Genomic DNA, 57671 nt, shown 5'->3' with positions numbered 1-57671 from the left:
CTTCGAGCAATTCATCAACTTGCACACCAAGCGCCAACGCATCGGTGGCGAAGGGTTCTTCAAAGTCGATACGCAGCAGTTGCTGGTGACGACTCATGACCCGCAGCTTGACGATGGTCGGCTGGTGCGCGATGCGCTGGAATAACGCACGAACCCCGGCACCCTTGAGGCTATTGGCCAGGCTGTCGGCAGCTTCGTCGTCGCCGGTCACGCCGACCAGCGAAGCCGGAGCACCGAGCGCAGCAATGTTCAACGCAACGTTGGCGGCACCACCCGGGCGGTCTTCGATTTGCTCGACCTTGACGACCGGTACTGGCGCCTCGGGGGAAATCCGTGAGGTACCACCATGCCAGTAACGGTCGAGCATGACATCGCCGACCACCAAGACAGGGGCTTGATCGAATCGCGGCATGGACAACTTCATGGAGCAACCCACATACAAAATGAACAGGGGCGCGATATTACCACAGGGTTGGCACTGGCTTGCGCGACGGCTGTAACGGAATGATTTTAAGGGGCGACCTGGTTATTTATTGAGCAGAAAACGCTGAAAACCGGGCGCATTGCGCACCCGGTGAGCAGGGGTCAGGCGATGTCTTCAGCCGGGGCGTCGAGGCCCATGGCGTTCAGGCGGGCGTAGTAACCGTTTTGCGCCAGAAGCTCGGCATGGGTGCCGCGCTCGACAATCCGGCCCTGATCCATCACCAGGATCAGGTCAGCCTTTTCGATGGTCGACAGACGGTGAGCGATCACCAGCGTGGTCCGGCCTTTCATCACTTGGTCCAGCGCCGCCTGAATGTGGCGCTCCGATTCGGTGTCGAGCGCCGAGGTGGCTTCGTCGAGAATCAACAAGGGTGCGTTCTTCAACAGGGCCCGTGCAATGGCCAGGCGTTGACGCTGACCGCCGGACAGCAGCACGCCGTTCTCGCCGACTTGAGTGTCCAGGCCTTGGGGCAACTGCGCGATGAAATCCATTGCGTAGGCATCTTTCGCGGCTCTTTCGATCGCGTCACGAGGTGCGCCAGCCAGATCGCCATAAGCAATGTTATTGGCCACTGTGTCACTGAACAACGTCACATGCTGGGTCACCTGGGCGATGTGCTTGCGCAGGTTCAACAGTTTGTACTGCTCCACTTCGACACCATCGATCAGGATCTCGCCCTTGTCGTGGTGGTAGAAGCGCGGGATCAGGTTGGCCAGAGTCGACTTGCCGCTGCCCGACCGCCCAACCAGCGCCACCATTTGCCCTGGCTCGGCCGAGAAACTGATGTCATTGAGAACCAGGCGATCAGTGTCCGGGTAGGTGAAGCTCAGATGGCGCACGTCCAGGCGACCGCTGACGGCGTCGCGCTCGACGGTACCGGTATCGATTTCAGGCTCGACGTCCAGTTGTTCGAAAATACTCTCGGCCCCCGCCACACCTTTCTGGATGGTCGAGCTGACTTCGGACAACTGGCGGATCGGCTTGGGCAACAGGCCAGCCAAGGTGATATAGGCAACCATGTCACCGGCCGATGCATCGCCACGCAGGAACAGCACCAGGAACATCAACACCGCCATGGCGCTGTAGATCACCAGTTGCAGCAACGGCGTGTATATGGCACCGGTGCGAGTCATGCGCAGTTGTTTGTCGGTGTTGCCCTGACTGGCGGCGTAGAAACGCTTCTCTTCGTAGACTTCGCCGCCAAAGCTGCGCACCACGCGATAGCCCTGGATGGTTTCCGACGCCACGTGGGTCACATCACCCATGGCCACCTGGATTTTCTTGCTCTGCTTGCGGAATTTCTTGCTCGCGGTGCGCACCATGATGGCGATCAGCGGCAGGATGGCGATCATGACCAGCGTCAGGCGCCAGTTCATGTACAGCAGCGAGGCAAACAGGAAGATCACGGTCATGCCTTCACGGATTACGACCTTGATCGCATCTGTGGCCGCCCCGGTGACCATCGTCACGTTGAAGGTGATACGCGAAATCAGATGACCCGAGTTATGCTTGTCGAAATACCGATTGGGCAAAACCAGCAGGTTATTGAACAGCTGTACCCGCAAGTCATGGACGAGCCCGAGGGAAACCTTGGCCAGAAAGTAATTGCCCAGATATGATCCCAGCCCCTGCCATGCGGCGATCAGAATGATCAGCAACGGTACAGCCTGCAACAGTTGCAGGTCGCGCAGGTAAGGCACCGTGGGAAAAAGCACTGCCTCAGGGTTGGACAGGCCATCGACAAAGTATTTGAGGATGTAACCGAGCATCGGCTGGGTCGAAGCGAAAATCAAAAAGCCGACAATGCTGATCAGAAACAAACTGATGTACGGCCGGACATAGCCGAGCAGGCGGAAGTAGATTTTCAAGCTCGATGGGCTTGCGGAGAGACTAGAGTCGGTCATATCACGCGTTTGTCGATAAAAAGGACGCTGACTTTAGCACAGCTTCTTCAGGGTTCTGGCAATCGACTAAAGGCTGTTATTGTTAGGCATTGAATTAAGCATCAATTGGCCATCACCCCGAAATGGCCGATCAACTTCAGGATTGAATCTCTCAGCATGCAACTCAGCGGCTTCAATAGTGTGTCAAATCGAGTTTTCGATTTCATTTGCCTCTGGATTCTTCCACTTGGCTATCTCTTGTTTCTATGCGCACTGTTCTTCTTGCCGGGCCGAAGTCTGCACCACAAACTTTTTTATGGCCTGTTCAGCATTCCGACGCTGATCGCCCTGTGTCTGCGCCCCCGCGAACTCAAGGAATTGGTCCGCGACCCGATCTTCAGTGCCGTACTGATGTTCTCGGGCTGGGCGCTGGTGAGTTTGTGCTGGGGACCGGAAAAAGATGGCTTCGCCAGTCAATTCAAAGCACCGCTGCATACCCTGATGCTGTTCGCTGGCTGCTACATGGTGGTGCGCTATCGCAGCGAAATCGTTCACCCGCTGCTGTTCACTGCGGCACTGGTCGGACTGGTCGGCACCGTCCACAGTCTGTTCATGTTCGCACGCGTGTACGAACCGGGTATGCGCTTGGTCGGGGGGGGTGCGTTCGACAACCCGCTACTGAGTTCTCACATGTATGGTTTTTACGCGACCTACTGGCTGAGCATGAGCATGATCTGCAAGCGCCGACTGATGCTCTGGCTGAGTCTTCCGGCATTGGCAATCATGTTCACCGCTGTAATCGCCACCGGCTCCAGAACGCCTCTGGTTGCACTGACGATGGCGGCGCTCTGGCTGGGTTTTATTTGCTGGAACCGTCGCTCCGTCGTATTGCTGGGCGCGCTGGTTGCCAGCGCAGCCACGGTTTATATGCTCTTTGCTCGAATGATCATCGAGCGAGGTGACTCTTACCGCTTCGAAATCTGGCAACTAGCCATCAATAAAATAGCCGATCACCCCTGGATCGGTCATGGTTATAGCGCCAATCTCGCCATCGATCCCGGCGTCGGCATCAATTTCCAGGAACCCCACAGCTTTGCCTTGGGCGTCCTCTATTACGTCGGGATTGTTGGCTTGCTTCCTTGGATGTTTTTCCAGGCCTGGAGTTTGTTGAGCTGTTGGCGCAATCGTGTGCAACCCCTGTTTATAATCGCATCGACCTGGCTGATATTCGGAATCGGTGCAGGCCTTACCGAGGGTGGCGGAATCATCTCCCGACCCAAGGAGCACTGGTTCCTGCTGTGGATTCCGCTGGCGCTGATCGTCGCTCTTTGCATCAACCAGCGCGCCCGACGCTTGTTGGCGATGCCCATCAAAACGCTGACGCCAACGGCCCAGCAGCAATTGACCGCCAATGCACAAGTGATCGAAGAAGATGGTCTGGGCCCCAAAGTCTTGCGCCTGCTCGATGGCAGCTTCCTCAAGCTGTTTCGCGGCCGTCGTTGGTACACCTCAGGCAGTTTCAACCCCTACTCCGAACGCTTTGCTGTCAACAGCGAGCAACTGCGCAGCATAGGGTTCCCGACCCCGCCGACTCTTGATCTTTATCGCCTCGCGGACGGCAGCAGTGCCGTGCACTATTCGCCGCTGCCCGGCAATACACTGCGCCAGGTCCTGCAAGGCATAACCGCACCCGCAGTGCGCCAGGCGCTGGTGGAGCGTTTTGGCAAGTTCATGGCTCAGCTGCATGAACAAGGTGTCTATTTTCGCTCGCTGCACCTGGGTAACGTGCTGGTACTTGAAGATGGCGAGTTCGGTCTGATCGATGTCGCCGACCTGCGCATTTACCCGTCTTCATTGAGCCTGGCCCTGCGTCAGCGTAATCTGCGCCATATGCAGCGCTACACCGTAGACCGGCGCTGGCTGTTCGAAGAACACTTTGAAGCCCTGCTTCAGGGCTATGCCATGACGGCATCGAAGTCCGCTGTTGATAACCTGCACAGGCAAGTGCTGGCCGGGAGCTCCCCGGTCAAGGCTCATTGATGACTGAAACCAATCCCCTCATTGCGCTAGTAGGTTATCTGCTGGCCATTTTGACCGCCGCCCTGCTGTTGCGCGCCGTGCCGAAAATCGCCCGTCAAATCGAACATTCCAGTGAAAGCCGTTATGCCAGCATTGATGGGCTACGCGGTTATCTGGCGTTCGGAGTGTTCGTGCACCATGCGATCATTACCTTGATTTTCCTGCGCACAGGCGTGTTTGATTTTCCGCCGAGCAATTTCTACTCGCAGCTCGGGCAAGGCAGTGTCGCGCTATTTTTCATGATTACCGGTTTCCTGTTTTGGAGCCGACTACTCACCCAGGGACGTCAGCACGACTGGCTGGCCTTTGCCGTATCGCGATTGTTTCGCCTGTATCCGTTGTATTTGCCGCTGATGCTGATCGTGTTTGTCACGGTGTTCTACCTGCAGAACTGGGAGCTCAAGGACTCCTGGATTCAGTTATTTGGCCAGACTCTGGCCTGGCTGACCTTTGACCGACCAGACGTCAACCAGTACCACCAAACCGGCATGCTGATCTCCAACGTCACCTGGACCTTGAGTTACGAGGTGTTTTTCTATCTGGCATTGCCCCTCGCCGGCATGGTGTTTATCTACCGGGGCAGCTGGCAGCAAACGGTGTTGTGCCTGATCGGCATCTACGGCTTGTATGAATTGATCGGCATGGAGCACTCGCTGAAAAAACACTTTCTGGCGAGCTTTCTCGGCGGCATCGGCGCTGCGTACTGGGTTCGCCGGCCGCAACTGGTGGCCTGGGGTCAGACTCGAATGGCGGGGATTATCGCGCTGCTGGCATTGGCCATTGCCTTCACGGCATTCAACCGTGCTTTCGCCCTGAGGCCATTGCTGCTCATGTCGTTGTTTTTCGTGATTGTTGCGTCCGGAAACACCCTGTTCGGCGCACTGAAACCACGCAGCATCCGCTGGCTCGGCGAAATTAGCTACAGCACCTATTTGCTGCACGGCTTTGTGCTGTGGGTGTTCATCCAGCGCCTGCCGCTGGTGCTTGATCTAGACGTTAGTGACATCTGGACCTTTCTGCCGCTGATGGCCCTGTGCAGCTGTCTGCTGATCATCATCAGCAGCCTGACGTTCCTGTACATCGAGAAACCGGGAATAACGGCGGGCAAAAAGGTCTTGCTGTGGCTGCGCCAAGGCAAAAAAGCCAACAAGAGCCTGGCAGAGGACATCGCTGGCTGAAGCTGCTACAAAACGCATCGAAACTGGATCAGTCTTTTTCCAGCGGCGAGAAGTACAGTCGCCCCAAACCGCGCCAGGTCTTCTTGTTCCAGGCCCTGAACGGAATCTGCGCCAGCAGTTCACGGGCCAGCTTGCGATCACGGTTGGCGGTCTTGAGGAACATCGAGCTGAGGAACTTGTAGCGAACCTCGTCGTACAGTGGATGATCGCTGAACAGCGCGTAGGTACGCAGGATGCTGTCGATCATGAAGCGGTGGTTTTTGTAAGAGTTGGTGGCGTGTTTGCGATAGCGCGCCATCAGCACATTCAGGCCATCGATAAAGTAACCGGCATGGGTCACCTTCAGTTCGATCAGCAAATCTTCCAAGCGAATATTCGGATCGAATCCGCCTACCTTGTCCAGCGCTTCCCGACGGATCATCAGGGTCGGGGCGGGTGGATAGGGTTTACGCTCCAGAAACATGTCATCGAAGTCCAGACGACGAAACGGCACATCACGGCGCTGACGCTTCTCCGGGTACAGATTACCGTCGGCGTCGATCAGCTCGATATTGCCGGCACAGATACCCACCTCGGGCTTGCCATCCATGTGCGCCACCTGAGTGGCGATGCGCTCCGGCAGCATGATGTCATCAGAACCGAACGGCACGATCAGGCTACCGCTTGAGCGAGCAATGGCGCCGTTGAGGGTGTTGGTCAGACCCTGATTCTGCTGAACCCGAAAATCGAATCCATATTGCGCCTGCAGCACCTTGATGCGTTCAACGCTGTCGTCTTTGGAACCGTCGTCCACCACCAACAATTCGATATTCTTATAAGTCTGATTGAGGACGCTGAGAATGCTTTCCTCGATGTAGCGAGCGTGGTTGTACGACGCGATGATGACCGTGACGAGAGGTTGCGCGGCGCTCATGGGTGTTCCTTGCGGGCCTGTTCCAGGCCGGAATCGATCAGGTTCAGGTATTCCTGACGGAACACCTCAATGTCATGTTGTTCCTGCAGATAACGATAGGCCTGCTCACCCTTGGCCTTGAGTTCGTCATCCGACAGGCCGAGGTAATTATCCAGCGCTGCGACCAGGCTCGGCACATCCTTGGGTGTAATCGCCAGCCCGCCCGCTCCTTCAATCAGCGGCAGCATGGCGGGCACGTTGGAGGCGATCACCGGCAGATGCCCGCTCATGCCTTCGAGCAGCGCCAGCCCGAGGCCTTCAGCCAGGGACGGCATGGTCCAGATGTCGAAGGCACGAATGTACTGCAAGGCGATTTCCCTGAAGCCCAGAAGGTGTGCGCGTCCGCTCAGGCCCAGGCGTTCGATCTCGGCGTTCAGGCGCGACTCTTCGCGGCCGGCACCAATGATCGCCAATTGGGTGTCCGGATACTTGTCCTTGAGCGCAGCAAACGCCTGCAACAGGTAGGTATGACCCTTGACCGGCACAAGACGCCCCAGAGCGCCAATCAAGCGCACCGACGGATCGATACCCAACAACTCACGGGCACGCTCGCGGCTGTGCTGCAAACCTTCGGCCTGTTCGATGTCGATGGCGTTAGTGATTGCGTAGGTATTCTGATCGGTAAAACCGCAGTCGCAGTCCAACAGATACTGTTTAACGGCCGGCGACACGCCGACAAAACGCCAGTGTCGATCGATCAGACGCTGGGTCTGGCGGCGCCGGTAAAACCGGTCGTACTCACCGAAACCGTGGGAAATACCGATGCACAGTGGCACTTTCAACCAGCGGTTAAGCGCCAGCATCATGTTCACGGGTTTGAAGCGGTTACAGATCACCACGTCGAATTTTTCCGCGCGGCAAAACTTGTACAGCGTCCACATCGCCCGCAAGCGCATGCCTTTGAGGGATTTGTCGGAAAACTCGAAATACACCGAACGGTCGGCCCGGCTTATAGCCTCACCCGGCCCCGGCTTGCCACGCAGGAACGCCGCCGTCACTTCGAAGCGATCACTGGGCAGCGCCTTGACGATCTGCTCTGCGAGGTCGGCAAAATCATGGGCTTTGACGTTGTAGTCAGGCTGCAATTGCAGAACCTTTAGCCGCTGGCTCATAACTCTCCCCGCTGAGAAGCGTTGATTGGTGTGTGCTTGAGTATCCACAAAAGCTCGTGACGCCGAACGGCCTTGCGAAAGAATTCGTTCTCGCCGTAGGCCGGCGGCTTGCGCCTGGCTAACAGCCGCTGGATGACCCGGCGCAGGCGTCGCTTGACCGGCATCGAGGGTTGCAGGTCATGCATCATGCCCAGCGCCATGGCTTTGTCGCGCTGAAGTTCCAGCGACAGCGGCAGGCAGCAAGGCTGCATCGGCGTCGCCGCGTCGAACGCTGGCGGCAATGCAATGCCATGCCCCGCATCGCCCATTGGCCAGCGGTCGTTGTCGTGCAGATGGTTGGCGTAGCCGAGCAGTGTGGTCGGTTGCCATTCCAGGCCTTTCAAGGCTTCGAGAACCGCTTGTTGAGCACACATATGATCGGGATGCGGATCGAGGGTCGGGTGCGGCAATACGATTACTTCGGGGCGCGCGCGCAGCAGTACTGCACGCAGATCGGCCAGTAAATTGTTCCAGGTGGGTGCACCGTCAGCATCGCCCGGCAAGGCAAACGGGTTCAACTGGCGAAACAGGCGAGTGTCGCTCAAATCCGCTTCCCGCGAAGCGACCGGTTGCGCCGGCGCGGCCTGCATTGCCGCCAGTTGCAGACAGAAGTAACCCAGCTGCACGCAATGAGCCTCCGGCACGCCGGCCCAACGCGGCACCGCGATGCTGTCCCACGCGCGCAAACGGCCCTTGAGCCGCGACGCTTCGACCTTGTTCAAGCCGATCTGTTGGTAGTGTTCGGCTTCGATTTCACCGGCCGTCAGTGTGACGATCCAGGCTTCGTCGGCCTGACTGTACAACCCATAGGCAGCCAGTTCAGCGTCGTCGGCGTGGGGTGCGATCACCATCACCCGTTGCCGGCGGAAGTCGGGTTGCTCCAGCGCCCACAACACCGGCTCGCCGAGCAAGCGGCAGTAGCGTCCACACAGGCGCAACTCACCACGCGAAAGCACTTGCGCCTGACCACTGAGGTTCAGGTAACGCAGGCCATTGACGCCGCGCTCAAACGCCAGTCGGTCCGGGTTATCACCACCCGACAGCTCCACCACCGGGTCGATAAAGCGCCCCAGCCAGGTGCTTTTCACCCGTAGCGCCAACACCAGCGTGGCGTCGTCGACCAGCATCACGCCTTCGTCCAGGCGCAAGCGCTCGCCGTCCAGATGCACCTTGGGCTGCGGGGTGTAGGGCGGGAAGCTGTATTGGTAATCGTCTTTGGGGGAGTAAAACAGGTGGTCGGCGAACCAGGCCTCGTGGGCAATCCAGCCCAGCACCGCCAACACCAGTGGCAACCACCAGGCCACCAGCACGCCGATAGCAATCAACAGCATCAACGCGATCAACAGGCTGATGCGTTTGTTGCGCCGATGGCGCTTGAGCAGTTGCTGTTTGCGGCTCATGGGTTCACTCACACGGTAAAAACCGGCACAGGGTTGCACCAGCGGTCCTTGTATTCCCGGTCGGCACGACCGAAAGAAAACCGCAAAGGCTTGTCCAGGGCGCGCGCGTGCTCCCAGGCACTTTGGGTGTTTAGAAAACTCAGCACGCTGCCGGGGCTGAACTCACGGGTTTCGGGATCGACGCCACCGTTGATGTACTCGACGCTGATCCACTCCGGCGCTTCGACGCGGTACACCAGTTGAATGGCGATCGGGGCATCGTTGAGGAAAATCACCGAGCCGATCAGCAAGTCGCTCAGCAGCTCGATCACCTCACCCATGCGCTCGGCACCCGTGGCCGGAAAGCCCCAACGGCGCTGGAACAGGTCGCAATAAATCGCCGCCAGCTCAGTACTGGAAAACTCGGCCACCGGACGCACAACGCCACCGGCTTCTTCCAGCAGACGCAATTCACGGCGCTGGTTGTAGCGGAATTTTTTCGACAGTTCTTCGGGCGTGCGCGCCATGGCCAGTTGTTCGGCCTGCAGCTTGATATCGGTGAATCGGCCTTCGCTAAGCGCCGACAAATAACGTCCGCGATGGCGCAGCGCTGCTTGTGCATCGGCGGCAGCTGGCAGGATCACCTCGGCATTGCCGAGGTCGAACAGGCCTTTTTTTCCACGGCGCTTGAGCACGTCCTTGGACAGCGCCAGGTCGCGCCCCCAGGTCGGGATGGCGGCTTTCACTTCACCGTTCTGCTCCCAAGCCAGGTAACGGACCGGGATCTCGGCCAACTGTGCCAGGCGCTCAACCACCATGGGATGCGTCGCGACACTACCGCCATAACGCTGCCAGGTCTGTGCATAAGTCGAGGCGTCGACCAGCGTCCAGCCACGTTCGCGCCAGCCTTGAAATCGGTTGAGCATCAGCCCCTCGGTGCCAGTTCTGTAACGTGTGGCAAATGCCAGAAAGCATCGCGCACGGCGCGGTCGGAGAAATGCTCACGCAAACGGTCAAGCATCATCTCGGCGCATTGATGACGTTGCTGATCGTCCATTGCGGCCAGATGTTGCAGTCCTTGAGCCAGACGTTCGGCATCGCCCAACGGGAACAGGATGCCGACCCCTTCAACGACTTCCCTCGCACCACCGCAAGCCGTCGCGAGCAACGGCACGCCAGCGGCCATGGCTTCCAGCAGCACCATGCCGAAAGGTTCGTGATCGGAACTCAAGGCAAACACATTGAAGGCACGGAAGTAACGACGGGCATCCGGCACCTGGCCGAGAAACAGCACCCGGTCCCCAATGCCCAGTTCGCGTGCCAGTTCCTTGAGGTCCTGTTCCAGCCGACCGCTACCGAGAATCACCAGTTGGCTGTTGGCCGGCAGTTGCGGCAATGCCAGGGCAAAACCGTGCAGCAGCGTGGTCTGGTCTTTGTCCGGATGCAACCGCCCGACGTTGCCGACAATCCAGGCATCCGCTGACAGACCCAGGGTTTCCCGGGCCTCCCGAGCCGAAACCTGACTGGTCTGCATGGCCGGCACATCGATTCGGTTATAGAGCGTCTGAATCCGCCCGACCGGCCATTTCGGCAGGCAACTGCGCATGTCGTCACGCACCGCATCGGAGACCCCGAGCAGACTCAGACGCTTGCGGAAAATATGGGCGAACAGTTTGCGGGTGCCGCGTTTGTAATCGCCAAAGGCATGATGCACGCCAATGACCGGCAGCGACGTACCGAGCAAGGCGATGTAGATCGGCTTGAAACGGTGGGCAATGCAGAAACTGAAATTACGCGAGGCAGCGATCTTGCGCAGATCGCCGATGGCGCCCAGCTTCAGGCCACGAATGGCCTTGGAGCTGTATTCCATGAACAGCACTTCATCGGAAGCGCAGCCCGCAGCGACGTCGCTATCGGCGGCCCCGGTCAGAAAGACCGTGGTCACTCGATAGCCAGTCCCCGCGAACAGGCTGGCGTACTGCCGGGCACAGTCCAGAAACGGGCCGTCATAGCCGTGACAGAACTGCAGCACATGGCGTTCAGCCGAGCGAGTCATAAGCGTTGGCGCCCTCTTTAACCACCAGGATGTCTTCCATGATCAAGTACTGTAGATCGGAACCGAAGAACATGTTCAGGGCATCGGTAGGCGAGCAGATCATCGGCTCGCCACGACGGTTCAGCGAGGTGTTCAGCGACACGCCATTGCCAGTCAGCACTTCCAGCGCCTTCATCATGTCGTAGTAGCGCGGGTTGTACTCGCGCTTGAGCACCTGGGCCCGGGACGTACCGTCTTCGTGGACGACTTCTGGCACGCGGGTTTTCCACTCTTCAGCCACTTCAAAGGTGAAGGTCATGAACGGCGCCGGGTGATCGATCTTGATCATCTGCGGAGCAACGGTGTCGAGCATCGACGGGCAGAAAGGCCTCCAGCGCTCGCGGAACTTGATCTGGTGGTTGATGCGGTCAGCCACGCCGACAGCGCTCGGGCAACCGATGATCGAACGACCACCCAAGGCACGCGGACCGAACTCCATGCGCCCCTGGAACCAGGCTACGGGGTTGCCGTCGACCATGATCTTGGCGATGTTTTCCGGCATGTTGTCGAGCTTGCGCCAGACCGGTTTGCTCGGGTGACGGGCGCAGGCTGCGAGCACGTCTTCGTTGGTGTACGAAGGGCCGAGGTAGACGTGTTCCATCTTCTCGACCGGCACGCCACGAGCGTTAGACACATACGCCGCTGCGCCGACCGCCGTGCCGGCATCGCCGGACGCGGGCTGCACGAACAGCTCCTTGACGTCATCGCGGGCGATGATTTTCTGGTTCAGCTTGACGTTCAACGCACAGCCGCCGGCGTAAGCCAGTTTGCCGGTTTCCTTGAGCACGTCGCCCAGGTAGTAGTCGATCATCTGCAGCGAAATCTTTTCGAACAGCGCCTGAATGCTCGCGGCGTAGTGGATGTAGGGTTCGTCGGCGATATCACCTTCGCGCTTCGGACCCAGCCACTCGATCAGCTTCGGCGAGAAGTAGTAACCCTTGCCCTTCTCTTTGTAACGACGCAGGCCGATGACGTTGGCGTATTCGGTGTTGATCACCAGTTCGCCGTTTTCGAACGAAGCCAGGCGTGAGAAATCGTATTTGCTGGCGTCGCCGTACGGCGCCATGCCCATGACCTTGAATTCGCCGTCGAGCATATCGAAACCGAGGAACTCGGTGATCGCGCCATACAGGCCGCCGAGGGAGTCCGGATCGAAGAATTCCTTGATCTTGTGGATCTTGCCGTTTTCGCCGTAACCGAAGAAGGTCGTGGCGTACTCACCCTTGCCGTCGATCCCCAGGATCGCGGTTTTTTCTTTGAAACCGGAACAGTGGTAAGCACTGGAGGCGTGGGCCAGGTGGTGCTCGACGGGTTCGATCTTGATTTTCTTCGGATCGAAGCCCAGTTGCTCGAGGCACCAGACAATTTTGTTGCGATAGCGCTTGTAGCGACGGTTGCCCATCAGGATCGCGTCGAGGGCGCGGTCCGGGGCGTACCAGTAACGCTTGGCGTACTGCCAGCGAGCCTTGCCGAACAGGCTGATCGGGGCGAATGGAATCGCAACCACGTCAACGTCGGATGGCTTGATACCCGCCTGCTCCAGGCAGAACTTCGCCGACTCGTAAGGCATGCGGTTCTTTGCATGTTTATCGCGCACAAAGCGCTCTTCCTCAGCCGCCGCGACCAGCTTGCCGTCGATGTACAAGGCTGCTGAAGGATCATGGCTAAGGGCGCCGGACAGGCCAAGAATCGTCAATGCCACAGGGGTCTAGCCTCTTTAGTCTGCATGCAGGCGACAAGCGCCTCAAAAATTAATGTGCCCTCGCAAGCAGCGAGAGACAGCTAAAGGGCGGGATTATAGCGTAAAAGCAGCGGCAAGCCTCTAGCGTCAAGCGGCAAGCTCACGCGTTGACAGTAGAAAGACCTCGACATAGTTACCTGCGGCCTAACTGACCATAAATACTGAGATTGCCTTCGGTGGTCTGCCGGTAAAGGGTATAGGGCAGGCAAACCGTGTCGAGGGCACCGGACAAGGCCAGGTCCATCAGTACAAAGGATGCGAGGTAACCTCCCGGATCAGGCGGGGCATTCAAGTAGCAGAAATCGTAGGCCAGGCCGCTGTAAATGCGCGGGATGGACTGGCAGTAGGTTTTTTGTTTTCTGAGACGGCGCGCTGCGTCTTCGTCAGATTGCAGCACCGTGGCAGCGGTGCCGCAACCAGCGAGCGCGAGTGAGATGGCGCTGATCGCAATAGCTGTTTTTAACGACAAAATCTGCCCTCCATGAACGTCAGGCAAACTAGCATCGTGGCTAGTCAGGACACAGTTCATGGGTTCAGCGGATCATGTAGGACGATTCTAAAAAACTTGTCCTCTAGATCCAGGGCGGCTGATCTGGCCTCATCGCGAGCAGGCTCGCGATAAGGCCGAAGGTCCGAATCAGTCAGCGCTGGAAACTTCCTTGGGAAGACGCTGATCAATGACCTGATACAGCGCACTGCTCTCAGGCCAGTTGCGCATGAACCGCGCCCGGTCCCGGGCATATGCCGGGGCAAAGCTGCTCACGGAGGCGTGCTGACACATGGAATCCAGATCAATCAGCGCCCAGCGATCTTCATGCCAGAACAGGTTGTGGCCCTTGAAGTCACCATGGCTGATGCGCTCGCCAATCAACTCGGCAAACAAATGATCCAGCGCCAGCAGCTCCGCCTCAGGAGCGTCGCCACTTTCGACGTAAGGCGCAAAGCGCTCGATGATGTCCGGCCCCGGCAAATACTCGGTCACCAGATACGCCCGACTGCGCAGCCAGAGAAACCGCTTTTCCAGCAACGCCAACGGCTTGGGCGTGGCAATGCCGAGGAACGCCAGGCGATTGCCTTCGTGCCACGAGTGCCAGGCACGGCTCGGGCGCCAGAATCGCTTGAGCCAATGCGCAAATCCCTTGATGTTGTAGCGTTTGATCACCAGCGTCCGACCGTCAACCTCGACTTTTCCCACACTCGCCGCGCCCCCCGTCTTGTACAGATGGCCTTGATCGAGCAACGCGTCGGCCTGCTCAAGCACCGGCAGCATCGCAGCCTCTTCCTCGCGACGAAGCGCGCGCAAGGCAAATGCGCCGCGCCGGACGCTGAACAGCGTGCATTCACGGCCGACTTTGACCAGGAAGTCCTTCAAGCGCCAGGCGCGAACTTTGTCGATCTGCTTCTGCAAGGCTTCCATCGGCAGGGCGTGCTCGCCGTTACTCAACAAGTAATACACCAGCAATTCTTCGATGAACGGTTCCAGCGTCTTGGGCAGCTGCGCAAAAAACACGCCGAGGTTTTCCAGGACTTTGTTGCGTGACAGCGCCTGCCCCGGTGTTTCAGCACAGACGCCGCCGCCATCGATCAGGTACAACCGCCCGCGCTGACGCAAGAGGTTGTCCAGATGCAGGTCTTCCTGCCAGAGGCCCTTGCGATGCATTTGGCCGATTGCACCCAACGCCTCAGCCAGCACGGCGCCTTGCATATCCGCCAGCACCGGCAGGTGTTCCACTTTTTTCCAGGTATCCCCCAGGCTCTCGGCATCTTCGAGGAAGTCGAACAACAGCCAGCCACCCTCGCCTTCCTTGAGGCCATCGGCCAGCAATTGCGGCGTGGTCAGGCCTTGATCGGCGAGCAAGCGCACGCCGTTCAGTTCACGCTGAAAATGCCGCGCTGCCTTGCTGCCCACCAACAATTTGGCCAACACCGGCCGGCCGCGCCAGACCCCTGCGCCAACGTACCGTTGTCCCGGCAAGACCCGCAGCAAGCTCAGCAGCTGCAATTCGGCGGGACCGGCGGCATCGGCCAGCGAAATGTTCATCGGCAAGCTCGGGCTGCGGCCGGCGTCTTTCAGTTCGGACAGGCGCATCAGCGCTTCTCCTTGTGGCTGCGACGCGCGGTCAGTCGCGAAACCCAACTGTCCACGAGCGAACTGTTCTGCGACTGATCGACATAGACCGCCAACAACTCGCGCAACTGCGCTTCGGTCCACTGCGGCGCGCGGCGCAGCAACGGTTCCAGGTCCTTGACACGGTCACGTTGACCGAACAGCAGCGGCCGGGTCTTTTCCAGGTCAATCAACTGAGCCTGAAAACCGTCGCCCTTGGCTTGCAGAAAAATATGTTTGGGATAGAAGCAGCCATGCACCTGACGCACGCTATGCAGCCGTCGCGCCAGAACACCACAGGCTTTGAGAATGGCCGAGTGTTGCGCCTCGCTCAGGCTCGACCAACGCTGCAACAACGAATCCAGATCATCCCAACCGTCCAGCGCGCGGGTCAGCAGCACTGCGCGGACTTCACCGTTGACTTTGCGCTCACCAAAAAACACCGCTTGCAGCGCTGGTATGCCCAGCTTTTGATAACGGCTGATGTTGCGAAACTCACGGGCAAAACTCGGCTCGCCGAAGGGCGCGTGAAAGGTGCGCGTCAGGTAGTTGCTCTGGCGCTTGAGGTAAAAACCACGACCTTCCAGATCCAGTCGAAACACGCTGCTCCAGCCACCGCCGACGGTGTTGGGCTCATCCACGGCGTCGAGCTGTTTGGCCCAGAGTGCATCGAACGTGCCGAGGCCATGGCGCTCAAGCAGCGCACGGTCTTCAGCGGCCAGAAAATCAGTCATTCGCGTCCCTCGAAAAATCTCACCACGTGCCGGATCCGTTTCTTGTCGGCGGCATTGAGCCGGTCACGCTGACGATATTGCAGATAAAAGCGCAGGCGCTGGGTGGCCGACAGGTGGTATTTGGCCACCTTGTCGAGGCAGGCCAGGTCTTTGGTGATCCGGTATTTAAGCCAGAAGCCGCGCCAGAAATCACCATTGGGGCAATCGATCAGGAACAACCGGGCTTGATCGTCGATCAGTAGATTGCGCCACTTCAAATCGTTATGCGTGAAACGATGGTCGTGCATGGTCCGGGTATAAGCGGCCAACTGCCGGCTGACCGTGTCGACCCAGGCGCGGTCCGACAATTTGGAATCGAACCGTTCAGCGAGGGCCGACAGGTCTTCAGTGTTCGGCAATTCGCGCGTGATCATCGCCCCACGATTGTAGGCCGCACCGCGCCGCTCCAGCCCCCAGGCCACCACTTCGGCGGTGGGAATGCCCCACTTGGCGAAGCGTTTGAGGTTCTGCCATTCGGCCTTCACCCGGGGTTTGCCCAGGTAACGGCGCAGGCCTTTGCCGGCACCGGTGTAGCGTTTGACGTAGTAATTGACGCCGTTACGATTGACGCGGATGACCTCGGACAACAGGTCACGGGTCAGCCGCTCGCCCTGCAGCGCGAACACCGCTTCAAGGCTACCGAAATCTTCTGCCAGATCGCTATACGCGGGCTCCAGTTTCCAACCCGCCATCAGAGCGCATCCCCATATCGCTGTTTACGGTCATAAAGTTTATTGGCCTTGCCTTCAAGCCAGGCGAGCAGCGACGCTTCTTCGCCCAGAATCTGGCGTAGCGGCTGCTGGAAGTAACCCTTGAGGAAGCGCAATTTATCGCGCCGGGTCAGGCCGATGTCCAGGGCCGAAAAGTACAGTGCCGCCAGATCTTTGTTGCGCCAACGCCGAGTGATTGCCGGGCGGGTCTGGGCACGGTGCAGGTCGATCACCGAGAGTTTGAAATCATCAGCGGTCACCGGTTTATCGGTGTGCAGCAGGAAGTGGCAAATGTAGCAGTCGCGATGGTTGACCCCGGCGCGGTGCATCATGCCGGTCATGCGCGCGACTTCGGCAATCAGCGCACGCTTGAGTTTAGGCTCGGGCGGGTTTTTGACCCAATCAATACTGAAGTCTTCGAGGCTGACGGTCGGTGCCAGTTCTTCGGTGACGATGAAAGAGTGCTGGTCCGCCGGATTGCTGCCCTTCTCGCCGTAAGCGACGGCGGTCATGGTCGGCACGCCGACTTCTTTCAGGCGCTGAATGGCTTTCCATTCCTGACCCGCGCCGAGAACCGGCAGCTTGGCCGTCAGCAGGTTTTTGAAGATCTCGCCCCAGCCGATGCCACGGTGAATCTTCACGAAAAAACCATTGCCGTTCACTTCAGTGCGCAAGGTCCGGCGCGCTTCCAGTTCACGGTAAACCTCGCCTTCGAGACCTTCGACTTCGGTGAACGCATCGCGTCCGGCCCAAAGGCTCTTGAACGGTTCAGCCAGCATCAACTTCATTAAGCGTGCTCCGCCAGAATCACATCGGCCGCGTGTTGCGGCATGCTGTAGAGATCGGCCGTCTCGGCGAAGGCCAGACCGTTGCGGCTCCAGGCCGCCCGTGCTTGAGCGTCGTTCAACATGCCGGTCAGGTACTGGGTCAGTTGTGCCTGATCAAACGGTTCGTCCAACACCAGCCCGGCATCCGCCTCGGCGATGTAGTGGGCATAACCACACACTGCGCTGACCAGCACCGGCAGCCCGGCCACCAAGGCTTCGAGCAACACGGTCCCGGTGTTTTCGTTATACGCCGGGTGGATCAACAGATCGGCACCGAGCAGGAAACGCGGGATATCGCTGCGCCCCTTGAGGAACGTCACGTTGTCGCCGAGCCCCAAGGCGGCGCTCTGCATCTGGAATAATTTGGGGTCATCCTGGCCAATTACAAACAGTCGGGTACGTTTCTTCAGATCAGCGGGCAATGCGGCCAGCGCCTTGAGGCTGCGATCCACACCTTTGGTCTTGAACCCGGAGCCGATTTGCACCAGCAGCAACTCATCGTCCTTGAGGTTGAATTCGCCCCGGAATCCGGCACGAATCTCGGCGGCATTGGCCGGCGCGCGACGGTCCTGGGAGATGCCTGGTGGCAGCAGATGAAAACGCTCCAGCGGCGTGTCGTAATGCTTTATGAACAACGGCTGCTGCACTTCGGAAATCATCAGCACTTCGGTCTTGGCGTCCTTGGCGAACACAGCGCGCTCGTATTCGGCGAAGTGCCGGTAGCGGCCCCAACGGCGATACAGCGAATGACGCAGGTTTTGCGCCTTGTCTTCGAAGCAGCCGTCGGCGGCGTAGTAAACGTCCAGGCCCGGCATCTTGTTGAAACCGATCAGGCGATCCACGGGCCGCTTGGCCAGATCAGCCTCCATCCATTCGCTGAGCTTTTCATTGCGCCGATGATTGAAGAACGCCTTGACCGGCGCCACCAGCACTTCGAAACCCGGCGGAACGTCGCCTTCCCAGATCAGCGTGTAGACGCGAATTTGATGGCCGCGCTGCTGACACTCCAGGGCGATGCGCATGAAGTCGCGCTGCAAGCCCCCGAATGGAAAATATTTGTACAAGACGAATGCCAATTGCATCAGCGCAGCTCCTCAGCCAGTAACAACGTGCTCAGTCGGGTCGCGACACGCTCGGGATTCAGGCGCGTGAAGCACAGAGGCCACTCGCGTTTCAGGTCGAACTGACGGGCATCCTGTTCCGTCGGTTGATAGGTACATTTTTTTTGCAGGCACGGTGCGCAGGGGAAGTCGCTGGCGATGTGAATCTGCGCTTTACCATAGGCGCCGGTCAGGCCCGGATTGGTCGGCCCGAACAGCGACAAGGTCGGGACGTCGAGCGCGGCGGCCAGATGACCGAGGCCCGTGTCTACGGCCACGCAAGCCTGTGCGCCGGCCAGCACCTTGCCGACACCGGCCAGGTTCAGCTTGGGCAGCACTTCGACATGGCGGAACCCGGCGGCGATGCGCTCGGCCCGGGCTTTCTCGACTGGATTGCCCCACGGCAGTTTCACGGCAACGCCCAGATAACCGACACGCTCGGCCAGCTCACGCCAGTAAGCTTCCGGCCAGTGCTTGGTGTCCCAGGTGGTGCCATGCAGAAACAGCACGTACGGATTCTTGCGCGGCAATTCCACCAGGCGCTCGACGTTCAGGCCGTAGTCACCCAAGCCTTTGGGCAAGTCGTAGCCCAAGGCCAGGGCGAACAATTGACGCACCCGTTCCACTGCGTGCTGTCCACGGCCCACCGCCAGGCGACGAGAGTAGAAGTGTGCAGCCATCGGCTCGCGCGCCGAATCCTTGTCCAGTCCGGCGACTGGTGCCTTGACGTAACGCGTCAGCCAGGCACTTTTCAGCAGGCCTTGGGCGTCGATCACCAGATCATACTTTTCCGCACGAACGCTTTGCTTGAAGCGATGCCACTCACCACTCTTGATGGTTTGCCAGAGGTTCTTGCGCCAGCGACGGATCGCCACCGGGATTACCTTGTCCACGGCCGGGTGCCAGGTCGGGATCTCGGCAAAGCCTTCTTCCACCACCCAGTCGAACTTGATGCCAGGAATCGCCCGCGCGGCGTCGGTCAGTGCCGGCAGCGCGTGAATCACGTCGCCCAGCGAGGAAGTCTTGATCAGCAGAACCCGCAAACTATTTGACCTCGACCACAGTGCCCTGCAACCGCTGCAAGGCTTCGTTCACGGCTTGCGGCATGAGCTGGCGCAAGCAGTTGTAATGGCCGAAACGGCACGTGCGATCGAAGCATGGGCTGCATTCGATGCCCAAGCGAACCACTTCGACATGCTCGGCCAACGGCGGGGTGAAACCCGGCGACGTCGAGCCATAGATCGCCACCAACGGGCGGTTCAAGGCGGCGGCGACGTGCATCAGGCCAGAGTCGTTGGACACCACCGCGTCGGCGCAGGACATCAGGTCAATGGCTTCGGCCAGCGAGGTGCCGCCGCTGAGGTTGACCGCCTCTTCCCGCAGACCGGGAATCAGCCGCGCGCGGATGTCTTCGCCCACGGCGTGATCGTTTTTCGAACCGAACAACCAGACTTGCCAGCCTTCGCGAATCTTCGCTTCGGCGACCTTGGCGTAATGCTCGGACGGCCAGCGCTTGGCCTCACCGAACTCCGCGCCGGGGCACAGCACCAACACCGGACGGTCGAGCGCCAGATCGAATTTAGCCAGCGTCGCTTCGCGGATGACCGGGTCGATCTGCAAGCTCGGCCGCGGATAAGGTATCGGCAGTTCGGTGCCTGGCTCGTACGCCAGGGCCATGAACCGCTCGATCATCAGCGGATAACGTTCTTTGTCCAGCGTGCGCACGTCATTAAGCAGGCCGTAGCGGAATTCGCCACGCCAGCCGGTGCGTGTCGGGATACTGGCGAAGAACGGCACCAGCGCCGACTTCAGCGAATTGGGCAGCAAAATCGCCTGGTCGTACTGACCAGCGAGGGATTTACCGATGCGCCGACGGGTCGCCAGCTCCAAGACACCGTGGCCGAGCGGAAAGCTCAAGGCCTGCCGGACTTCGGCCATGCGCTCCAGGATCGGCCGGCTCCACTCGGGGGCCAGGACGTCGATTTCGCATTGCGGGTGGCGTTGCTTGAGACTCTGAAACAGAGTCTGCGCCATCACCATGTCACCGACCCAACTGGGCCCAACGATCAGAATTTTCATGTGGCTTCCAAAAACGAACCGGGGAGGCATACGCCTCCCCGCCTCGAGAATTCTACAATCACCGCAAATTTAATGTGGGAGCGGGCTTGCCCGCGAATGGGCCAGAACCTCCAACATTGATGGTGACTGACACTACGCTATCGCGGGCAAGCCCGCTCCCACAGGGATATTCAGTGTTACAACTATCCTGTTTCAGCTTAGCCCCAGCTCACGCCAGATCCGCATGACCTGTCGCCTTTCATCCGCGAACTGGTCGCCCGGTATCACCCCGGCGTCCTTCTGCAAGGCCTGCCGGTGAGCGGCGGCGCGGTAGGCTTTATAGGCCTCGCGCAACAAGCTGGCGTCTTCGGCGGGCATCAGCCCTTCGTTTGCCAGCTCTTCCAGAATGCGGAAATTATCAGACCAGCGCAGCAATGACGGGCACGTTTGCGACCACGCCAAGGCCGCGTATTGCACCATAAATTCAATATCGACGATACCTCCGGCGTCCTGCTTGAGATCAAACGGCGCCGTGGCTTCGAAGGCATTCGCCCCGGTCCCGGCCGCCGTACTCTTGGTGCCGAGGTTATCGCGCATCTTCGCGCGCATCTCACTGACCTCTTGACGCAGGGTCGCCAGGTCTCGCGGCTTGCCCAGCACCGACGCGCGAACCCGCTCGAATTCCCGACCGACCTCCGCGCTGCCCACCAGCACCCGAGCCCTGACCAGCGCCTGATGCTCCCAGGTCCAGGCTTCGCCGTGCTGATAACGGGCAAATGCACCGATCGAACTCACCAGCAACCCCGATGCACCCGAAGGTCGCAAGCGCATGTCCACTTCATACAGCTGACCGGAGTTGGTCTGCGCCGTTAGCAAGTGAATGATTCGTTGCCCCAGGCGGGTGAAAAACTGCGCGCCATCGATCGGTTTCGGCCCGTCCGTTTCTGCCAGTGGATCGCCATCGTGGATAAACACCAGGTCCAGGTCCGAAATATGCCCGAGTTCCAGCCCGCCGACTTTCCCATAACCGACAATGATAAAGTCGGGATCGCACAATCTACCGTCAGCACGCGACGGCGTGCCGTACTTGGCCACGGTCTGGTGCCAGGCCAGGGCCAACACTTGTTCAAGAATCGCTTCGGCGAGCCAGGTCAGGTAATCGCTGACCTTCATCAACGGCAGGCTGCCGGCGATTTCCGAGGCGGCGACGCGCAAGCGGTGCGCCAGTTTGAAATGGCGCAGGGCTTCCATCTGCTGTTCGAGGTCGTCCTCGGGAATCCGCATCAGACGTTCGCGTAATTCGGCGGTCAGTTCCGGCGCCAGGGGCGGCTTGAACAACCGGCCTTCGTTGAGCAATTCATCCAACAGCAGCGGGAAGCGAGTGATTTGTTCGGCGATCCATGGGCTCGCGGCGCACAAGGTCAACAAACGCCGCAGTGCGCCGGGGTTTTCGGTCAGCAACACCAGATACGCGGAACGACGTGCTACGGCCTCAACCAGCGGCAGCACGCGCTCCAGCACCAAGTCGGGATTGGCATGCTCCACGGCCTGGGCCAGCAAGCGTGGGATAAACGCATCAAGGCGCTCACGTCCCAGCCGCTGCATCGCGCGCAACTGCGGACTGCCGCGCAGACCGGCCAAGGCTTTCAAGGCCTTGGTCGCCTCCTTGAAACCAGCCTCTTCCAACTGACGGCAAGCCGCTTCTTCGTCTTGAGCTTCTTCCCACAGCGGCAACCATTCCCCGCCCACCACCACTTCGCTTTGAGTGCCTTCTTCTTCGTCGGGATCGGCGATGACCTGAGCGAAGTGCCAGGCTACGCGGCCACGCCAATACATCAGCCGCTCATGGAAAGCGTTCCAGTCAGCGAAGCCCAACATAAAGGCAATACGCGCCTGATCTTCTGCGCCATCGGGCAACATCTGGGTCTGGCGATCGGCAATCGCCTGGATCGCGTGTTCGGTGTAACGCAGGAATTCGTAGCCATCGCGCAACTCGCTGATCACCGCCGGCGGCAGATAGCCCTGCCCTTCCAGCGTGTTCAGTACTTTTAATAGAGGGCGTTGTTGCAGGCTCAAGTCGCGACCGCCGTGGATCAGCTGAAACGCCTGGGCGATAAACTCGACTTCGCGAATGCCGCCGGAACCGAGCTTGATGTTGTCGGCCATGCCTTTGCGCCGCACTTCCTGCTGAATCAGCTGCTTCATGGTGCGCAGCGCTTCGATCGCCGAGAAGTCGAGGTAGCGCCGGTAAACGAACGGACGCAGCATCTCCTGCAATTGCGCGCCGGTCACTTGATCGCCGGCCACCACCCGCGACTTGATCATTGCGTAGCGTTCCCAGTCGCGGCCCTGATCCTGGTAATACTGCTCCAGCGCATTGAAGCTCAAGACCAATGCCCCGGCTGAACCGTAGGGCCGCAAACGCATGTCGACGCGGAACACGAAGCCGTCGACGGTCATCGGGTCCAGCGCCTTGATCAGGCGTTGACCGAGGCGGATGAAGAATTCCTGGTTATCCAGCGAACGCTTCACGCCGACCGTTTCGCCGCCTTCGGGGTAGGCGAAGATCAGGTCGATGTCCGACGAAAGATTGAGCTCCACGGCGCCCAGCTTGCCCATGCCGAGGATGACCATCGGCTGCGGTTCGCCGCTGCGCCGGCCGGTAGGTACACCGAACTGCTGACAATGACGCGAGTAGAGCCACTGATAGGCCTGATCGATGCTTGCATCGGCCATGTCCGAGAGGTCGCGGCAGGTCTGGACCAGGTCGGCCTGACGGGTCAGGTCGCGCCAGATGATTCGCACTTGCTGGCGGTTGCGCTGACGGCGCAGGGCGCGGCCGAGTTCGTCATCGGTTTGCGCCGCATTCACCGCCGCCGCAATCTGTCCGCACAGCTCGCCGGGGGTGAAACTGCGGTCCAGCTCACCGGACTGCACCAGCGCCAGCAACATCAAAGGATCACGCACGCTTTGTTCTGTCACGAAGTCGCTGGACGCCGTGACGCGGGCAAATTGTGCCCAGCGTTCAGGCGTCCAGGCCGACAGGCCATGATCGTCATCAAGTGCCGCTACGGCGGTACGGAACGACTGCTCGGCGCGGGTGACAAACGGCTGAAGAATGCCGGGCAGTTCGGCAAGCGTGGGGAGGCTCATGGTCTATCCTTGATCGGCGTGGAGACGGCTGCATGTAGTGAATTGTGAAAACCCGCTACCTGAAGGACTGTCGAACAAAAGTTAGAAATAGCTGAAAATTCTTTATTTTTGGCAGCGAACATCAAGCTTTCACCTTTTGTGGTTGGCAAAAGACCAACCTTAACGATTATTCTCACAACGCAGCCGGAGGCCACAAGCCATTCATCTGTAGTTTTACTACTCGTATATACATCCGAAAGGCTGAAATGCCCGAAGATTTGTAGTAAAACTACACGCCGCCGGAACAACCTATCGGCAATCCAAGAATTTATATCGTCTGCCCACAAGGCCAGTCGCAAACTCAGGCAACCGATTCTGGAAGCCTTTCCGCCCTGGAGCAAGCCATGCAAGACCTCGATCCCGTCGAAACCCAGGAATGGCTGGACGCCCTGGAATCGGTTCTCGACAAAGAAGGCGAAGACCGCGCTCATTATCTGATGACCCGTATGGGCGAATTGGCGACCCGCAGCGGTTCGCAATTGCCTTACGCAATCACCACGCCATACCGCAATACCATTCCCGTTACCCACGAAGCACGCATGCCTGGCGACCTGTTCATGGAACGCCGCATTCGCTCGCTGGTACGCTGGAACGCGATGGCCATGGTGATGCGTACGAACCTGAAAGATTCTGACCTGGGCGGTCACATCTCCAGCTTCGCCTCCAGCGCAACCCTGTATGACATTGGCTTCAACTATTTCTTCCAGGCCCCGACCGACGAACACGGCGGCGACCTGATCTACTTCCAGGGCCACACCTCGCCAGGCGTTTACGCCCGCGCATTCATGGAAGGCCGCATCACCGAAGACCAGATGAACAACTTCCGCCAGGAAGTCGACGGTCAGGGCCTGTCGTCCTACCCGCACCCGTGGCTGATGCCTGATTTCTGGCAGTTCCCGACCGTATCCATGGGTCTGGGTCCGATCCAGGCGATCTACCAGGCACGTTTCATGAAGTACCTGGAAGCCCGTGGCTTCATCCCTGAAGGCAAGCAAAAAGTCTGGTGCTTCCTGGGCGACGGCGAGTGTGACGAGCCGGAATCCCTGGGCGCGATCTCGCTGGCTGGCCGCGAAAAGCTCGACAACCTGATCTTCGTCATCAACTGCAACCTGCAGCGCCTCGACGGCCCGGTTCGCGGCAACGGCAAGATCATCCAGGAACTCGAAGGCGTGTTCCGTGGTGCCCAGTGGAACGTGACCAAAGTCATCTGGGGCCGTTTCTGGGACCCACTGCTGGCCAAAGACGTGGACGGCATCCTGCAACGTCGCATGGACGAAGTCATCGACGGCGAGTACCAGAACTACAAAGCCAAAGACGGCGCATTCGTGCGTGAACACTTCTTCAACTCGCCAGAACTCAAGGCGATGGTTGCCGATCTGTCCGACGACGAGATCTGGAAACTCAACCGTGGCGGCCACGACCCGTACAAGGTCTACGCGGCGTACCACGAAGCGGTCAACCACAAAGAACAGCCAACCGTGATCCTGGCCAAGACCATCAAAGGTTATGGCACCGGTGCCGGCGAAGCGAAGAACACCGCGCACAACACCAAGAAGGTTGATGTTGAAAGCCTGAAGCTGTTCCGCGATCGTTTCGACATCCCGGTCAAGGACGAAGAGCTGGAAAACCTGCCGTTCTTCAAGCCAGAGCCAAACAGCGCCGAAGCCCGCTACCTGAGCGAGCGTCGCACTGCACTGGGCGGTTTCGTACCACAGCGCCGCGCGAAGAGCATCAGCGTGCCAACGCCGCCACTCGATACCCTCAAGGCAATCCTTGATGGCTCGGGCGACCGCGAGATTTCCACCACCATGGCTTTCGTGCGGATCCTCGCGCAACTGGTCAAGGACAAGGAAATCGGCTCGCGCATCGTTCCGATCATCCCGGACGAAGCCCGTACCTTCGGTATGGAAGGCATGTTCCGTCAGTTGGGCATCTACTCCTCCGTCGGCCAGCTCTACGAGCCAGTCGATAAAGACCAGGTGATGTTCTACAAGGAAGACAAGAAGGGCCAGATCCTCGAAGAAGGCATCAACGAAGCAGGCGCCATGAGCTCCTTCATCGCTGCCGGTACTTCGTACTCCAGCCACAACCAGCCAATGCTGCCGTTCTACATCTTCTACTCGATGTTCGGCTTCCAGCGTATCGGCGACCTCGCCTGGGCCGCTGGCGACAGCCGTACCCGTGGCTTCCTGATCGGCGGCACCGCCGGCCGGACCACGCTCAACGGCGAAGGCCTGCAACACGAAGATGGTCACAGCCACATCCTGGCTGCCACTATCCCGAACTGCCGCACCTATGATCCGACCTACGGCTACGAGCTGGCGGTGATCATCCAGGACGGCATGAAGAAGATGACCGAAGAGCAGCAGGACGTCTTCTACTACATCACCGTGATGAACGAGTCCTACCAGCAGCCAGCCATGCCGGCCGGTGCCGAGGAAGGCATCAAGAAGGGCATGTACCTGCTTGAAGAAGACAACCGCGAAGCGGCGCACCACGTTCAGCTGATGGGCTCCGGCACCATCCTGCGTGAAGTCCGTGAAGCAGCGAAGATTCTGCGTGAAGAGTTCAACGTCGGCGCTGACGTATGGAGCGTTACCAGCTTCAACGAACTGCGTCGCGACGGCCTGGCCGTAGAGCGCACCAACCGTCTGCACCCGGGCCAGAAGCCTAAACTGAGCTTCGTCGAAGAGTGCCTGAACGGCCGTAAAGGTCCGGTCATTGCCTCTACCGACTACATGAAGTTGTTCGCTGAGCAAATTCGTCAGTGGGTTCCGTCCAAGGAATTCAAAGTCCTGGGCACCGACGGTTTCGGCCGCAGCGACAGCCGCAAGAAACTGCGTCATTTCTTCGAAGTCGACCGTCATTTCGTGGTGTTGGCAGCCCTGGAAGCACTGGCTGACCGTGGTGACATCGAACCTAAGGTTGTGGCTGAAGCCATCACCAAGTTCGGTATCAACCCGGAAAAACTCAACCCACTGGACTGCTGAGGAGAGATTCTGTGAGCGAACTCATTCGCGTACCTGACATCGGCAGCGGTGAAGGTGAAGTAATTGAACTGTTTGTGAAGGTCGGCGACCGTATCGAAGCCGACCAGAGCATCCTGACACTTGAGTCGGACAAGGCGAGCATGGAAGTGCCTGCGCCGAAGGCCGGTATCATCAAGAGCCTGAAAGTGAAGCTCGGCGATCGCCTGAAAGAAGGCGACGAACTGCTGGAGCTGGAAGTCGAAGGTGCCGCAGCTGCGGCCCCTGCGGCTGCCGCTGCGCCAGCCGCCAAGGCTGAAGCCAAACCGGCTGCTGCGCCTGCCGCCGCTCCTGCTGCTGCGCCGGCTGCTGCCAGCGTTCAGCAAGTGCACGTGCCGGACATCGGTTCGGCGGGCAAGGCCCAGATCATCGAGATCCAGGTCAAGGTCGGCGACACCGTCGCGGCTGATCAATCCTTGATCACCCTGGAGTCCGACAAGGCGAGCATGGAAATCCCGTCGCCTGCCGCTGGCGTGGTCAAGGCCATCAGCGTCAAGCTCAACGACGAAGTCGGTACCGGCGACCTGATTCTGGACCTGGAAGTGGCGGGTGCTGCGGCACCGGCTGCCGCCCCGGCCCAGGCGGCTGCTCCAGCACCCGCCGCTGCGCCTGCTCCTGCGGCAGCTCCGGCTGCTCCAGTGGCCGACAGCGTTCAGGACATCCACGTTCCGGACATCGGTTCGGCGGGCAAGGCCAAGATCATCGAAGTTCTGGTCAAGGCCGGCGACACCGTCGTAGCCGACCAGTCGCTGATCACCCTGGAATCCGACAAGGCGAGCATGGAAATCCCATCGCCCGCCGCTGGCGTGGTGGAAAGCGTTTCCATCAAGCTGGATGACGAAGTCGGTACCGGCGACCTGATCCTCAAGTTGAAAGTCAAAGGCGCTGCGCCTGCTGCTGCCCCGGCTCCGGCCGCTGCTGCACCGAGCGCTCCTGCCCCGGCCGCTGCGGCGCCTGCTGCTCCGGTAGCTGCCGCACCTGCCGCTGCACCGGCCAAGCCGGGCGCCAAGGTTCACGCTGGCCCGGCAGTACGCCAACTGGCCCGTGAATTCGGCGTCGAGCTGAACGCCGTCGGCGCCAGTGGCCCGCACGGTCGCATCCTCAAAGAAGACGTGCAGGTTTACGTCAAGGCGATGATGCAGAAGGCCAAGGAAGCACCGGCCGCTGCTGCGGGCGCAACCGGCGGCGCGGGCATCCCGCCGATTCCGGTTGTCGACTTCAGCCGTTTCGGTGAAACCGAAGAAGTGCCGATGACTCGCCTGATGCAAATCGGCGCGTCGAGCCTGCATCGCAGCTGGCTGAACATTCCACACGTGACTCAGTTCGATTCGGCTGATATCACCGAGCTGGAAGCGTTCCGCATTGCTCAGAAAGCCGTTGCAGAGAAGGCTGGCGTCAAGCTGACCATCCTGCCACTGCTGCTCAAGTCCTGCGCGCATATGCTCAAGGAACTGCCGGACTTCAACAGTTCGCTGGCACCAAGCGGCAAAGCGATCATCCGCAAGAAGTACGTGAACATTGGCTTCGCCGTCGACACCCCTGAGGGCCTGCTGGTACCGGTCATCAAGAACGTCGACCAGAAAAGCCTGCTGCAACTGGCAGCCGAAGCCGCTGCGCTGGCTGCCAAAGCCCGCGACAAAAAGCTCACCGCTGACGACATGCAGGGCGCTTGCTTCACCATTTCCAGCCTCGGCCACATTGGCGGCACCGGCTTCACGCCGATCGTCAACGCGCCGGAAGTGGCGATCCTCGGTGTTTCCAAGGCAACCATCCAGCCTGTCTGGGATGGCAAAGCCTTCCAGCCGAAGCTGATGCTGCCGCTGTCGCTGTCCTACGATCACCGCGTGATCAACGGCGCCGCTGCTGCACGCTTCACCCAGCGTCTGAGCAGTCTGCTGGCGGACATCCGCACGATCCTGCTGTAACACCGAGCGGCCCTCCCTCACCGGAGGGCCGCTCGCGTTCTACGTTTTCCGAGCGCCACGCTCGTACCTCAACCCCGCCAATTTGGCGGGGCTTTTTTTTGTCTTGATTTTTCCTACATTCGTGGCTGACAACGACCACAACGCCAGTCCACTTCCGCCCGATATTTTTCGCGAGCCAATAACTAGTCTTAGTCCGACTGACAGTTGATGAAACTGCATCAATCATTTTCTGCTTAGTTAGCAATTACTTCGAATGGATTCGAACATGTTCAAACCAACTGTCGGCCCTATTATTGGCCACACTACAACTAATCACGCGCGCATATTTGTGCGCGGCGAACTTCAAGATAACGCACTGGTATTTGCAGGCATTCGTTATCGGTGCGTGGGTGAAGAGCACTGGTCTCAAGGGACATTTGTAAAACTGACGCTCTTGCGCGATATGTCCGATGTCATCGCACTCAATGATTTGGCCAGCGACAGCGAGTACGAATATCAGGCCGGCTGGTTCAGCCCGATGAGTCCGGTGCATACCGTGGAGACCATTCAGGAACTGCCACTGCAATGGCCACGGGAGATTTACCGGTTTCGCACCCGGTCGAGAAAGACCAGCACGCCACGGGCTTATGTAGTCGGATCGTGCCGCTATCTGCGCATGACGGCGGGTATACCGTCTGCACCGCAACTAGGCGACCGGATTTTTGCTTCGATTTCTAATCTGGCACAGCAGGCAGACCCGCCTGTCAGCGCGATGCTGATGACCGGCGACCAAATCTATGTCGATGACCTGAACCTCATTGCTCCCGACCGGGACTACAAAGAAATACTCAGTAAATATCGTGCAGCATTTTCCCAACCGAACATCAAAAAGTTAATGTCCAACCTGCCGACTTACATGATCATCGACGACCATGAAATAGAAGACAACTGGCCCGCCAACGAAAGCAAGAGCGATGCTTACTTGTACAAAAATGCCATCGCGGCCTATGAGCTCTATCAAGCCAGCCATTGCCCGGCACACGAACTTTTAGCCAACGGACAAATAAGCAGAAAACTTGAACAGTATTGGTATCAGTTCGTCGAAGGCGATATTGAATGGTTTATCACCGACAGCCGCACTCGACGCAATTTATCAGCCGATGATCGCCGTATCCTCGACGAAGAACAGGAACAGGCACTGCTCAAATGGCTGATCCACAGCCAGGCAAGGGTCAAATTCGTGGTCACCAGCGTGATGTTCTACCCCGACCGCAAACTCCATGGCGATGACGCCTGGAAAGCCTTTCCGGAACAACGCCTACGGTTGCTGGAAACTATTCGTACGCACCGGATCAAGAACGTCGTCTTCGTATCGGGTGATGTTCATGGATCCTTGACGAGTCGCCTGACCCACAGCGAAGACCCGGACTTCGAGGTTCACACCATCGTCTCCTCGCCACTGTGTAACAGCAAACTGCTGCCGTATGCCAAGGCCTCCACGTTCATCCTGGATCAGGCGCTGGTGCAAACGGCTGCGGGGGACTATCGGCATGAACTGACCAGCAACGTGGTCAGCCAGGACAATTTCGCCCACCTGATCGTTGATCGCGGGCAGATTCAGGTCAATTACCACGATCGGGACGGCAAGCGATTACAAAGGGTCAACATCCCTCTGCACTAAGGCGAAGAAGGCCAAATGCGTTAGTTTTTAGCCAGTATTGGAGAAAACTTCACTCCTGCCGACATATTCTTATAGCACTTGGCCTTCATGTCTCTTGTCAGTCGGGGCCGCAATGATGCAACCTTGCCGCAGACAACAGTTAAGAGGGCGAGAGCCCGGCGCGTTCAGCATATTCGAAGCGAGTTTCCCTCCATGAAAAGCCAACCCGATGCCGCCAGCCGTATGGTGGCCGAGGTAGTGACGCAGTTGCCTGTGCCCTCGCGGCTCGGCATGCTGCGTTTCGAACGGCTGAATGAACCTAGCTGGGCGCTACTGTTTCTGGACCCTAATTGCGAACGTCATTTCGGGCTGCCAGCCGTAGACTTGTGTGCGCTGGTCGACTCACCCTACGCCAGCCTGATGGAGCCCGAAGCGCGCTATCAGCTGCATGACGCGGTCCAGCAGCAACTGACTGACAGTCCGAACTACCAGATCCGCTACACCTTGCACACCGCCTCGGGCGCCTTGAACCTGCTGGAACTGGGCGAAGCCTATAAACAACACAATCGGCACCTGTTACGCGGCTATCTGCTCGTGGTCGACGACCTGCTCGACAGTAATCCGCTATTACCCGATCTGGAATCACAGAACTCGCGCCTGCAAATCGCCCTGGAGCTCAATCAGCTTGCCCAGCAGGTACAACTGCAGCATCTGGAGCGGGTACGCGCCCAGCAGGATCTGATCCTGTTGCTGACTCGCCAGCGCTACAGCAGCAACAACTCTCTGCAAGAAGCCGCCGAACTGATCACCCGCAGTGCCTGTGATATTTACCAAATTGACTGTGCCAGCCTGTGGAACCTTGAAGGTTCGATGCTGGTGCCGATTTCGGCCTATCACCGCGCCAACGGGGAATACCAGTTGCCGGAGCCGATCGATGTCAGCGGCTTCCCCGATTACCTCGAGGCCTTGCACAGCAGCCGTGCCATCGACGCCCAAAACGCCATGCGTGACCCGCGCACCCGGCACATGGCCGAGCGCCTGCGCCCGCGCGATGTGAACGCAATGCTCGACGCCAGTATCCGTGTCGACGGTCAGGTCGTTGGCGTGCTGTGCCTGGAACAGAGCGGTGCGAGCCGCGCCTGGCAGTCGGACGAAATCGCTTTTGCCGGCGAGCTGGCGGATCAGTTCGCCCAGGTCATCAACAACCACAACCGCCGCACCGCCACCAGCGCCCTGCATCTGTTCCAGCGTGCGGTGGAACAAAGCGCCAACGCCTTTTTGCTGGTCAATTGCGACGGCGTGGTGGAGTACGTCAACCCGAGCTTCACCGCGATCACCCAGTACACCACCGAAGAAGTCCACGGCCAGCGGCTGTCGGAACTGCCGGCACTGGAAAACCTCAGCGAACTGCTGTTCGACGCGCCCTCGGCGCTGGCCAAGAGCAATAGTTGGCAGGGCGAGTTCAAGAGTCGACGCAAAAACCTCGAACCCTACTGGGGGCAGCTGTCGATCTCCAAGGTGTACGGCGATAACCGCGAGTTGACGCACTACATCGGCATTTACGAAGACATCACCCAGAACAAACTCGCCCAGCAGCGCATCGAGCGCCTGGCCTACACCGATAACCTGACCAACCTCGGCAACCGCCCGGCGTTCATCCGCAACCTCGACGAACGTTTCGCCCGAGACACTGATACCCCGATCAGCCTGTTGCTGGTGGACATCGACAACTTCAAGCGGATCAACGACAGCCTCGGTCACCAGACCGGCGACAAACTGCTGATCAGCCTGGCCCGACGTCTGCGTAACAGCCTGAGCCCGAGCGGCAGCCTGGCGCGCTTCGCCAGTAACGAGTTCGCCGTGCTGCTGGACAACACCGACCTGCGCACCGGCCAACAGGTTGCCCATCAGTTGTTGATGACCCTCGACAAGCCGATGTTCGTCGATAACCAACTGATCAGCGTCACCGGCTCCGTGGGCCTGGCCTGCGCGCCGTTACACGGCCGTGACCCGCAAACCCTGATGCGCAACGCCGGTCTGGCGCTGCACAAAGCCAAGGCCAACGGCAAGCATCAGGTCCAGGTGTTCACCGAGGCGCTGAATGCCGAGGCCAGCTACAAGCTGTTCGTCGAGAACAACCTGCGCCGCGCACTGACCCAGAACGAACTGGACGTGTTCTACCAGCCCAAGCTCTGCCTGCGCAGCGGCCGTCTGCTGGGGATGGAAGCGCTGCTGCGCTGGAACCATCCGGACAAAGGCATGATCCGTCCGGACCAGTTCATCAGCGTCGCCGAGGAAACCGGCCTGATCATCCCGATCGGCAAATGGATCGCGCGCCAGGCCTGCCGCATGAGCAAATCGTTGAGCGCCGCTGGCCTGGGCGATCTTCAAGTCGCCATCAACCTGTCGCCCAAGCAGTTCTCCGACCCGGACCTGGTGTCGTCCATCGCCAACATCCTCAAGGAAGAAGCGTTGCCGGCCCACCTGCTGGAACTCGAACTCACCGAAGGCCTGCTGCTGGAAGCCACCGAAGACACCCACCTGCAACTCGACCAGCTCAAGCGCCTGGGCCTGACCCTGGCCATGGACGACTTCGGCACCGGTTACTCGTCGCTCAGCTACTTGAAAAAATTTCCGATCGACATCATCAAGATCGATCGCAGCTTCATCCACGAAATCCCCGACAACCAGGACGACATGGAAATCACCTCCGCGGTGATCGCCATGGCCCACAACCTGAAACTCAAGGTCGTGGCTGAAGGCATCGAGACGGCCGAGCAGTTGGCCTTCCTGCGCCGCCACCGCTGCGACGTCGGCCAGGGCTACCTGTTCGACCGGCCAATCCCCGGCGACGAGCTGATCGAAAAGCTCAAACGCTATCCGCGTGGCCCGTTCGCCTGACAGCGGCCTGACACTCGGGCAAACTGGCGGTCTGATTACTACATCCCAACCTGACTGAGAGGACTGATCATGGTCTTGCGCTCGGAAATCCTGGTGAACAAAAACGTGCTTCCAACCAAAGAACAAGCTCTGCCTGGCCGCGAAACGCCAATGTCCCTGCCGGAAAAACACTTCGTCCACGACGCGCCACTGCTGGGTCCATTCATCACCGACGTGGATTTTGCGATTTTCGGCCTGGGCTGCTTCTGGGGAGCGGAACGTCGCTTCTGGCAGCGTGAAGGCGTGGTCAGTACCGTGGTGGGTTACGCCGGCGGTTTCACACCGAACCCGACCTATGAAGAAGTCTGCTCAGGCCTGACCGGCCACAGCGAAGTCGTGCTGGTGGTCTACGAGCCGGCAAAAGTCAGCTATGACGAGCTGCTGAAGATGTTCTGGGAACTGCACAACCCGACGCAGGGCATGCGCCAGGGCAACGACATCGGCACCCAGTACCGCTCGGTGATCTATGCTACCAACCCGGCGCAATTGGACGCCGCACTCAAGAGCAAAACAGTATTTCAGGCTGAATTGACCAAGGCCGGCAAAGGCGAAATCACCACTGAAATCGACGAAGCGCCGACGGTCTACTTCGCCGAGGCCTATCACCAGCAATACCTGGCCAAAAACCCTGAAGGGTATTGCGGGATTGGCGGTACGGGCGTGACCTGTCCGATCTAGCGATAGCTACAAGCTACAAGCGGCAAGCGGCAAGACTGGACGCTCGCCGCTTTAAACTTGCAGCTTGCCGCTTGAAACTTGCCGCTGCTACTCAGCAATCAACCAATCCATCTGCCACCCACCTTGGGTCTGTCCCAATTTCTTGGACAACCACGGCAGCAACTCACGCAACTCCTCTTCCAGCCCCCACGGCGGATTAGCAATCGCCAACCCGGACCCGTTCAGACTGTTCGGCGTATCCAGCGGATGCACCAGCAACTCCACGCGCAACAACTTCGGTGCGCCGGAGCCCGCCAGATCCTGATAAAAGCGACGCAACATGCGCTGGTCCTTCACCGGGTACCAGATCGCCGCCACGGTTTGGCGCATCCGGCCAACCGCTTCTTTCAGCGACGCCGCACAGCGCTGCATCTCATCGAGCTGTTCAAATGGCGGATCAATCAACATCACCGCCCGCTTCTCCTGCACCGGCAACATCGCACGCGGCACATGCCAGCCTTCGCCCAAATGCACCTTGACCCGACGGTCGCCGGCCATGTTGTCCTTGAGAAGCAAGCCGTCTTCGGGGTGCTTCTCGTTGAGCATCACCCGATCCTGCGGCCGCGTCAGACGCCGCGCCAGCTCCGGCGACCCCGGGTAATAACGCAACTGGCCATCCGGGTTCATGTCGTGCAGCACCTTCATGTAATCGGCGGTCAGTTCCGGCAGATCCGGCTGATCCCACAGACGCGCAATACCTTCCAGGTACTCACCGGTGCGATTGGCCTGATCGCCCTGAAGGTCATAGAGGCCAATGCCGGCGTGAGTGTCGAGATAGGCAAACGGCTGCTCCTTGCGCGACATCAGGGCGATGAGGCGGGTCAAAGTCAGGTGTTTGAACACATCGGCGTGATTGCCGGCATGGAAGGCGTGACGATAATTCATGATTGCTCCTGCGAAGGCCGGGAAGTTTACCTTGTACCGAGGCGAACGTCAGGGCCTCGCAGCCGAGCGGACAATTCGAATGGGCCCGCCCCTACACGATGATCGTTCCCACGCTCCGCGTGGGAATGCCTCAAGGGACGCTCCGCGTTCCAGCCACACCGCCGGTGTCGAGCCGGGCACCGATTTGACGCAGAGCGTCACGGGCTGCATTCCCACGCGGAGCGTGGGAACGATCATTCGGCGGCGTTAATCCGAAGCCCGAGCCCGCAACCGTCGCCCAATCACATCCAGCACATCACACCCATCGCGCAACGGTATGGCACAGAGCATGGCAAAGTCGCTGAGGATGAAGGATTCGCACTCAACCGAACCGCGCATCGACATGTTCTCCAGCACCTGAGTGACGGCGCGAATTCGATAGTTGGCGGCGTCATACAACACATCGAGCGGCGCGTGGGTATCAACGAATAGCGTGGGCATGTCAGTGCAGTTGCTGGTGAGGGCCATGAAGCGGTTGCTGGGGTGAGGGATTGGTTTTTCGTAGGGTGGATCTGGCGTTAGCGTCGTCATTTGTAAATTCCATGAGTATGAAAATGAGCTGCCAAACGCCCCCTCCTACAGGTTTGGGTGGCAGCCATGCGCAGGAGTAGGAGTACCGAGCACTCATGAACCTCGGTCACGCCGAAGCGTGTCCCGCGCACAGCCGCCGCGAACGATCATATGGACACGAGTTAAGTGCCGCAATCAAACGACAGAGCTGTTGCATCATGAGAGAGGGCTCCTACACCCTGCCACCACTTGCGCGGTGACAGCCCAAGACTATCCCTGCAACCCATCGCCCACCAGTTCATGGAAGCCGTCACAACTTGAAGGAAACTTCCGATGAGTCTGCCCGAAAACTTCGTAGTAGTTACGTGAACTTTAAACAATACTTAAACATCCCATAGTGTTGGCAATTGGCATTGAGAGAAAAAATGGGACCAGAAAAAAGAAAAAAAGTGGACAGGAAAAAAGAGAAAAAAGGGGACGGATTTATTTATTACTCCGTAGCAACTCCTTCGAAGCTTGCAGCAAAAATAAACCCATCCTCTTTATTGGCCTGCCAGCCAATTGAGAATGTATCCATCCCTCGCCGCTCAAAAATCCGGCACCAAACTCAAAAAGCCACATCAATACGAATCACATTTATTTTAATAAATTTTTGGTTAAAAAACGGGTAATCGTAATGAATATCTTGAGCATCGAAATCAATAAAGGATCTTAATACGGCACCATCTAAATAGCCCGCTAACACACATGAAAAACTGTCATCCTCCATTTCAACTCCGACATATTCATCCTGACTTACTTCCATGTCGATGCTATCAGGAAAAACCAATTCAAACTCAACCTCGTAAGTTTTACCGATTTCAATTTTAAATGGGCAGAAGTTAATAAAGCATTGCACCGCTACGCCATTGACAAGCAAAACAACCGCCTCTTCGACGACCTCGTCAATCTCCATGACAAGCGCACTATACTTCTTAGTCATTTACTGGCCTCAACTCGTTATCCTTTGCATTACCGTTTAACATTTTCCAGAAATCTTTTCCACTTTTTACATGCAGGGTTGTGATATCACCGTTATTATTAGTACCGACAAATGCAAACTTTGTATCACCATTCCTCTGGGAATTGCCCAGCAGTTGCAAATAGGCGACTCTAACTTCTCCTTCATACGGATATTTCACTTTTATGCCTTGATTCACTACATCACGAGAAATTTGTAGGTATTCCTCTTTGCTCTGAGCGTCGAACTCTTTTTTACCGTGTTTTTTATAATGGAGGTCAAGCTTTTCATCATTCCTAAAATTTTTAGGACGCGACTTCGCGATTGGAGTTTTTACCTCACCGCCATCAACAACCGTCTCACTAACATTATCCGGCGCCCCACACCCAGGCTTATTCGGCGGCGGGCAATTCCCGCTCAACCCCAACGGATCAACCCACCCCGTCGGATTCGGCGTGTATTGATACGGGTTCAGCCCCCCCGCCAACTTGATCGGGTCCGGCGTCAGGTATCGGCCAACGTCCGGATCATAGTACCGATGCCGGTTGTAGTGCAGGCCGCTCTCGGCGTCGAAGTACTGCCCTTGAAAGCGCAATGGCTGCTCAAGCTGCTCGCCGCCACCGAACGCCGAATGCGTGACTTTGCCGTAGGCGTTGTACTTCGCCGACCAGACAATTTCGCCACCAAAATCGGTCAGTTCCTGCGGTGTGCCGAGGTGGTCGAGTTGGTAGTAGAACGGGCAGGCCTTGCGCGGGCCTTTGCCGTCGAGCATGGCCAGCGGGCGGAAGCTGCCGGGTTCGTAGACGTAGCTGCGGTAGTGTTCGCGGCTGCTTTCGGCGACGAGGTTGTCGCCTTGCCAGAAGAATTCGGTGGTGTGGCCGTCGACGGTTTTGGCGATGCGGCGGCCGAAGGCGTCGTAGCGGTAGCTGGCGGTGCGACGGTCCGGGGTGGTGACGCCGATCAAGCGGTGTTGGCAGTCGTAGCGGTATTCCGTGACGAGTTTTTGCCCGGTGCCGCGGCGTTCGCGGATCAGGTTGCCGAAGGCGTCGTAGTCGTAGTGGCGGTCGCCTTGCATCAGCAGGCGATTGCCCGCGACTTTCGCGGCGCCAGGGCGGTCCTGCATCAGCAGGTTGCCGGTGGGGTCGTGGGCGAAGGATTCCGGTGGGTCGTCGCGGCTGTGGCGCACGCGGGTCAGGCGGTTGAGCGGGTCGTAGGTGTAGTTGCGCTGGCCGTGGCGGGTGTCGGCGATATGGTCGAGATTGCCGTTGGCGCTGTAGGCATAGTCGCGGCGATACAGCGGTTGTTGCTGCTGGCTGACGGCGTGGGCTTGCAGACGGCCCTGATCGTCGTAGGCAAAGTCGCTGAGTAACTGGCCTTGCTGCCGTTGTTGTTCGCGACCGAAGGCAAATTGGTGGCCGGTGAGTCGCGCGCCGTTGAGGTTGATGGCGGTGAGTGCGCCGCCCTTGGCGTGGTGGTAATCGAGTTTGCTGCCGTCCGGTAGACGCAGGCGCTTGAGTTGGCCGCAGGCGTCGTAGCCATAACGCAGCGTGCCCCAGCCCTGATGTTCAGTGATCAGGCGGTCTTGTTGGTCGTATTCGAATTCCAGCGGATGGTCGTGGCCGTCGTCGACGCCGATCAGCCGGCCGAGGCTGTCGTAGCGGTATTCGACCTTGAGGCCGTCGGGCAGGGTTTTCACCAACAACCGGCCGGCCGAATCCCGCTCGTAAGCGGTGATCAGCTGCGAACCGTCAGCGCCAAACTCGGTTTTCTCCAGCAGCTGACCATTGAGGTCGTAGGCGTACGCCGTGCGTTGGCCGTCGAAGCCGGTTTCCTCTCGGATCAATCCGCCGGCGGTGTAGTCCAGCCGATATTGCTCGCCGGATTCGTTTTCGATTTCCGTGAGCAACAGCTGCGCGTTGTCGTAGCGGTACTTCAGCTGGGTACCGTCGGCATTGAGCCGGCGGCTGACCAAGTGCAGATCGTCGAGGTATTCGTAGCGCGTGATGCGGCCGAGTTCATCGCGTTCGGCAGTGATTTTTCCGTAGGCGTTGTAGCTGTAGGCGCGGCTGGCGCCGGTAGGAAGAATCGTCTGGATCAGTCGGCCGACGGCGTCCCATTGCGACTGCGTGACCGCGCCATGTTCGTCCTGACGAGTAAGCTGCCGCCCCAGGGCATCGTAGGAAAAGCGCCGAACACCAGCGTCCGGCAGCGTTTCCTCGACCAGTTGCCCCAATGCGTTCCAGACGAATACATGCCGACTGGTATCCGGGTAGCGGATCGACAGCAGCTGGCCTTTTTCGTCGTAGTAATAATGGGTGACCTGGCCGTCGGGATCGGTCGCTTCGGTAATGTCACCCTGGGCATTGCGCAGATACGTCCACACCGCTTTGCCGCGATAACGGGCGTGCAGGAAACCGTTGCGGTACTCGTAGGCCGTCGGCTCGTCTTCTGGCGGAATCAGCGCCACCAGGCGTCCGACTTCGTCGTAACGGTATTCGGTGACGGCGCCGAGCGGATCCTGTTCGGCCACCAGCCGACCGTCTTCGTCGTACGCCTTGAGCTGTTCGCCGCCGTCCAGTTCGACCTTGCGCACCAGCCGCGCCCGCTGGTCGTGGACGTAAACCTCTTCGCTGCCGTCGACGTTGTGCACGGTGACGCTGCCGGCGTCATCCCACACGTAGCGCGCATCCATCTGCGCGAACGAGGCCCAGTGGCGAATGCAGCGTGCCGCTTTGCCGGACTTTTCCCACGCCCAGAAGAAACTCGCCCCTCCGGCCAGTTGCCGCTGGAGGATGACGTGTTGGTCGTCGTAGTCGTAGCGTTCGCTTTCACCGGCGGCGTTGCTGGCTTCGATCAGTTGTGCGCGTTCGTCGTAGGTGTAACTGACCAGGGTTTGCTCGGTTTTCCAGCACTCCTCAAGGGTTTGCGCGGGGATAAACACCTGGTAGTCGACGGCGACTAAATGGTTGCGTTCATAACGCAAGCGCAAGGCGCGGCCGGCGCCGTTGTCGAGGCGCTGGATGCGCTCCTGGCGGTCGCGGGAGATGCGCAGGCGGTTGTCGTACGCGTCGCTGATGGTCGTGAGTCGACCGTGGTGAAAGTGATAAAACCGCGTGTCGTCGCCGGCCTGGGCGAGGATCAGTTCTTCGGGATCATTGCCCAGATAAATCGCCGCGCGCGACAGGCTGTTGTGGATCGCCGGGCGCTCAGCGGACGGCAACGGGAACGTGGTGCGACGGTTTTCGTGGTCGATCCAGATGACGCTGTCGCCGTCGATGTCCAGCCGATGGGAGAGCGAATGGCTCCAGCCGAATCCGAGGCCGCTGTCGATGTCGGCGGCGCTGGTGCGATAGAGCCGGGTGAAGTCGAACGGCAGGACACCGTCCAGCGCACCGTCGGTGAGAGTCAGCAGTTCTTCGCCGGTGACCATCGACACCGGGCATTTGTTGGTGGCGGTTTTATTGGCGGAATCGGCGGAGTCGCCGTTGGGATTTTTCGCCTGATCCGGGGCGTTGTCGTGGTGTTCGTTTTGCTTGAGCGCGGTGTTGCGTTTGGCATCCCAGCGTAGTTGCATGCGGCCCTTGTTTAGTCCCGCAGCAACGCCGCGTGCGGCGACCGTTTTGTAGTGGTCTACATACTCCATAAAGTTGTTGATGATCGTGACCATCGACTTCACGAAGCCCATCACGGCCTGAAAAATCTGCGCGCTGTACTTGGCCAGTCGCACCGTCAGCCAGGCAATACCGACGCCGACCACGCTCAACACCAAGCCAATCAACAAGTCGATGACCAGGCCAACCACGACTTTGGAAATGGCCTCGGCCGACGTCCCGGCCAATTGCGATGGCGGCAGTGCTTCGAGCCATAACATGGCGGTGCGCATCAGCAAACACAGCGCCGCTTCGTCGCTGGCCAGCAACATGGCTTTTGCCATCATGTCTGGAGCGCTGACTGCGAGCCTTGCCAGTTCTCCTGCGCTATCACCCAGTTTCTCGGCAAATGCATCAGGGTTTTTCAGAATGTCGGTGAGTTCACCGATACCATCCCAAACAGCCTCAACTGCCGCCCAACCTCCTGCGAGCATTCCATTGCCCACGGCGGCCAACGATGCCGACGCCGATTGCTGCGACCACTGCGGTTTAAATCCCTCCCACTCCTTACGCAGCCAGCTCTCAAGCTCCTTGGTCAGGCCATCGTAGGACGAGAAAAGATCATCAATTTGAGCCGGCGTCACTTCGCTCTGAACATGAACGCGATAGAACTTGCCAGGTGTACCTAAGAACTGCCCTTTACCGTTTTCATCAAGCTTGACCGGTGTGCTCTCGCCGCCATCAACAGCAATCACATCAACCGAAATATTCCCCAACGGAATGTCATAAACCGATTCGAACTTGCTCTCGATCTCCAGAATTCCACTTGCCGGACACTGCGCAACACCCGAGAAAAAATCATCATCGCCACTGCTCACTGCAGTCGAGGTGTTCCCAAGTTTTATCAGCCGCTCCATGCTCATCAACGAAGGCAAATCCATCGCCCGGCTGACCCTGTCCGTATTCCGCCCCAAGAAGCTGCCAAGTTGCTGGCGATACAAAACCAGCGTGTCTTTAAACCCGTCGAGCTCCTGCTCGATCCGTACGATCTGATCCATCAGTCCAGCTCCGTCATCAGGTAATCCACCAAAGCTGATTTCGGTGCTTGAGGCAGGTCCGGCGTCTGCAAGAAAAGCGCGACTTTGTGCCGCAATACGCTCGGCGAAAACGCTTCATAAAGATCAGGTCGGTCCTCGCTCAACCACATCAGCAAGTTGTTGATGCGAGTCGTCGCGGACTCGCCAGCGAGGTGTTCAATCAGCGGTGCGGTTACTTCCCACCACGGGAAAACCCTGGAAGTCTTCAGCGCACTGCCACCGATATCGAGCGGCTGACCATTGATCAAACAACGGTCGATCACAGGCATTAACTGCGTGGCATTAACTTCGCCGGACTGAAGGATCGGGAGCAAATAACGCCCATCCCAGAAGCGGAAAAACACCGCATGACCGTTGGGCAAAAGAACTTGGGTAAGGCTGCGCAGATGCTCGACCAGCACTTCTTGAGACGCAGAAGAAACCGCCAACCAACCCCAATCGCGAGACTCGGTGGCAGCGACCCACTCCAGAAACTCACTGCCTGCCGAGACGACTCCGACATAGGGCATCACCGGTTCCCACTCGGCGTAGGCGGTATCGGCCCAGATCGGGGACGGCGCGTGAACGGCTATCGAACGCTGCCAGGCTTTGAACGGCTCAGCCGTGCTGGCATTACTGAAAATTGCAAAGAGTTGTTCCGATGACTTCAGCGGCTGCCGGTCCAGCCAGTCGCGAGGCGTCAAAAGATCAGGCTGCACAGACACCGTCCTTGCACCGCTCGCATTCCTCACAAAATGGCGCGTCGCTTTTCAGGCTCATGATTTGTGCGGCGCTCAACAACGCTGCCGGCGCAGCGGCGAGTTTCAAAGGCGCATTCGGCGACACAGGCGCAGCCGCCATCGCCGGCACCAACGCCCCACCCACCTGAATCGGCACGCTACTGAAAATCCCCCCTGGCCCGATGTTGATCCACTGCCCACCCGCCTGAATCGTCGCGCTGGCGCCGCCATCGATCACCACTTGCTGGCCGGCGCTGACATGGAACTGCTGACTGGCGTTGAGCGCCTGGCTGGTCACGCGGATGTGCCGATCACCCATCACCACCAAGTGATCGTCGAGCTTCACTTCGGCCTGGCGCTGGCCGTGGGTGATGCGCTGCTCGTCGGCCTTCAACTCATGGCGAGCGGTGCCGGTGACGACGATGCTGCGCTGGTTATCGACCTGAACTTGTTGATCATTCAACACATGCTGGGTCCAGTTTCGCTGGGCGCGCAGGTAGATTTCCTCGGCGCCTTTGCGATCCTCGATGCGCAGTTCGTTGTAGCCACCACCTCCCGGGCTGCTCTGGCTGCGGAAAATGCTGCGGGTCTTGTCGGCGGGCAGGTCCAGCGGAACGGGCGTCGCCGCGTTCGGAAGGCAACCCATCACCAGCGGCTTATCGGCATCGGCATCGATGAACCCGACCAGCACTTCCATGCCGACTCGCGGGATCAGCACGCTGCCATAACGGTCATGCGCCCAACCCGTGGCCACGCGCAGCCAGCAACTGGAGTGTTCGTTGAGTTGTCCGTCGCGGTCCCAGGCGAGCTGAACCTTGACCCGACCGAACTCGTCACAATGGATTTCGCTGTCAGTCGGCCCGGTTACCACGGCGGGTTGATAGCCAAGCATGCGCGGCTTTTGCGGCCCCAGTGGCGGACGAAACGAAACGTCCCACGGCGTCGCCAGAAACGTATTGCGATAGCCCTGGAAATCATCCGGGTCATCGCTGGTGGCCGACTCTTCCAGCACTTGCGGTTGGCGGCCGCGATGTTCGATTTCAGTGATCAGCCACAAGTCATTCCACGCCTGACGGGAATGCTCGGCGAGATGGAGGAAATGCCCGCTGACCAGCGCACAGTCATCACCACGACCTTCGGACTGGCGGAAATCGGCGTTGTGGCGTTCGAGTGCGCGTTGAGCCAGTTGCTTACCGTGTTCGCGATCGGTGAATTGGCCGGGAAAGTGGTAGTCCTCCAGCACCGGGCGCTGCTCGCTGTCGAGACGGGTTTCGAGTTGCAGGCGAGGTTTTTTAAAGTCGTAATCGCGACGGGCGACTGCGGTAGTGCGGGTTTCCAAACGCACATTGAAGCGTTTGATGGCCGGCGCATCCGCCGCCATTCCGCTGCCGGGCAGGTATAACGTCGGCTCGGGCAGGCGAGGGAAAACGGTTTGGTCATCGCCGAACACCAGCAGATGCCCGTCGGGGCTGTGCTGGAAGTGGTAGTGAATGCCGATCTCGGCACACAGCCGCTGGATGAACGCCAGATCGCTTTCGGCGTACTGCACGCAGTACTCACGAGCTGTGTAGTCACTGCCGAGTTGAAACTCGAACGCATCGCGCTGGATGCCATGGTCCTTGAGGACCTGCGCGATGATCGTCGGCACGCTTTTGTGCTGGAAGATCCGCTGATTAATGCGCTGGCCGAGGTAAGCCAGTCGCGGTACAAGGCTGATCTGATAGCCCGTCAGGCGTTTCCCGGAGTCGCTTTGGCCGACGCGAAAAATCTGACCATGAATACCGGCGCCTTGTGCATCGAAACTCAGAAACGCCTGACGGTGCAGCAGGCTTTCGAGCTCGATGTCTGGCCGATCGCTGACCAATTCCAGGTCAAAACGGTAGGGTTGGCTGATGGCTTCCGTGCCCGTGAACTCAAGGACTTTGAGCTCATTCTGGACGCCGTCGAGGGTCAACGTGAAACGCGGTTGATTGGCAGGCGCGAACATCCGATGTGTCTCTGCAGAATGAAGGCGGGCGATTCTGCATGAGCGACAAGGGGTGTTGAGGAAGGGACAAGGAAATCAGATTTGCCCTGCTTTTTTTAGAGATTTTTCCTTCAAGAATAAGTGTGTTCAGCTACAGACATATCCCTCAAAACCACCACCTTCCCCTGTAGGAGTGAGCCTGCTCGCGATGGCGTCGGGTCAGTCGACATTAATGTTGAATGATCGAACGCTATCGCGAGCAGGCTCGCTCCCACAGGGAATCCACAGTGTTTTGAGTTTTGCATAGGCACAAAAAAACGGCCCGTCTCCAAAGGAAGCGGGCCGTTTTCATGTGCTGGGAAAGGTCAGAGCCGAAGCTCCCCCATCACTTGTTCAGGCGGAAGTCTGCCTCGGCCGCAGCAAAACGCTGAAGCATGCCGTGAGTCGGCGCGCCCAGTTTGCTGACGATGTAGATGGCCAGGCTGGCGAAGATGAAGCCAGGGATGATTTCGTACAGGCCCAGCAGTTCGAAGTGTTTCCAGACGATCACGGTGATCGCGCCGACCAGGATACCGGCCAGTGCGCCGTTGCGGGTCATGTCTTTCCAGATCACGGAGATCAGAACGACTGGACCGAACGCAGCACCGAAACCGGCCCAGGCGTAGCTGACCAGACCCAGTACACGGTTTTCCGGGTTAGCGGCCATCGTGATGGCGATCAGGGCAACCAGTAGCACCATGGCGCGGCCAACCCAGACCAGTTCCAGCTGGGAAGCGGATTTACGCAGGAAGGTTTTGTAGAAGTCTTCGGTCAGGGCGCTGGAGCACACCAGCAACTGGCAGCTCAGGGTGCTCATCACGGCAGCCAGAATGGCCGACAGCAAGATACCGGCGATCCATGGGTTGAAGAGGATTTTCGCCAGTTCGATGAACACGCGTTCGTGGTTTTCGGTCACAGGACCTGCCACGTCTGGGTGCGCATTGAAGTAAGCGATGCCAAAGAAGCCGACTGCCACGGTGCCGCCCAGGCACAGGATCATCCAGGTCATGGAGATGCGACGGGCATTGGCGATCGACTTGACCGAATCCGCCGCCATGAAACGCGCGAGGATGTGCGGCTGGCCGAAGTAACCCAGGCCCCAGCCCATCAGCGAGATGATGCCGATGAAGGTGGTGTTTTTCAGCATGTCGAAGTTGCTTGGGTTTTGCGCTTCGATGGCCAGGAAGGTGGTGTCGACGCCACCGGTTGCCAGCAGCACGATGATCGGCGTCAGCAACAGGGCGAAGATCATCAGCGTGGCTTGTACGGTATCGGTCCAGCTCACGGCCAGGAAACCGCCAACGAAGGTGTAGGCAATCGTCGCCGCAGCACCGGCCCACAGCGCTGTCTCGTAGGACATGCCGAAGGTGCTTTCGAACAGACGGGCGCCGGCCACGATGCCGGATGCGCAGTAAATGGTGAAGAACACCAGAATCACCACCGCAGAAATGATCCGCAGCAGGCCGCTTTTGTCTTCGAAACGGCTGGAGAAGTAATCCGGCAGGGTCAGGGCATCACCGTTGTGCTCGGTCTGCACGCGCAGACGGCCAGCGACGAACAGCCAGTTCAGGTAAGCACCGATGATCAGGCCAATGGCGATCCAGCTTTCGGACAGACCGGACATGTAGATGGCGCCCGGCAGGCCCATCAACAACCAGCCGCTCATGTCGGAAGCGCCAGCGGACAAGGCCGTCACGACGCTGCCCAGGCTGCGACCGCCTAGAATGTAGTCAGAAAGGTTGTTGGTGGAGCGATAGGCCATGAAGCCGATCAGCACCATTGCTGCGATGTAGATCACAAACGTGATCAGGGTTGGATTGCTTGCGCTCATTAAGTGATGCCCTGGCTTTGTTTTTATGTAGCGGCAGCGTGTGAACCGCCGACAAACGACAATGTTTGTTCAGACGATTTCGAAGCCTGCGCATTTAATGACTGATGTTTCCCCAGGAAAGCCATCAGCCGGCGCACCGATTTTCTATCCGGTTGCACCTTGGGGCGCGAATCCTATTCAACAACGCAAATGAGGTGCAACCCATTTCTTGAGAATAAGTTGCACCCAACCTGATTTTTTCAATAAACCGATGTTTTTGCTTCCTTTTAGGGCAGCCATTGCGATTTGCTAGAAGCAAAAGCACCAAGCCGAAGCGGTACATTCGTACCGGAATTTAATTCCTGATGAGCCGCTGATAATTCCGACAAAAAAAGGGTTGCACCCGGTTGCACCTCAACGGTTGCACGGCTAATCTTGCCGCCAGCTGATGCCACGCGGTCGTGGCAAACATGAGGATAAAAAATGGCTACCACCACTCTTGGGGTCAAACTTGACGACCCGACCCGCGAACGCCTCAAGGCTGCCGCGACCTCGATTGATCGCACGCCGCACTGGCTGATCAAGCAGGCAATTTTCAATTACCTGGAAAAACTCGAGGGTGGTGCAACCCTGACCGAGCTGAGCGGTTTGACCAAGGATTCCGACGACACCGTCGATGCGCCTCTGGATCACGCCCACCAGTGCTTCCTCGAATTCGCCGAAAGCATCCTGCCGCAATCCGTGCTGCGTGCTTCGATCACCGCCGCTTACCGTCGCCCTGAGCCGGAAGTGGTGCCAATGCTGATCGAACAGGCTCGCCTGCCGGTCGCCATGGCCGAAGCCACCAATAAGCTCGCCGCCTCGATTGCCGAAAAACTGCGCAATCAGAAAAGCGCCGGTGGCCGTGCCGGCATTGTTCAGGGCCTGCTGCAGGAATTTTCCCTGTCGTCCCAGGAAGGCGTTGCACTGATGTGCCTGGCCGAAGCGCTGCTGCGTATCCCGGACAAAGGCACCCGCGACGCGCTGATCCGCGACAAAATCAGCACCGGCAACTGGCACCCGCACTTGGGCAACAGCCCGTCGCTGTTCGTCAACGCAGCCACTTGGGGCTTGCTGCTGACCGGCAAACTGGTCGCCACGCATAACGAAGCAGGTTTGACTTCGTCCCTGAGCCGCATCATTGGCAAGAGCGGCGAGCCGATGATCCGCAAGGGCGTCGACATGGCCATGCGCCTGATGGGCGAGCAGTTCGTCACCGGCGAAACCATCGCCGAAGCATTGGCCAATGCGAGCAAGTTCGAAGCCAAGGGCTTCCGCTACTCCTACGACATGCTCGGTGAAGCGGCACTGACCGAGCACGATGCCCAGAAATATCTGGCCTCGTACGAACAAGCCATTCACTCGATCGGCAAAGCGTCCCACGGTCGTGGGATTTATGAAGGCCCGGGCATTTCCATCAAGCTGTCGGCACTGCACCCGCGTTATAGCCGCGCGCAGTACGAGCGTGTGATGGACGAGCTGTACCCGCGCCTGTTGTCGCTGACCTTGCTGGCCAAACAATACGACATCGGCCTGAACATCGACGCCGAAGAAGCCGACCGCCTCGAGCTGTCGCTGGATCTGCTGGAGCGCCTGTGCTTCGAGCCGCAACTGACCGGCTGGAACGGCATCGGTTTCGTGATCCAGGCGTACCAGAAGCGTTGCCCGTACGTGATTGACTACGTGATTGACCTGGCTCGCCGCAGCCGTCATCGCCTGATGATCCGCCTGGTGAAAGGCGCGTACTGGGACAGCGAAATCAAGCGCGCCCAGGTCGAAGGTCTGGAAGGCTACCCGGTCTACACCCGCAAGGTGTACACCGACGTTTCTTACATCGCTTGCGCTCGCAAACTGCTGTCGGTGCCGGAAGTCATCTACCCGCAATTCGCCACGCACAACGCCCACACCCTGTCGGCCATTTACCACATCGCCGGTCAGAACTATTACCCGGGTCAGTACGAGTTCCAGTGCCTGCACGGCATGGGTGAACCGCTGTACGAACAGGTTGTAGGCAAAGTTTCCGAAGGCAAGCTGAACCGTCCGTGCCGCGTGTACGCACCAGTCGGTACTCACGAAACGCTGCTGGCGTACCTGGTACGTCGCCTGCTGGAAAACGGCGCGAACACCTCGTTCGTCAACCGCATCGCCGACCAATCCATTTCGATCCAGGAGCTGGTGGCCGATCCAGTGGCCAGCATCGAGCAAATGGCGACGCTGGAAGGCGGCTTCGGCCTGCCGCACCCGCGTATCCCGCTGCCGCGTGACCTGTATGGTGCCGAGCGCGCCAACTCCAGCGGCATCGACATGGCCAACGAACATCGTCTGGCTTCGCTGTCCTGCGCTTTGCTGGCCACTGCTCACAACCACTGGAAAGCCGCGCCGATGCTCGGTTGCGTCTCCAGTACTGAAACCCCGGCGCCGGTGCTGAACCCGTCCGATTTGCGTGACGTGGTGGGCCATGTGCAGGAAGCGACCGTCGATGACGTTGATAACGCCATCCAGTGCGCCTTGAACGCCGCGCCGATCTGGCAGGCCACCCCGCCTGCCGAACGTGCCGCGATTCTGGAACGCGCCGCCGATTTGATGGAAGGCGAGATCCAGCCGCTGATGGGCCTGTTGGCTCGCGAGGCCGGCAAGACCTTCGCCAACGCCATCGCCGAAGTGCGTGAGGCCGTGGACTTCCTGCGTTATTACGCGGTGCAGGCACGCAACGATTTCACCAACGACGCCCACCGCCCATTGGGTCCGGTCGTCTGCATCAGCCCGTGGAACTTCCCGCTGGCGATCTTCAGTGGTCAAGTCGCGGCGGCACTGGCTGCCGGTAACCCGGTATTGGCCAAACCTGCGGAACAAACCCCGCTGGTCGCAGCTCAAGCCGTGCGTTTGCTGCTCGAAGCCGGGATTCCGGAAGGCGTGCTGCAACTGCTGCCGGGCCGTGGCGAAACCGTCGGTGCGGGACTTGTGGGTGACGATCGAGTTAAAGGCGTGATGTTCACCGGTTCCACCGAAGTCGCTCGCCTGCTGCAACGCAACATCGCCGGCCGCCTGGATGCCCAGGGCCGCCCGATCCCGCTGATCGCCGAAACCGGTGGCCAGAACGCGATGATCGTCGACTCTTCGGCATTGACCGAACAAGTGGTGATCGACGTCGTGTCGTCGGCCTTCGACAGCGCCGGTCAACGTTGCTCGGCACTGCGCGTCTTGTGCTTGCAGGAAGATTCCGCTGACCGTGTCATCGAAATGCTCAAGGGTGCCATGGCTGAATGCCGCCTCGGCAACCCTGAGCGTCTGTCCGTGGACATCGGCCCGGTGATCGACGCCGAAGCCAAGGCTGGCATCGAGAAGCACATCCAGGGCATGCGCGACAAAGGTCGCAACGTGTACCAGGTGGCCATCGCCAACAGCGAAGAAGTCAAACGTGGCACCTTCGTGATGCCGACCCTGATCGAACTGGAAAGCTTCGACGAACTGCAACGGGAGATTTTCGGTCCGGTGCTGCACGTGGTTCGTTACAAGCGCAAAGACATCGATCAACTGATCGGTCAGATCAACGCTTCCGGCTATGGCCTGACGCTGGGCGTGCACACGCGCATCGACGAAACCATCGCCAAGGTGATCGACAACGTCAATGCCGGTAACGTCTACGTGAACCGCAACATCGTTGGCGCTGTGGTGGGTGTGCAGCCGTTCGGTGGTGAAGGTCTGTCGGGTACCGGTCCAAAGGCGGGTGGTCCGCTGTACCTGTACCGCCTGCTGTCGACGCGTCCTACCGATGCCATCGAACAATCCTTCGCTCGCGGAGACGCCGTCGTAGCCCCGGACGTTCGTCTGCGTGACGCCATGAGCAAGCCGCTGACCGCCCTGAAAGCCTGGGCTGACAGCCACAAGTTTGCCGACCTGAGCACCCTGTGCGTGCAGTTCGCGGTGCAATCGCAAAGCGGGATCACCCGTGTTCTGGCAGGCCCGACCGGCGAGCGCAACAGCTACGCCATCCTGCCGCGTGAGCACGTGCTGAGCCTGGCGGAAGTAGAAGGCGATCTGTTGACTCAACTGGCAGCGGTGTTGGCGGTTGGCGGTTCGGCAGTGTGGCCGGAATCTGACCTGACCAAGGCGTTGTTCGCACGTCTGCCGAAGGAAGCTCAGGCACGCATCAAGTTGGTGTCCGACTGGCACAAGGACGACGTGGTGTTTGATGCGGTTCTGCATCATGGCCATTCGGACCAGTTGCGTGCGGTCTGCCAGCAAGTGGCCAAGCGTGCGGGCGCCATTGTCGGTGTTCATGGTTTGTCGCAAGGCGAGACCAACATTGCGCTGGAGCGTCTGGTGATCGAGCGCGCGTTGAGCGTTAACACCGCTGCTGCTGGAGGTAATGCCAGTCTGATGACCATAGGTTAAGCAGCAGCGGCAAGTTATAAGCTGCAAGCTGTAAGTAGAAGCAAACCGCTCTTACTTGCAGCTTGAAGCTTGTAGCTTGTGCCGCCCCATCACCCCCATCTATCTTCCTTCCCCATTTTTATAAGTCTTCCTAGACTGCGGCATACTTTTAAAAGGTAGTCCGCCATGTCCGAGACGTTGCTCAGTTCCCGCAATCTGGCTTTCGAGCTGTATGAAGTCCTCGATGCCGAGGGCCTGACCCAGCGTGAGCGTTTCGCCGAGCACAATCGTGAGACCTTCGATGCTGCCATCGGCACCGCCCGCAACATCGCCGAGAAGTTCTTCGCCCCGCACAACCGCAAGGGTGACGAGAACGAGCCGCGCTATGAAGACGGTAAGGCGATTCTGATTCCGGAAGTGAAACCAGCGGTGGATGCGTTCCTCGAAGCCGGTTTCCTCAATGCTGCGCGCAGTTTCGACGCGGGCGGCATGCAGCTTCCTACCTTGCTGTCCCAGGCCTGCTTCGCGCATTTTCAATCGGCTAACGCGGCGTCGACTTCTTACCCGTTCTTGACCATGGGTGCGGCGAACCTGATTGAAAGCTTCGGTACCGAGGAGCAGAAACAGCGTTTCCTGCAACCGATGATCGACGGCCGCTTCTTCGGCACCATGGCCCTGACCGAGCCACATGCCGGCTCGTCGCTGTCGGACATTCGTACCCGCGCCGAACCTGCGTCTGACGGCACTTATCGCCTCAAGGGCAACAAGATCTTCATCTCCGGCGGCGATCACCCGCTCTCGGAAAACATCGTGCACATGGTGTTGGCCAAGCTGCCGGACGCACCGGCCGGGGTGAAGGGTATTTCGCTGTTCATCGTGCCCAAGTACCTGGTCAACGATGACGGCAGTCTGGGCAAGCGCAACGATGTGTTGCTGGCCGGGTTGTTCCACAAGATGGGTTGGCGCGGCACCACGTCCACTGCGCTGAATTTCGGCGATAACGGCGAGTGTGTGGGGTATCTGGTGGGCAAGCCGCATCACGGTTTGAGCTACATGTTCCAGATGATGAACGAGGCGCGGATTGGCGTCGGCATGGGCGCGGTGATGCTCGGTTACGCCGGCTATTTGTATTCGCTGGAATACGCCCGCGAGCGGCCGCAGGGTCGCGTGCCGGACAGCAAAGACCCGAACACCGCGCCAGTGGCGATCATTCAGCACGCTGACGTAAAACGCATGTTGCTGACCCAGAAAGCCTACGTCGAAGGTTCGTTCGACCTCGGGTTATATGCTGCGCGACTGTTTGATGACACCACCACACTTGAGACCGAAGCCGAGCGCAAACAGGCCCATGAATTGCTGGATTTGCTGACGCCTATCGTCAAATCCTGGCCGTCGGAGTTTTGCCTGAAGGCCAACGAACTGGCGATCCAGATTCTCGGCGGACACGGTTATACCCGCGAATACCCGGTGGAGCAGTACTACCGCGACAACCGTCTGAATCCGATTCATGAAGGTACGCACGGCATTCAGTCGCTGGACTTGCTGGGACGCAAGCTCGCTCAGAATGGTGGTGCGGGGCTCAAGCAATTGATTCGGCTGATCGCCGACACAGGCGCGCGGGCGCATGCGTATGAGTCCTTGACCGCGCTGCGTGAACCGCTGGAAAAACTGGTGGCACGTTTGCAAACAGTGACCATCGGCCTGCTGATCGACCTGGGGCAAGGCAAGGTCAACAGCAGCCTGGCGAACTCGGCGCTGTACCTGAAAGTATTCGGGCACACGGTGATTGGCTGGCGCTGGCTGGAGCAGGCGATTCGCGCCGAGGAAGGATTGGCCAAGGGTAATGCGGCGGATGTGAGCTTCTATAAAGGCAAGCTGCAGGCGGCGCGGTATTTCCTGACGTGGGAAGTGCCGGGTTGCCACCATGAACTGGCGATTCTTGAGGCGCGGGATGATGTGTGTTTGACGATGCAGGATGAATGGTTCTGACAACCTTTCACTGATCGTTCCCACGCTCCGCGTGGGAATGCCTCCTGTGACGCTCTGCGTCACGATCGCAAAGGGACGCGGAGCGTCCCGGGCTGCATTCCCACGCGGAGCGTGAGAACGATCGGTTAGGTGAGTTTGAAACTGCCCATCTGCCGCGCCAAATCATCCGCCAACCGCTGCAACGTATGACAGTCCTCACGGCAAGCCCTGACTTCCCCCGCCGTCGCCCGCGCCAGATCAGAAATCCCCTGCACGTTCCGGTTAATCTCTTCCGTCACCGCCGACTGCTCTTCCGTCGCCGCCGCCACCTGATGGTTCATGTCGCTGATGCGCTCCACCTGGCCGGTAATCGCCGTCAACGACACCCCAGTGCGCTGGCTCGACTCAACACCCGTGCCGGTCGCGGCTTGCCCGGAATGCATCGACGACACCGCGTTCTCCGCGCCTTGCTTGAGGCTGCCGATCATCTGCTGAATCTCGTCCGTCGACGACTGTGTCCGCCGCGCCAATGTCCGCACTTCATCCGCCACCACCGCAAACCCACGCCCCATGTCCCCGGCCCGCGCAGCTTCAATGGCGGCATTGAGGGCCAACAAATTGGTCTGCTCGGAGATCCCGCGAATCACGGCCAGCACTTGATCAATCGACGCCACCTGATTGGCCAGCTCACCCACGGCACCCGCTGCGATGCCGATTTCGTCGGACATGCATTCAATATGCCGGATCGAGCCGCCCACCACTTCGCGAGCCTGCATCGCCTCATCGCGAGCATTCTGCGACGCGATCGCCGCGTTGCCAGCGTTCTGGGCGATTTCCTGCACGGTCAGGCCCATCTCATGAACAGCGGTGGCCACCATGTCAGTCATTTCCTGCTGACGGCCAGAACGTTCCGCGGTGTTGTCCACCACCTTTGCCACTTGGCCAACAGCGGTGCGCAGTCGTTCGCTGGTGGTCAGCACTTCGCCGATCATTTCGCGCTGGCTGTCCAGAAACCGATTGAAGCCGCGCGCCAGATCGCCCAGTTCATCGGCGCGACTGGAATCCAACCGATGGGTCAAATCGCCACCACCGCTACCGATGGCTACCAACGCAGCTGTTACCTGACGGATCGGACGCACTAAACCACGGGCCAGCAATACCACCAGCAACAGGCACACCAGCGCTACCGCCAGGCCGATGCCGCTGCTCATCCACATCGCGCGACGCGCTTCGGCGTAGATCTGCGACTGTGGCACTTCGGCCACCAGCGTCCAGCCCAAGTCCCGAAGCGGCAGGCTCAACGCGAGGAAGTCTTCGCCATCGCGCACGAAGCTGCTGTTGGTGGCAGACGCTGTGGAGGTAGAGAGTTGACCCATGACGGCCTGCGCTGCCGGCGCGCCAATCTGCTCGGCGAGGGTGCGTTTGCCACTGAATTGCGCTTCGGGATGCACCTGGATCAAACCGTCGGAACGCACGAGATAGACCTTGCCGCGCGCTCCGAAGCTGAAGTTGTGGATCAGCTCCGACAACTCTTTCATGCTCAACCCGAGGCCGGCAACGCCCACGACTTTACCCGCGTGCTCAACCTTGAGGTCGATGAACAGCGCCAATTCTCCGGTCGTGGTGTCATTGTCGATATTGAGGGTGCGCGGCTGATTGCTGTCGAGGAATGAGTAGAACCAGGCGTCTTTGGGGTTGGAACGGCTGAGGGTCCGTTCCAGGCCTTTTTCGGTCAAATAGTGATTAGAAGCCGTGCCGATAATCAGCGCGGTAAAGGCTTTGTGTTCAGCGCGAATGCCTTCCAGGTACCGTACGAACGTCGCCGTCCGGGCATCGTCTTCACCCCCGGCCAACCAGTCGCGCACCATGCTATTGCTGGCGATGTCCTTGGCGGCGGTGAGGGGTTGAACGAGGATTCGCTCGATGTCGTTGCGCATCGCTTCGATGCTCGACGGCAGGGCTTGTTCGACCAGATAGCTCTGGGCGAGACGGTTAACCACGAGGGTATAAATGCCCACCACGATCAGAATACTGACCAGCAGGGCGGTGCCCATGCTCAGGATTAACTGCCATTGAATACTGCGTCGCCAAAACTGCATGGAACACCCCCAAAGAATAAGAGGCTGAAACACTGCAACTGGCGTGCCGATTGTATACAGCCTAAAAAACTCCTTGCCACAACGCGGAAAATTATTGCGTCCAATTATTTAAGCAAAAGCGCAAGCAGCAGCGACAGCTGCCATATTTCAGTGGGTTAAACGCCTTACTCCGAGCGGGGAAAACAAGCGCGCACCTGTCAACTATGACAGGTTACAAAATAGCTATCTGCGACTAATTTAGGTCTCCGGGACTCACAACGTGCACGTCTTCCTTGTAATCAATGAGAGAAGTCATGAACAAAGACAACGATATTTCCCTGCCAAAACGAGCGTGGAACGAAGATAGTTTGATCAAATACGCCAGGGTCGGCGGCACGGTAATGGAGGGCTCGACAAATCCCACTGTGACTAAAAAAGAATTTGTCGTAACAGACGACGGTCGTTACTTCGTCCAAATTGTTTTGAGTTCAGCCATCGTCAAAAGAGCATCACAACCGGTCGGTGTTGAGGAGTTTCTACTTCTGCTCGATGTGGGTGACTACCTCATATCAAATGGGCGCACATCTATGGCAGGAGGATTTCGCTATGACAAACAACCTGATGGAAGCTGGGACACAATTGTCGCCTGGCGCAGTTAATACATCAGGCGATAGCGCCCCTGGCCAAGGGGCACTTTAATATGCGGTGTCAGCCTTGCTGACCGATCGTCTTGGAGATCACTTCAACCGTGGCGCTGACTTGCTCTTGGTAACGGTCGAGTTCCTGCTTGTGCTGCTTTTGCATTTCAATCTGCTGCGAGCACAGATTCATTGCAGCCAGTACCAACAGGCGGTCACCGATCAGTGTCGGGTACTTTCTTTTGGTGTCGGCCAAAGCAGCCTTCAACATCATCGCGGCGTCCAGCAGGGTTTGCTCTTCCCCGGCCGGCGCCTTGATCGAATAGTCCTCCCCCAGGATCGAGACGACTTTTACCCCTGCGGCGCCTTGATTCATGCGCTGACCGGGCCGGCGCTGACGCGCTCAACCAGGGCCTGGATGCGTGCGGCGGTGGCGCCTTGTTTCTCTTCCTGTTCCATCAGGCTCAATTGCAGGCTTTCGTTTTCATCTTTGGCCTGAGCCAGTTCTGCACTCAGGGTCTGGTTGCTGCCCAGCAGTGCCTGGTTCTGTTGCACCAGGTCATTTACCAGCTGTTCCAATTGGCTTAGGGATGCTTCCAACATTTTGATTTTCCGAGCATTTTCAAAGGGCGCGTACGATAAAGAAAAGTCACCACGCACGCCAGGGTTATTCAGGTCCAAGGCCTTGATTTTCCTGGCGGGTGACCTTTCCAGCGAGCAGTAAAGACTGTGATTGGCGGATGGGGTTCCTGCACTTCGTCGCCGGGGGCCTTTGTGCGACAAAAACGCGCAAGACATGAACAACATGGTTGGGGGGGGTAGCCACTGTCAGCCATGCGCCCGCTGACAATGATCGTTCCAACGCTCTGCGTGGGAATGCAGCCGGGGACGCTTCGCGTCCCTAAGCGGACTCAGAGCGTCCATTGAGGCATTCCCACGCGGAGCGTGGGAACGATCACCACCCTTCGCCTCCTGCGCTGCACAAACCTTTTTGACAGCATCACATTTCAACAGGTTAGAATCGCTGGCACGCAGACTGCATGGTCAGTTTGTGCCCGCCTTTTTGTTTTCTGGAGTAATGCCTTTGAATGCAATCACCATCAACAGCCTGTTTCTGATCGGCGCGTTGCTGGTAGGTGCGAGCATTCTGGTGAGTTCTCTTTCGTCCCGCCTCGGCATCCCGATTCTGGTGATTATCCTGGCCGTGGGCATGGCCGCCGGTGTCGACGGCGCCGGCATTATTTTCGATAACTACCCCACGGCATATCTGGTCGGTAACCTCGCGTTGGCAGTGATCCTGCTCGACGGTGGTTTGCGCACCAGGGTCGCGAGTTTCCGTGTTGCGCTTTGGCCTGCACTGTCGCTGGCCACGGTCGGGGTGTTAATAACGACCGCATTGACCGGCATGGTGGCCGCGTGGTTGTTCAACCTGAGCATCATTCAGGGCTTGTTGATCGGCGCGATTGTCGGCTCGACCGACGCCGCAGCGGTGTTCTCGCTGCTGGGTGGCAAAGGCCTGAACGAACGGGTCACCGCCACCCTCGAAATCGAATCCGGCAGCAACGACCCGATGGCGGTGTTTCTCACCGTGACGCTGATCGACATGCTCGCCAGCGGCGAGACGGGCCTGCACTGGAGCCTGCTCGTGCACTTCGTGCGTGAGTTCGGTATCGGCGCGGTCGTCGGTCTTGCCGGTGGCTGGGTCATGCTGCAACTGGTCAACCGCATCAATCTGGCCAACGGTCTCTATCCGATTCTGGTGATTGCCGGCGGCCTGGTGGTGTTTGCCCTGACCAACGCCCTGCACGGCAGCGGCTTCCTCGCGGTGTATCTGTGCGGCCTGGTCATCGGCAACCGCCCGGTGCGCAGTCGGCACAGTATGTTGCACATGCTCGACGGCATGGCCTGGCTGGCGCAGATCGGGATGTTCCTGGTGCTGGGCCTGCTGGTCACACCGCATGACCTGCTGCCGATTGCCCTGCCCGCGCTGGGTCTGGCGCTGTGGATGATTCTGTGTGCACGGCCGCTGTCAGTGGTGATCGGTTTGCTGCCGTTCAAGGCGTTCCATGGCCGCGAAAAGGCGTTCATTTCCTGGGTCGGCCTGCGTGGCGCGGTCCCGATCATTTTGGCGGTGTTCCCGCTGATGGCCGGCCTGCCCAACGCCCAACTCTATTTCAACCTTGCGTTCTTTATCGTGCTGGTGTCGCTGCTGGTGCAGGGCACAAGTCTGCCGTGGGTTGCCAAACTGCTGAAAGTGACGGTGCCACCCGACCCCGCGCCGATCTCGCGTTCCGCCCTGGAAGTGCATGTCACCAGCGAATGGGAGATGTTCGTCTATCGCCTCGGCGCCGAGAAATGGTGCATCGGCTCGCCCCTCCGGGAGCTGAAAATGCCCGAAGGCACGCGCATCGCTGCCCTGTTTCGTGGCCAGCAATTGCTCCATCCGTCGGGTAGTACGGTGCTCGAAGTCGATGATTTACTGTGTGTTATTGGCCATGAACACAACCTGCCGGCCCTCGGAAAACTCTTCAGCAAGGCACCGCAACGGGGTCTGGATTTGCGCTTCTTCGGCGACTTCGTGCTCGAAGGAGACGCCCAGCTGGGCGCGGTTGCGTCGCTGTATGGGTTGAAAGTCGAAGGCATCGATCCGGACATGTCGCTCGGTCATTTCATCGCCCAGAAAGTCGGGGGTGCGCCCGTGGTCGGTGACCAGGTGGAGTGGAACAACACCATTTGGACCGTCGCGGTCATGGAGGGGAACAAGATCGGCAAAGTGGGCGTCAGATTCCCCGAAGGAAGTCGCCCGGGTCCGGGCTTGTTCCTCTAAACTGGGGGGGGGGGGGGGGGGGGGTTGGGGGGGGGGGGGGGGGGGGGACAAAACCCCCCCCACAAAACTCTGTTTTTGTTGTGGTGTTTATGTGAACACCCACCGAAAAATATATAATGTGCTGGTGGTGTGGCCG

At 59.0% G+C, this 57671-nt stretch carries 39 protein-coding genes and 1 pseudogene (1 of these 40 running past the window's edge); 11 read left to right on the top strand and 29 right to left on the bottom strand.

What is annotated here, in order from left to right; translation table 11 throughout:
• Both hldE and msbA read right to left on the bottom strand, forming a co-directional pair.
• A protein-coding gene (gene hldE, locus J2Y56_RS24350; RefSeq protein ID WP_150782398.1) for a bifunctional D-glycero-beta-D-manno-heptose-7-phosphate kinase/D-glycero-beta-D-manno-heptose 1-phosphate adenylyltransferase HldE crosses the window boundary here: on the bottom strand, positions 1-424 show its 5' end (the start). The gene continues 998 nt to the left of window position 1, outside the view; the window shows 424 of its 1422 coding nt (coding positions 1-424); it begins with the start codon at positions 422-424; its stop codon lies beyond the left edge, outside the window.
• Positions 425-585: 161 nt separating this feature from the next.
• Positions 586-2388 carry a lipid A export permease/ATP-binding protein MsbA gene (gene msbA, locus J2Y56_RS24345; RefSeq protein WP_007946998.1) on the bottom strand — a complete coding sequence of 601 codons (1803 nt, stop codon included), beginning with the start codon at positions 2386-2388 and terminating at the stop codon, positions 586-588.
• Positions 2389-2544: 156 nt separating this feature from the next.
• Between msbA and J2Y56_RS24340 the strand changes: the two genes are divergently transcribed.
• On the top strand, positions 2545-4407 hold the full coding sequence (locus tag J2Y56_RS24340; RefSeq protein WP_310353177.1) for an O-antigen ligase family protein: 1863 nt from the start codon (positions 2545-2547) through the stop codon (positions 4405-4407).
• A complete protein-coding gene (locus J2Y56_RS24335) occupies positions 4407-5624 on the top strand; it encodes an acyltransferase (protein ID WP_310353175.1) in 1218 nt (405 codons plus the stop codon). The genes J2Y56_RS24340 and J2Y56_RS24335 overlap by 1 nt, the downstream gene beginning before the upstream one ends.
• A gap of 28 nt (positions 5625-5652) precedes the next feature.
• On the opposite strand, the gene J2Y56_RS24330 is transcribed toward J2Y56_RS24335, so the two are convergent.
• The 16 genes from J2Y56_RS24330 to J2Y56_RS24255 form a co-directional block, all read right to left on the bottom strand.
• Entirely contained in the window at positions 5653-6537 is an 885-nt protein-coding gene (locus J2Y56_RS24330) for a glycosyltransferase (protein ID WP_007947001.1), read from the bottom strand.
• Positions 6534-7688: a glycosyltransferase family 4 protein gene (locus J2Y56_RS24325; protein WP_310338749.1), complete on the bottom strand. Its 1155-nt coding sequence runs from the start codon at positions 7686-7688 to the stop codon at positions 6534-6536. The genes J2Y56_RS24330 and J2Y56_RS24325 overlap by 4 nt, the downstream gene beginning before the upstream one ends.
• Positions 7685-9127 (bottom strand): PIG-L family deacetylase, encoded by a 1443-nt coding sequence (locus J2Y56_RS24320; protein WP_310338752.1) that lies wholly within the window; start codon positions 9125-9127, stop codon positions 7685-7687. The genes J2Y56_RS24325 and J2Y56_RS24320 overlap by 4 nt, the downstream gene beginning before the upstream one ends.
• An 8-nt stretch (positions 9128-9135) precedes the next feature.
• Positions 9136-10032, bottom strand: coding sequence for an antimicrobial resistance protein Mig-14 (locus J2Y56_RS24315; protein WP_310353171.1), 897 nt, complete (start codon positions 10030-10032; stop codon positions 9136-9138).
• Positions 10032-11162: a glycosyltransferase gene (locus J2Y56_RS24310; RefSeq protein WP_310338758.1), complete on the bottom strand. Its 1131-nt coding sequence runs from the start codon at positions 11160-11162 to the stop codon at positions 10032-10034. Before J2Y56_RS24310 ends, J2Y56_RS24315 begins: the two co-directional genes overlap by 1 nt.
• A complete protein-coding gene (locus J2Y56_RS24305) occupies positions 11146-12903 on the bottom strand; it encodes a carbamoyltransferase (RefSeq protein ID WP_007947007.1) in 1758 nt (585 codons plus the stop codon). The genes J2Y56_RS24310 and J2Y56_RS24305 overlap by 17 nt, the downstream gene beginning before the upstream one ends.
• Positions 12904-13075: 172 nt before the next feature.
• Positions 13076-13411 carry a YceK/YidQ family lipoprotein gene (locus tag J2Y56_RS24300; RefSeq protein WP_081502805.1) on the bottom strand — a complete coding sequence of 112 codons (336 nt, stop codon included), beginning with the start codon at positions 13409-13411 and terminating at the stop codon, positions 13076-13078.
• Between the two features lie 168 nt (positions 13412-13579).
• Positions 13580-15031 (bottom strand): lipopolysaccharide kinase InaA family protein, encoded by a 1452-nt coding sequence (locus J2Y56_RS24295; RefSeq protein ID WP_310353168.1) that lies wholly within the window; start codon positions 15029-15031, stop codon positions 13580-13582.
• The gene (locus J2Y56_RS24290; RefSeq protein ID WP_310353166.1) at positions 15031-15783 is read right to left on the bottom strand and encodes a lipopolysaccharide kinase InaA family protein; all 753 of its coding nucleotides are present in this window, start codon (positions 15781-15783) and stop codon (positions 15031-15033) included. Before J2Y56_RS24290 ends, J2Y56_RS24295 begins: the two co-directional genes overlap by 1 nt.
• Positions 15780-16514: a lipopolysaccharide kinase InaA family protein gene (locus J2Y56_RS24285; RefSeq protein WP_310338772.1), complete on the bottom strand. Its 735-nt coding sequence runs from the start codon at positions 16512-16514 to the stop codon at positions 15780-15782. Before J2Y56_RS24285 ends, J2Y56_RS24290 begins: the two co-directional genes overlap by 4 nt.
• Entirely contained in the window at positions 16514-17320 is an 807-nt protein-coding gene (gene rfaP / locus J2Y56_RS24280; RefSeq protein ID WP_310353164.1) for a lipopolysaccharide core heptose(I) kinase RfaP, read from the bottom strand. The genes J2Y56_RS24285 and rfaP overlap by 1 nt, the downstream gene beginning before the upstream one ends.
• Complete coding sequence (locus J2Y56_RS24275; protein ID WP_007947013.1) at positions 17320-18441, bottom strand: glycosyltransferase family 4 protein; 1122 nt, start codon at positions 18439-18441, stop codon at positions 17320-17322. The genes rfaP and J2Y56_RS24275 overlap by 1 nt, the downstream gene beginning before the upstream one ends.
• Positions 18441-19502, bottom strand: coding sequence for a lipopolysaccharide heptosyltransferase I (gene waaC, locus J2Y56_RS24270; protein ID WP_310353161.1), 1062 nt, complete (start codon positions 19500-19502; stop codon positions 18441-18443). Before waaC ends, J2Y56_RS24275 begins: the two co-directional genes overlap by 1 nt.
• A gap of 1 nt (position 19503) precedes the next feature.
• Positions 19504-20538 (bottom strand): lipopolysaccharide heptosyltransferase II, encoded by a 1035-nt coding sequence (gene waaF, locus J2Y56_RS24265; RefSeq protein WP_310353158.1) that lies wholly within the window; start codon positions 20536-20538, stop codon positions 19504-19506.
• A gap of 192 nt (positions 20539-20730) precedes the next feature.
• A complete protein-coding gene (gene glnE, locus J2Y56_RS24260; protein WP_310353154.1) occupies positions 20731-23670 on the bottom strand; it encodes a bifunctional [glutamate--ammonia ligase]-adenylyl-L-tyrosine phosphorylase/[glutamate--ammonia-ligase] adenylyltransferase in 2940 nt (979 codons plus the stop codon).
• Positions 23667-24059 carry a hypothetical protein gene (locus tag J2Y56_RS24255; RefSeq protein WP_310353151.1) on the bottom strand — a complete coding sequence of 131 codons (393 nt, stop codon included), beginning with the start codon at positions 24057-24059 and terminating at the stop codon, positions 23667-23669. The genes glnE and J2Y56_RS24255 overlap by 4 nt, the downstream gene beginning before the upstream one ends.
• Between J2Y56_RS24255 and aceE the strand changes: the two genes are divergently transcribed.
• The 5 genes from aceE (at position 24054) to msrA (ending at position 33917) form a co-directional block, all read left to right on the top strand.
• The gene (gene aceE / locus J2Y56_RS24250; RefSeq protein WP_007947017.1) at positions 24054-26699 is read left to right on the top strand and encodes a pyruvate dehydrogenase (acetyl-transferring), homodimeric type; all 2646 of its coding nucleotides are present in this window, start codon (positions 24054-24056) and stop codon (positions 26697-26699) included. The genes J2Y56_RS24255 and aceE overlap by 6 nt on opposite strands.
• Before the next feature lie 11 nt (positions 26700-26710).
• Positions 26711-28660 carry a dihydrolipoyllysine-residue acetyltransferase gene (aceF, locus tag J2Y56_RS24245; RefSeq protein WP_007947018.1) on the top strand — a complete coding sequence of 650 codons (1950 nt, stop codon included), beginning with the start codon at positions 26711-26713 and terminating at the stop codon, positions 28658-28660.
• 265 nt (positions 28661-28925) lie between these two features.
• A complete protein-coding gene (locus tag J2Y56_RS24240; protein WP_310353147.1) occupies positions 28926-30320 on the top strand; it encodes an alkaline phosphatase D family protein in 1395 nt (464 codons plus the stop codon).
• Between the two features lie 192 nt (positions 30321-30512).
• The gene (locus tag J2Y56_RS24235) at positions 30513-33200 is read left to right on the top strand and encodes an EAL domain-containing protein (RefSeq protein ID WP_310353146.1); all 2688 of its coding nucleotides are present in this window, start codon (positions 30513-30515) and stop codon (positions 33198-33200) included.
• Between the two features lie 69 nt (positions 33201-33269).
• Entirely contained in the window at positions 33270-33917 is a 648-nt protein-coding gene (msrA, locus tag J2Y56_RS24230) for a peptide-methionine (S)-S-oxide reductase MsrA (RefSeq protein WP_310338797.1), read from the top strand.
• 87 nt (positions 33918-34004) lie between these two features.
• On the opposite strand, the gene J2Y56_RS24225 is transcribed toward msrA, so the two are convergent.
• From J2Y56_RS24225 to putP, 7 genes are all read right to left on the bottom strand, one after another.
• Positions 34005-34841, bottom strand: coding sequence for a 23S rRNA (adenine(2030)-N(6))-methyltransferase RlmJ (locus J2Y56_RS24225; RefSeq protein ID WP_310353143.1), 837 nt, complete (start codon positions 34839-34841; stop codon positions 34005-34007).
• Positions 34842-35087: 246 nt separating this feature from the next.
• Positions 35088-35411, bottom strand: coding sequence for a hypothetical protein (locus tag J2Y56_RS24220; RefSeq protein WP_310353141.1), 324 nt, complete (start codon positions 35409-35411; stop codon positions 35088-35090).
• Between the two features lie 586 nt (positions 35412-35997).
• Positions 35998-36372 (bottom strand): hypothetical protein, encoded by a 375-nt coding sequence (locus J2Y56_RS24215; RefSeq protein WP_007947025.1) that lies wholly within the window; start codon positions 36370-36372, stop codon positions 35998-36000.
• Positions 36365-41038 (bottom strand): RHS repeat-associated core domain-containing protein, encoded by a 4674-nt coding sequence (locus tag J2Y56_RS24210; RefSeq protein WP_310353137.1) that lies wholly within the window; start codon positions 41036-41038, stop codon positions 36365-36367. Before J2Y56_RS24210 ends, J2Y56_RS24215 begins: the two co-directional genes overlap by 8 nt.
• Positions 41038-41775: a DUF4123 domain-containing protein gene (locus J2Y56_RS24205; protein WP_310353136.1), complete on the bottom strand. Its 738-nt coding sequence runs from the start codon at positions 41773-41775 to the stop codon at positions 41038-41040. The genes J2Y56_RS24210 and J2Y56_RS24205 overlap by 1 nt, the downstream gene beginning before the upstream one ends.
• On the bottom strand, positions 41765-43783 hold the full coding sequence (locus J2Y56_RS24200) for a type VI secretion system tip protein VgrG (protein WP_310353133.1): 2019 nt from the start codon (positions 43781-43783) through the stop codon (positions 41765-41767). The genes J2Y56_RS24205 and J2Y56_RS24200 overlap by 11 nt, the downstream gene beginning before the upstream one ends.
• Positions 43784-44147: 364 nt before the next feature.
• Positions 44148-45632 (bottom strand): sodium/proline symporter PutP, encoded by a 1485-nt coding sequence (gene putP / locus J2Y56_RS24195; RefSeq protein ID WP_310338822.1) that lies wholly within the window; start codon positions 45630-45632, stop codon positions 44148-44150.
• A 462-nt stretch (positions 45633-46094) separates the two neighbouring features.
• Between putP and putA the strand changes: the two genes are divergently transcribed.
• Entirely contained in the window at positions 46095-50045 is a 3951-nt protein-coding gene (gene putA / locus J2Y56_RS24190; protein ID WP_310353129.1) for a trifunctional transcriptional regulator/proline dehydrogenase/L-glutamate gamma-semialdehyde dehydrogenase, read from the top strand.
• Between the two features lie 165 nt (positions 50046-50210).
• Positions 50211-52013, top strand: a complete 1803-nt coding sequence (locus J2Y56_RS24185) for an acyl-CoA dehydrogenase (RefSeq protein WP_310353127.1) — start codon at positions 50211-50213, stop codon at positions 52011-52013.
• Between the two features lie 125 nt (positions 52014-52138).
• On the opposite strand, the gene J2Y56_RS28560 is transcribed toward J2Y56_RS24185, so the two are convergent.
• Positions 52139-52870: a methyl-accepting chemotaxis protein gene (locus J2Y56_RS28560; RefSeq protein ID WP_405046884.1), complete on the bottom strand. Its 732-nt coding sequence runs from the start codon at positions 52868-52870 to the stop codon at positions 52139-52141.
• Between the two features lie 132 nt (positions 52871-53002).
• Positions 53003-54046: pseudogene (locus J2Y56_RS28555) on the bottom strand (cache domain-containing protein); the annotation flags it as partial.
• Positions 54047-54384: 338 nt separating this feature from the next.
• Between J2Y56_RS28555 and J2Y56_RS24175 the strand changes: the two are divergent.
• Positions 54385-54729, top strand: a complete 345-nt coding sequence (locus J2Y56_RS24175) for a hypothetical protein (protein WP_007947122.1) — start codon at positions 54385-54387, stop codon at positions 54727-54729.
• Positions 54730-54778: 49 nt separating this feature from the next.
• Here the strand turns inward: J2Y56_RS24175 and J2Y56_RS24170 are convergent, their stop codons facing one another.
• Positions 54779-55084, bottom strand: coding sequence for a cell division protein ZapA (locus tag J2Y56_RS24170; RefSeq protein WP_310353123.1), 306 nt, complete (start codon positions 55082-55084; stop codon positions 54779-54781).
• Complete coding sequence (locus tag J2Y56_RS24165) at positions 55081-55311, bottom strand: hypothetical protein (protein WP_007947124.1); 231 nt, start codon at positions 55309-55311, stop codon at positions 55081-55083. The genes J2Y56_RS24170 and J2Y56_RS24165 overlap by 4 nt, the downstream gene beginning before the upstream one ends.
• A 481-nt stretch (positions 55312-55792) precedes the next feature.
• On the opposite strand from J2Y56_RS24165, the gene J2Y56_RS24160 reads away from it, so the two are divergent.
• Entirely contained in the window at positions 55793-57535 is a 1743-nt protein-coding gene (locus J2Y56_RS24160; protein ID WP_007947125.1) for a potassium/proton antiporter, read from the top strand.
• Positions 57536-57671 lie beyond the last annotated feature (136 nt).

Source organism: Pseudomonas sp. BE134, assembly GCF_031456105.1.
Classification (GTDB): Bacteria; Pseudomonadota; Gammaproteobacteria; order Pseudomonadales; family Pseudomonadaceae; genus Aquipseudomonas.
This window is presented reverse-complemented; position numbering and strand designations above follow the sequence as displayed.

What these genes read in the sequence shown, in the direction of transcription:
- msbA (WP_007946998.1), bottom strand. Translation starts at nt 2,388, where the DNA reads ATGACCGACTCTAGTCTCTCCGCAAGCCCATCGAGCTTGAAAATCTAC.
- J2Y56_RS24340 (WP_310353177.1), top strand. Translation starts at nt 2,545, where the DNA reads ATGCAACTCAGCGGCTTCAATAGTGTGTCAAATCGAGTTTTCGATTTC.
- J2Y56_RS24335 (WP_310353175.1), top strand. Translation starts at nt 4,407, where the DNA reads ATGACTGAAACCAATCCCCTCATTGCGCTAGTAGGTTATCTGCTGGCC.
- J2Y56_RS24330 (WP_007947001.1), bottom strand. Translation starts at nt 6,537, where the DNA reads ATGAGCGCCGCGCAACCTCTCGTCACGGTCATCATCGCGTCGTACAAC.
- J2Y56_RS24325 (WP_310338749.1), bottom strand. Translation starts at nt 7,688, where the DNA reads ATGAGCCAGCGGCTAAAGGTTCTGCAATTGCAGCCTGACTACAACGTC.
- J2Y56_RS24320 (WP_310338752.1), bottom strand. Translation starts at nt 9,127, where the DNA reads ATGAGCCGCAAACAGCAACTGCTCAAGCGCCATCGGCGCAACAAACGC.
- J2Y56_RS24315 (WP_310353171.1), bottom strand. Translation starts at nt 10,032, where the DNA reads ATGCTCAACCGATTTCAAGGCTGGCGCGAACGTGGCTGGACGCTGGTC.
- J2Y56_RS24310 (WP_310338758.1), bottom strand. Translation starts at nt 11,162, where the DNA reads ATGACTCGCTCGGCTGAACGCCATGTGCTGCAGTTCTGTCACGGCTAT.
- J2Y56_RS24295 (WP_310353168.1), bottom strand. Translation starts at nt 15,031, where the DNA reads ATGCGCCTGTCCGAACTGAAAGACGCCGGCCGCAGCCCGAGCTTGCCG.
- J2Y56_RS24290 (WP_310353166.1), bottom strand. Translation starts at nt 15,783, where the DNA reads ATGACTGATTTTCTGGCCGCTGAAGACCGTGCGCTGCTTGAGCGCCAT.
- J2Y56_RS24285 (WP_310338772.1), bottom strand. Translation starts at nt 16,514, where the DNA reads ATGGCGGGTTGGAAACTGGAGCCCGCGTATAGCGATCTGGCAGAAGAT.
- rfaP (WP_310353164.1), bottom strand. Translation starts at nt 17,320, where the DNA reads ATGAAGTTGATGCTGGCTGAACCGTTCAAGAGCCTTTGGGCCGGACGC.
- J2Y56_RS24275 (WP_007947013.1), bottom strand. Translation starts at nt 18,441, where the DNA reads ATGCAATTGGCATTCGTCTTGTACAAATATTTTCCATTCGGGGGCTTG.
- waaF (WP_310353158.1), bottom strand. Translation starts at nt 20,538, where the DNA reads ATGAAAATTCTGATCGTTGGGCCCAGTTGGGTCGGTGACATGGTGATG.
- glnE (WP_310353154.1), bottom strand. Translation starts at nt 23,670, where the DNA reads ATGAGCCTCCCCACGCTTGCCGAACTGCCCGGCATTCTTCAGCCGTTT.
- aceE (WP_007947017.1), top strand. Translation starts at nt 24,054, where the DNA reads ATGCAAGACCTCGATCCCGTCGAAACCCAGGAATGGCTGGACGCCCTG.
- J2Y56_RS24240 (WP_310353147.1), top strand. Translation starts at nt 28,926, where the DNA reads ATGTTCAAACCAACTGTCGGCCCTATTATTGGCCACACTACAACTAAT.
- J2Y56_RS24235 (WP_310353146.1), top strand. Translation starts at nt 30,513, where the DNA reads ATGAAAAGCCAACCCGATGCCGCCAGCCGTATGGTGGCCGAGGTAGTG.
- msrA (WP_310338797.1), top strand. Translation starts at nt 33,270, where the DNA reads ATGGTCTTGCGCTCGGAAATCCTGGTGAACAAAAACGTGCTTCCAACC.
- J2Y56_RS24225 (WP_310353143.1), bottom strand. Translation starts at nt 34,841, where the DNA reads ATGAATTATCGTCACGCCTTCCATGCCGGCAATCACGCCGATGTGTTC.
- J2Y56_RS24220 (WP_310353141.1), bottom strand. Translation starts at nt 35,411, where the DNA reads ATGACGACGCTAACGCCAGATCCACCCTACGAAAAACCAATCCCTCAC.
- J2Y56_RS24215 (WP_007947025.1), bottom strand. Translation starts at nt 36,372, where the DNA reads ATGACTAAGAAGTATAGTGCGCTTGTCATGGAGATTGACGAGGTCGTC.
- J2Y56_RS24210 (WP_310353137.1), bottom strand. Translation starts at nt 41,038, where the DNA reads ATGGATCAGATCGTACGGATCGAGCAGGAGCTCGACGGGTTTAAAGAC.
- J2Y56_RS24200 (WP_310353133.1), bottom strand. Translation starts at nt 43,783, where the DNA reads ATGTTCGCGCCTGCCAATCAACCGCGTTTCACGTTGACCCTCGACGGC.
- putP (WP_310338822.1), bottom strand. Translation starts at nt 45,632, where the DNA reads ATGAGCGCAAGCAATCCAACCCTGATCACGTTTGTGATCTACATCGCA.
- putA (WP_310353129.1), top strand. Translation starts at nt 46,095, where the DNA reads ATGGCTACCACCACTCTTGGGGTCAAACTTGACGACCCGACCCGCGAA.
- J2Y56_RS24185 (WP_310353127.1), top strand. Translation starts at nt 50,211, where the DNA reads ATGTCCGAGACGTTGCTCAGTTCCCGCAATCTGGCTTTCGAGCTGTAT.
- J2Y56_RS28560 (WP_405046884.1), bottom strand. Translation starts at nt 52,870, where the DNA reads ATGGTGGCCACCGCTGTTCATGAGATGGGCCTGACCGTGCAGGAAATC.
- J2Y56_RS24175 (WP_007947122.1), top strand. Translation starts at nt 54,385, where the DNA reads ATGAACAAAGACAACGATATTTCCCTGCCAAAACGAGCGTGGAACGAA.
- J2Y56_RS24170 (WP_310353123.1), bottom strand. Translation starts at nt 55,084, where the DNA reads ATGAATCAAGGCGCCGCAGGGGTAAAAGTCGTCTCGATCCTGGGGGAG.
- J2Y56_RS24165 (WP_007947124.1), bottom strand. Translation starts at nt 55,311, where the DNA reads ATGTTGGAAGCATCCCTAAGCCAATTGGAACAGCTGGTAAATGACCTG.